The organism is Litchfieldia salsa (assembly GCF_900104555.1).
Taxonomy (GTDB): domain Bacteria; phylum Bacillota; class Bacilli; order Bacillales; family Bacillaceae_L; genus Litchfieldia; species Litchfieldia salsa.
Genome location: NZ_FNJU01000017.1, coordinates 1 through 57,671, shown reverse-complemented (window position 1 = coordinate 57,671; position 57,671 = coordinate 1). Strand labels below are relative to the sequence as shown.

Here is a 57,671-nt window from a genome sequence, read left to right as displayed (position 1 = left end):
AGGAGTACCCAAACGGTGGAACTCTACCTGCATGATTTCGACACGTTCGTGTTCAATTTGACGAATCGCTAAGATATATTTCTGCTCTTCTTTCAAATGTTCATCAAGGGAAGGTATGTCACCAGTTTTTAGAATCTCTGTTTTTTTCATTGCTAACTGATGAAGTGCCGAATGAAGTGTGAGTAGCTTTCGTAACAGATCGATAATTTTCGTTGCTGACATACGTTTCCCCTCCTATCCTTAGGCTAAGATTTGAAATAATAATTCACGATGCTTTTCGCTATTTTTTCAGGGTCTACTTTGTAAGTACCATTTTGAACCTGTTGCTTAAGGGCATCTATTTTTTCTTGACGTTCTAGTGTGACAGCAGATGTTTCTTGTAATTGCTTTGCAGCTGAAGAAATTTCAACCTTATCCGTTTTTACTGTTTTTTCAGTTTGAACGACTTTGTTTACTTGTTTTTTATAAGGATTAATTCCTGCTAAATTCGTTTGATTTATTTTCATCATTCTGTCCTCGCTTTCCATTCCGTACTTGTATCTATGATATATATCGGTAATTCCGCTAAATTGTTTAGCGATCAGAGTAAAATGTTGATTTCTTTTCGGCTTCCTTGAGCTTCTTCGCGTGTTCTTGCTCCTTTTCCAACTGTGACATTTGACTACGTATGCCTCCAGCACAGTTTTTACAAAGCTTTCCTTCACGAATTAATGTACTACAACTATCACATGGATATCCCATATTCGGAAACTGTGCGAGTTGAAGCTTTCCAGTGCGGATAAAGCGATAGATTAAATCCTCTTCAACACCTGTAGCTGCAACTACTTCTTTAATCGTTGCTGTACGGTTTTCTCTTTTTCTTATAAATTCATGAACCGTTTTAAATTTAAGGTCTTCTTCTTTATAACAACCATCGCAAACAGCGCGAATATTATTTTTCATAAATAATGTCCCACATTTAGGACAGTTTGCTAATTCTGACATGTTAATTTCTCCTCTTAATTCATCTTACTTTTTATATCGGTCCTATTTTCGTTTATTTTAACAAAATGTTTAAGATCTTACTAATGTTAATGAAGAAACTGATTCTGCCCCTGAAGATAATAAGATCTGTGCAGCATGTCTGATCGTTGATCCTGTTGTATAAATGTCATCAATCAATAAAATCTGACTCCCTTTTAAATCCATTTCTTCCTTCATTTTAAACACATGATCCGATTCGATTCTTTTCTCTCGGGACTTTTTGGATTGTTTTTCAAGATGAATACGTGTAAGGATTTCTTTAGGATGCCCAAGAAATTCAGCAAATACAAGTGATTGGTTAAACCCGCGCTCATAGAGCCGTTCTTGACTTAATGGAATCGGGACAATCATCATCGAAGTGGAAAAATACTGCTTGTAGGTTTGAATGAGGTCTTTTTTGAAGGAGAGACTAAGTTGATGATCTCCTCTAAACTTGTATGTTGATAAGATTTCTTTCATAAAATCATTATAGGTAAATACAGACCGATTCGTTTTGAGGGAATCTTTCCATATCGGGTCCTCAGACCACCGAACACAGTCATAGCAACGATCTTGAAAGATATATTCTTCTGAAAGTTTTTCTAAAGGTCTCCCACAGTCTTCACAGAGCTTCCCCTTAATCCTTTCAAGTGAGTGTGAACATTGAGCACATAGAGGTGTAGGATCACCGTAATAGAACAATGAATTCCATGTAACTTCAGAGTAGGAGTTAAAGCATATCATACAGTTGGCCAATCAATGTCACTCCCCAATTAGTAAATTTCGTTTAAAACCTTCTTTATTCATATCTTCAATATGGGTTTTTGCTGCAATCATCGCTTTTGTTTTTCCATAATGAAAAAAAGTAATATCCCCTGTTGGGTAGCTTGCACTCCGACCAACACGGCCACTTATTTGTACAAGTGCGCTTTCGGTAAAGATTGCATCCTCAGCACCAAGGACTGCGACATCAATATTAGGAACGGTGACGCCTCGTTCGAGGATGGTTGTGGTGATTAAAATGGGGATCTCTCCTTGACGAAAAGAGGTAACCTTTTCCTTCCGATTCTGATCTTCTGAATAGACCGCCGTTATACGTGAGTCAAGTTTCTTCAAGAGAGAAACTAAGCTTTCTGCTTCGTGGACATGAGGGATAAATAAAAAGGCTTGTTTACGATTGGATAAGTGATTCAAAATCCACTTAGTAAGAATCGCGGGAATCTGTTTTTTCTTTAGTAGTTTCCTCCAGTTTCCACACCACTTAAAGGTTGGAACAGGCAATGGACGTTTGTGATATCTTGCAGGGATGGTAATGGCGTGACGTTTTCCTTGTTTCACTTCATGTTGCCAAGCAGGACTTGGTGTGGCAGATAAATAGACTGTGCTAGCATCTGGCTTTTTTGAATGTTGGACTGCGTACTCAAGCATTGGCTCTGATGAATAAGGGAAAGCGTCCGCTTCATCGATAATCACTACATCAAAGGCCCGGTAAAAGCGCAGGAGTTGGTGTGTGGTCGATAATGTGAGGGGAGCAAACTTGTGACGATCCTCACTTCCACCATATAGTGCGATTACTTCTGTATGCGGAAATGCTGCTTTCATTCGTGGAACGAGTTCGATCACGACATCTGTTCGGGGTGTCGCGAGGCAAACCCTTTTACCGTTTAAAATGGCTTGCGCAATACCGTCAAATAATACTTCAGTTTTTCCAGCACCACAAACCGCCCAACATAATATTTCACGATTCTCATTGATTACTTTAACAACTTCGGTTGATGCAGTCTGCTGTGCTAAGGACAGTTGTCCAGACCATTTAAGCGGATGCTCTAGAGTTATGATATTAATTTCAGGACCTATCCAGGATACTAGTGGTGTACATTGACTTATTCTGCCCATTGTAATGCATTTTCTACAATAAAAGCATTCTGAATGACAGCGTGCACAATGAAAAGCTGAGAAAAGAAAGCTGTCCTCATTTCCACACCGGTTACAAAACAGGTCTTGTCCATATGCTATGCCAGGTCGATAGCTTACAAATCCATTTTCATAATGCTGTTGAATAAGTTCAATTGGAAATGGAAGATCATCAAAAAGTAATTGTTTTCCTTGCAGAAAGTCTTGTAGTTCTGTTGAGAAGTGGAAGCCGGGATTACGGGGTGTAGTGTGGATTTTATCAGGGAAATGACTTATGGGAATAAAGGATGTATTTTCACAGGGGGTTGTGACATTAGGGACAAGTAGTTGATTGATTTTGGTGAATTTCATATATACCTCCATTCTATTTCTTATTTTACAACAAAAAATCAGCACTGCAACCACTTGCAGCGCTGGACACAATTATTTCATATACCAACCTAAGCCCATTGCACCTTCACCAAGATGTGTTCCGACCACTGGGCCAAAGTGGCTAATCATAAACTCTACATGAGGATATTTTTCACTCATTTCAGCCAGAAGTTCTTCTGCTTCTTCAGGTCGATTAGCATGGATAATGGAAGCCACCATTGGTGCTCCCTTACTTGCATCTTCATCAAAAAGCTCAAACAATCTTTTCATTGCTTTTTTTCGTGTCCGTATTTTTTCAAATGGAACAATCACCTTGTCAACAAAATGGAGAATTGGTTTCACTTGAAGAAGACTGCCCACAAAGGCTTGGGCACCACTTAAACGGCCACCTTTTTGAAGATTTGTTAAGTCATCTACCATGAAATAAGCTCGAGATGACTTTTTCATCTCCTGAAGTCGGCTCATAATTTCTTGTGGTTCTTTTCCTTCGTTCGCCATTTCAGCTGCTTCAAGCACGTAAAACCCTTGAATAATTGCACTGATTTCAGTATCAAATGTGTGAACTTCGATACCTTCAACCATTGTTCCGGCTGTAACAGCTCCTTGGTATGTACCACTAATTCCGCTAGATAAATGAATACTGATTATATGATCATATTCCTTAGCTAGACTTTCAAATAACTCTACGAACTTCCCAACAGGTGGTTGTGAAGTAGTTGGTAAGTCTGTTTTCACTTTCATTTCTTCATAAAATTGTGCTGCTGATATATCTTGCTCTTCCGCATAAACCTCTTCGCCGAAAATAACACTAAGAGGAATCATATGTATATGTAGATTTTCTCGCATCTCTTTCGGTATGTAAGCTGTACTATCAGTTACAATTGCCGTTTTCATATCATTATCCATCCTTATGTTAAAGTGTCATGTTACTTATCATCTAAAAATCATTATTTAAAAAACTGTTTTCAAAACTTTTTACTATTCCACTATCACAAAAGTTGATTTCCACACTCCAGGGCGATCTTTCCGCAGGGCAGGCGATGAGCCTCCTCGTCACTTACGCTCCTGCGGGGTCTCATCTGACCCGCACGTCCCGCAGGAGTCTCGCACCTTCTGTTCCAATCAAATAGTACTTATTGAAAACAGCCTCTAAAATAGATCTTAATCATTCTTATTTTATATGAATATGTCCAAAATTGCACCTGTTTGTTCACATGTTTACCTAATTCAGGAAATCATATTCAAAACTAGACTTATGTCACCTCTATTCACCATTGAAATGAGACGTCAGAACCGTCCCCATGCACCAAATTTGAGCCACACAACCTAGACCATTAAGTCCAAAGAAAAAAGTGTCTTACACGGTGATGAGTGTAGACACTTACGTTATTGTTAGTATATTATGCTTCATTGGAAAACATGAGGATTGCGTCTAGTTGTGTTCCGTTATTTTCATAGTAGAGCGCGACACTAAGGGCTTTATTTTGATCTTCCACTTTAAAAACCCCATCTTCCATTAATACTGGTGATGTAATATCTGTTTTTAACGACCATTTAGTAAGGTTTGTTGATAGTGTACCAGCAATCATATTCCCTACTTCACCTGTGAAGGAGGTAAGCATTTCACCATCTAATCTCATCCCATATAACAGTTCTGCGATTGAAGAGAAGGTTTCCCTTTCCCCTTTGAGAAATAAACTTCCTTTCATATCACCAATAAATCCAACTGATACACCTAATTCAATTGAAATCTCTGTTGAACCAATCGCTTCCGATGTATTTACAGTTGGTTGAGCCGGAATGACGCTATTAATTGAGAGTACAATTTCATTAAAAAGTGTTTCAAACGAGGGTTGTTTTATTGAATCAGTTTGCATATGTCTGCATCCTCCCAGCCCATCATAAAAATTATGAGCTATACTTAATTTTATAAATTTTTGCCATCGCTTGAACTCTGTCAGCAACATCCAGCTTTCTGAAGATATTCGTAAGATGGTTCTTCACTGTATGAATACTAATGGTCAAATCCTCAGCTACTTCTTGATTATTTAATCCCTCAAGAATGAGGTGTAACACCTCTTGTTCTCTAGCAGTCAATGGTAGCTGCTTGATCACACTTTTAACATCCTTGACCTTTTCAATATCTTCTAGATCAATGGTTTTACCAGTATAACTATGATGATCGAGTTGAATGACGTTTTCTTGGTAATCATGTTGGTTTCTTATGTCTTCTTCCATAGTAACTCGTGGTTTTGAAAGTTGAACTTTGTGATCACAAATAAAAAGCCTGTCTAAACTGATATTAACTAAAATATCAATCACTCTTATTAGTTCATCGAATATTGCCTCAGGGCCTGAGGTGAATGTAATCCCCCCGATAAAGACATTGTCTGTTACAAGTCTTCGTTGGATGAGTCCATTGACATTCGTATATAGCTCCCTATGAGACTCGTCATCGTTAATTGGACCTTCTAAGAGTTTCTGATGCATGTCCATCATTTCATCGGTAAAATGACCACGAGAATAGAATTTATCACTTTTCAACGTTAAACCAAATGTCGAAATGACGTTTGCTGAAATAAAAATATCTAATAACTTGTAAATAATGCTCTCCCGATTATCGCTATGTGCAATCACTTCTAAGAAATCCATCAGTAAATGATAATAGCTGCTAGTATCATTAGCCTTGCTAATCATCCTGATCAATTTTTGTGAAAGAATGGCATAGGTTAGATAGGCTTCTGCAAGCTCGATGTCTTCCTCGTACATTTTTACAGATCGATTGGTCCCACCAAACCAGATTCCACTACACTTCCCATCATCTATCAAAGGAAAGGCATATAGGTGATTAGGACTCATGCCATGTTTCTTGAAAAAATCGATTCTTGTGGAAACTTCGAGATTTTCCCAGACCATTTTCTTTCCAAGAGCAGCACATTGTCCTAAAAGGCCCTCACCTACAAAAAAGGAAGCACCTTCAAGAAGAGAATTCTCACTACCTACAATATGTTTTACTGTAAATACATGTTGATCAACTTTTTCCGCATAACCGAGAAAGTCCATGTGATAGAGACGTTGATGACATTCATCCATTAACTTAATCATCAAGTTTGAGTTGTCTATTAAGTTTGAATCCATTAATTCACTAAGTATTTTGGAGCGTTCCTCAATATTCTTTTTCTTATCATAACTATTAATTAAAGCCATTAAAACCTCTGATAATACATTCACTTTCGACATAACTTTACTAAAATCAAATGTATCTTGATATGCAAATGGACCAGCAACTAACATATACTTATAAACACTACGGCCAGACATAATAGGAGAAATGATAAAATTTTGGTCTGGTATATCATCGATATTAACTACTGTCGACGTATCAAGAGATTCTTGGCTATTGACCATATTAAATATGAAATCACCATGATTCAACTGACTAACTTTGTTATTTTTATTCATAGCCATAATATTTTGTTCATTGTCGATAACCAATAAATCTATCCCTATTGAGTAATAGTAGGTCTCTACTAGATCTTCTAGAAGAATTTTTAGTCCTTTCAATACAAGCCACCTCAAAATCAAGACATTCCTTCTTACTATTATCGACAATTTTCTACATTTGTGAATGGCAAGTATTTTCCAACTTAAATTTTTTTCTAAGTGAGGCCTCTCGTTTTGGAGATTAGGAACGTAATTTTTGTTTATTTATTCAGTGATATCTTTAGAATCAAAGTAGTTTATTGCCTCATTTACTGAAGAAAAGAAGGGGATGAAAGTATGGAACTTTACAATTTCAAAAATTTCTCTTAACTCCTCACTAATCTCTACAATCACAAGTTCTTTATTCATTTCCTTAGCTTTCATAGTTGTATCAGCAATAAGACCTAGAGCCGAACTGTTTAGATAGTTTACTTCTTCTAAATCAAGGATGATTCTACTTTTTTGTTGATTTAGGAATTCATTCATTCTTTCTTTGAATCGTTCTAGATTTCTAATGGTAATTTCATTTTCTGGTCTATATATTTGAATATCATTCTTTTTATATGAATTCACTTAGTGACTCCTCCCTCTCTTTTACCATATACAGTTCTGTGTACTCTCCCTGCTGTCTCACTACTACTTTGTCCATAATATGAAACATTAATATTAAACCTCTTCCTCTTAATCCAAGAATAACCTCTTCTTTTTGTATAATTGGAAACATAGAACCTGGTTGAGTCACATAGATTTCGAATGAATCCGCAGTAATATTCCAAGTAACCTGATAAGAATCAAACCCTTCTCGAATACAATGTTCATATGCATTTGTACATGCTTCTTCTGTTACTAGTTGGAGTTGTAAGATATTCTTAAATTGATATCCAAGTTCTTCTGCAATATTTTTTGTGATAAACATTGCTCTTTCAATATCTTCTTCACTTTGAATATTCATTTGGATTGGATTCAATAATACATCTCCTTTGACCATTTATAATTTCACTTTAAATAGAGTTAATGTACTATTGGGTAAAGTATGATCTCTTCACCTTTTTAATCGTATCCTATCTAAATGCTTTAATACATTTGACAAACACTAAAATAGAAAATTTTTTCACTAGATATATTCCTTATATGATTTTCCACAAAAAAAAAATAGGCACAGCTTCCTATTTGATTAGGAAGTCTGTCCTATATTTATTTCTTACTTTATTTAGTTTAGTAGATTACGTTCGTTTCATGATTGGATTATTATCGAACTTCAACCCAACCATTTTTAATGGCAACAACAACCGCTTGTGTACGGTCATTTACATTCATTTTTTGTAAAATATTACTTACATGGTTTTTAACTGTTTTTTCACTGATATAAAGTGAATCTCCAACCCCACGATTACTCTTGCCATCTGCCAGCAATTGAAGAACTTCACATTCACGGCGTGTAAGGATATGTAATGGTCGACGGATTTCGGCCTCCTGAACAAAACCAGGACTAGCATGCCCATGTAAAGCAAGGCGACGATATTCTTTCACTAGATTATGTGTAACTCTAGGATGCAAATAGGACCCACCTTCTGCTACAACCTTTACGGCCTCAACCAATGAATCAGCATCCATTTCCTTTAACAAATAACCACTTGCACCTGTTTTAAGTGCGTGAGTTACATAACTTTCATCATCATGAATGGATAGTATAATGACCTTTGTATCAGGGTAAGCTTCGATTAATCTTTTCGTTGCTTCTATCCCGTTTGTTGTAGGCATATTAATATCCATAATTACAACATCTGGCTTATGCTCCTCAACAAGACCTAAAGCATCTTCCCCGTCATCACCTTCAGCTACTACTTGAAAGCTCGCTTCAAAATCTAAGATTCGTTTTACTCCTTCACGGAATAGTTGGTGATCATCAATAATAATAATACTTGTTTTCATGCTCAAGCCTCCCCATTTCATTTTGACGACTGTACTATAAGTAGTCAATATGTCTTTAGTTATATTTTAATCCTGAATAGGCACTTGGATCATAATGACAGTTCCTGCGCCTTTTTTCGTATCAATGGTGATTTGACCCTCAAGCAGCTCGACTCGTTCTCTCATCCCCATTAGACCAAAAGAATTACGTTTCTTTTCTTTCACATCAAACCCGTCCCCATTATCTTTTACGATGACGGTAACATTTGTTTTTGCAATTTGTACCTTCACTAAAATTTCTTTTGCATTTGCATGCTTTAACGCATTTTGTACAGCCTCTTGAACAAGCCTAAAAAGGGCGACCTCATATTTCAATAATAATCTTTTTTCAATGCCCAAATTGATAAACGTGATATTTGCACTATTATTATATTCTTCGATGGTCTCTAAGTACTTTTTGAGGGTAGGTACTAACCCTAAGTCATCCAGTGCCATTGGTCTTAAGTCATAAATAATTCTTCTAACCTCATACAATGCTGAGCGAACCATGACTCTTAAGTCAGCAATATCCTTAAATCCTTCTTCAGGACCTCTTTCTCGAAACACTTTATCAATTAATTGGGATCGCATCATCACATTTGCAAGCATCTGTGCTGGACCGTCATGGATTTCTCTGGAAAGTCTTTTACGTTCTTCTTCTTGTGCTTCAATAATCTTTAAGCCAAATTCTTGTTTTTGTCTTGCGTCTTCAATTATTGCACCCATTTGCTTAATGTCGCTATTCAAATAATTTAGGACAACAGAAATTTGCCCTACTAAGTGCTCGGCTCTGTCAATTGTTTCTTGGACTCCGAGAAGACGTCTTTCAATATCGTCTCTTCGTTCTCTTAATTGCTTTTCTTTTTGTTGGACCATTGATAATTCCATCTGAAGCCCGTGTGCCCTTTCATACGCACTACGGATTTGATCCTCAGAGAATTCATTGAAATTACCACTTACCTCTGACAATCGATTTCGGGCAAGCCTAGCCTGAACCTCTAGCTTGTCCCCTTCACTGATAACTGTGAGTACCTGACGCTGAATCTCTTTAAGCTCATCAGCCAATGTCTCAAATTCTTGTCGTGATTGTTCTCCTATAAGAAAGATTTCATCTTTGCTATGGTCGACGGTTTCAATCATTTTTTCAACGATTTTATCCACCATTTTTGTATCAATCATTCTTTTTGTCGGCATTGTAACACTTCCAGTTCAGAATTGATTTTATCTATATGAAATAATTAAGTTTCTAGATTCAAACTCGTTTTCCCAGACTTTAAGGTTGCTGTAAGAAATAGAGCGTTTTATAATGAGGGAATGAATGAGACATTCCTTTAATCTTATTAGTATGTATAAATTTTACTTTTCTCATGTAAATGGAGGTGTATTTCCAACTTGCTTTCTTCCTATTATACAGTAAAAGGCAATGGAGAACATGAAATAAATATACAAAAATCACGATTTATCGCATCAATCAATCGTGTAACAACTGAATCTGAAGCACAAAGCTTTATCCAGCAAATTAAAAAACAGCACAGTAGTGCTAACCACAATTGTTCTGCCTATTTAATTGGCGAACATGATCAAATCCAAAAGGCAAATGATGATGGAGAGCCAAGTGGAACTGCTGGAGTCCCAATGCTAGAAGTTCTTAAAAAGAAGCAACTTAAAGATACAGTTGTTGTTGTCACTAGATATTTCGGGGGTATCAAACTAGGAGCTGGTGGCTTAATTCGTGCATATGGTAAGGCTACATCAGAGGGACTATTAGCAACAGGAATCGTTGAACGCAAACTGATGAAAGTCGTTCATACAAAGATTGACTATACATGGCTTGGGAAGGTTGAAAATGACTTAAGATCCTCTATTTATGAAATTAAGGAAATTCACTATCTTGAGGATGTTGAAGTTGAAGTGTACGTTAAAGAAGATGAAGTTGCAGCATTTTGTGATTGGATGACAGAACTCACTAATGGTAAATGTGAATTAACCGAGGGAATCGTTATTTATTTGGAACAGGATATATAATATCAAAGAGAAAACACCTCGTTTTGAGGTGTTTTCTTTTATAGTTTGTCTCTTAAGTTTTCTGGACGCAAACCATTTATTAAGTTCAATAATGGTCGATAATCTTCTCGAATTAAGCCGATTTTCTCTACAATAATCTCTAGTCCAATAATAATCACTAGTAAAATAATCATTGAAACCCAAAGAGTAGAGATTGTGAACATAAATGCAGCTAAACTTAAAACTGCACTCATTGCATAAATCAGTAAAACCGATTGTTTGTGAGAATAACCAATTCTTAATAAACAATGGTGTAAATGTGATTTGTCTGGCGATGATAGAGGCTGTTTATTAACAACTCTTCGTATAATCGCAAAGACAGTATCGGAGATTGGTACCCCTAAGATCAAAACAGGAATAACAAATGAAATAAATGTTAAGTTTTTGAAACCTAGAAGAGACAGTACGCCAATCATAAATCCTAAAAATAATGCTCCTGTATCTCCCATGAAGATTTTGGCAGGGTAAAAGTTAAATACCAGAAATCCTAATGTGGATACGGCAAGAATTAATGCCATAACCATTACATATGGATTCCCCATTAGCAATGCCATTCCAGCAATTGAAAGTAAAGCAATTGTGGAAACACCACCAGCTAATCCATCTAAACCATCAATTAGGTTAATAGCATTTGTAATCCCAATAATCCATAACATCGTAAATGGAATACTAAGAATTCCAAAGTCAATTTGACCTCCAAATGGTAAGTTAACGAATTCAACCTGCATATCACCAATAACAACTACTACAAACGCTGCAGCAACTTGACCTAGTAATTTTATCTTTGGAGAAATTTCCTTCACATCATCAAAAATTCCTGTCAAAATGATAATGATGCTTCCAATAATAATCGACACATGAATTGTTTTACTCTGAAGCAGAATAGGTAACTGATAGTTATCCCCTGGTTGTAATACAATTACTCCAAAAATAAAACTTAAAAATATAGCTAGGCCGCCTAATCGTGGCATAACCTTTGCATGTACTTTTCGTTGATTAGGTTTGTCTGTCGCACCTATTTGGAAAGCCAATTTCTTAACGAGAGGTGTTAAAAATAACCCTAACAGAAAACATAAAGCTAAAACTGCGTAAAACATATATGGCCCCTCCATATGAATATCTTTTACCTTTTTTCTTATAAGAATAAGTGTAAATTTTTTTTTGTTTAAATTAGTTTGACGATGTATAACGTGGACAATATGTTCAAATACTATATGGATTATATCACAGTGAATTTATTTTAAGAACTAATTTATTTTTTAATCAGATTTCACCGTAATTATTCATGAAAATCCTATATTTTCAACACTTAGGTAATAATACTTTAATAAAGGGTTATTGGGAAGAGTTTTTTTTCCTACCCTCTGGAAAGGAAATATCCTACTATTAGACGATTTACTTAGGAAAAAGTTTCATAATAGTAATTTTGACCCGAGATATGGTAGATGATTTCCACTCCAGGTGCGATCTTTCCGCGGGGCAGCCGATGAGCCTCCTCGTCGCAAGCTCCTGTGGGGTCTCATTCTGTCTGCACATCCCGCAGGAGTCTCGCACCTTCCGTTCCAATCAATTAATCTTATAAGTATTTGGTGTTTTGAAAAAAGAGCATAATAATTTATGCTCTTCTTGTTAGTTACTATCAAAGAGGTACGGAAGACTATATTGCTTCCCTACCAGTAAGTCATACTGAATTAATTTATATTCTTCCAATAGCTCTTCTTGTTCCGCTGTACCTTTTTCAACAATTTCATTCTGATTGTTTATCTTCACTTGATCTTTGATTGCTGGAAAATGATCTCTTAGATGATCTAAAAAAGTATAAAATGCTGGTTTTTCCATGCCTGCTAATTCATAGGTAATAGGACCGAGATAAAACGGACTCATCGTATTTAAACTTTTATTCTCAATTTCAAAATTCGAATAAATCAGCAGTGGTGTTTCTGAAAATGCAATCATATTTCGGTTTGGATCTTCATCTCCAAAACCTGCTTCTTTATAGATTCCTTGATCTTGTCCTAATATAGGTAAATGATCCCCCCAGAAAACAACCATTGTAGGCTCACTTAGTTCTTCTAATTCCTGCACTAAGTATTTTAATGCCTCGTCAGACTGTCTTATTCCCTCTGTAAAGACCTCTAGTGTTTTAGTAGACTCCTCAGATAATCCTGATATTTTAATTTTATTTTCCTCATATGCTCCTTGATTGTATGGCATATGATTTTGCATGGTGATGGTGTGAATAAACATGGGTTCTTCAGACTCTCTCAAAGAAGCAAGGATCTCTTTTGAGACAGATTCATCTGAAATGACCGACCCTGATGTTCCAGCTCTTTCTTGATAGTTCATTGTTTCCACATCTAAGAATTGATCAAAGCCAAAAACATCAAAAACCACATTTCGTTTGTAAAATACACGATTAAAAGGATGGATAGCAAGTGCACCATACCCTTTGTTCTTCAAGTCACTAACGATACTTGGCACAAACGATTTTTTATCAATCATTTCTTGATAAGGGACAGACCCTCTTTTCAGAAAAGAAACTGAAAAGCCTGTTAGCGCCTCAAATTCAACATTTGCTGTCGCACCACCAAAAGCAGGTGAGAGTATTTGTCCTGAAGGCTTCTCTTCACTTAATGCCCTAATGGTTTCTAAAGGGTCTTCACTAAATTCAACGTTTTCATTCGCTAATTTCGATGGATCCCAAAATGATTCGCTCATGATATAAACAATATTAGGTGACTTCTCTGATGAAAGTGGTCCAATATCACTTGCTTGATTTTGATTTTGATATTTCTCTGCAATTTCTATGATTCGCTCTTTACTATAGTTTTCTGGCTTTGGAAAATTACCTGACTGCAAATTTGAGATAAATCCAAATACAAATCCATTATGGTTATAGTTTGATAGTTGATTCCATAAAACAATGGTAATATTAGACTCTTTAATAAACTCCTTCATAAATGTCTTCGGGAAAAAAGTCATTGAATAGATCATAGCCACCATAACAATTAGAAGAATACCTCGTCCCCAGTATGATACCGATACTCTCGGTAAATATTTAAGAAGGATGAAAAATAGAACGATTAGTATACCGAACACGAAGATGATGGTCATTGATAGATAACCCGCTATCATTGGAATCACTTCTTGGAGTTGGATCATTTGTTTAAAATCGGAAGGATATAAAGGCTCACTTCGTAAAGAAAGCTTGTTATAATGCGCATATCCTATTGTTAATAGAAAAATCGAAGTAATTAACGTACTACTATAAATCTCACCAATGATTGCATAGCAGAGAAGATAGAGAAACCAAATAAACAATACTCCCACTAAAAATTTTCTCGTATCGTCTTGAATCCATTGAAAGGTTTCAGTCATTGAACCAAGCTTTTGGAAGTATTGAAGATAAAACCCAACGATAAAAGAAAAGACGATAGATAAGGTGAAAATATAAAGGTATTTCAAAACACTAACGACCTTTGGATGGTCTACTTTTATTTTCGCTAATACTTTTTGTTGAAATCTACTTGATAATAATAAGCTGGTGAATACTGTAAAATAAATAATCGTAAATCTTTTCGTATAAATATGAATCCATTCAAATATGGAATCGACCCTAAATCCACTAGTCATCCATTTATATAAAAACAATATGATAAATGCAGTAATTGAATTAATGATAATGAGTAAAAACCACTCTCTTATCTTTTGTACCCTCATTAGCTTCCCCCTATGTAAATTTAAAGTAAATATTATTACAAATATACCTTATATTTAGCAACAAGCCAAATCATAGAAAAGCTCAAGCACCTTGCTCATTCATTCTGTAACCTACCATCCCAACAAAAAAACTGACACAGGTTCTGTGTCAGTTTTTCTGTCTTTATGATAACTCTTTTAAATAGCTTGCTAATGCTTCTTTCCAATCTCTTAGCGGTGTAAAGTTCTGTTCGGTAATCTTTGTTTTATCTAGGACAGAATATTTTGGTCTTGCAGCTGGTCTTGGAAACTGCTCTGTTGTTAAAGGGTTAACCTTAACCTCAAGGCCAGCTTGCTTGAAGATCTCCTCTGCAAAATCAAACCATGAACAAACACCATCGTTTGTGGCATGATAGATACCATACTTATCTGACTCAACTAATTCTACTAAAAAGTTCGCTAAATCAACTGTATAAGTTGGTGATCCAATTTGATCATGAACAACTCCTAATTCACCGCGTTCTTTTCCAAGCTTCAGCATTGTTTTTACAAAATTATTGCCATTTATGCCAAATACCCATGCCGTACGGACGATAAAGAATTTATCAAGGATCTCACTAGTAAATTCTTCACCAGCAAGCTTTGTTTCACCATATACACCTAACGGGTTGGTAGGCTCATCAACTTTATAAGGTGTTTCAGCCGTTCCATTGAATACATAATCAGTACTAACATAGACCATTTTAGCATCTACACTTTTTGCTGCTTGTGCTAAATACTTTGCACCTAATGCATTTACTTCGTAAGCCGTGTCTTTATCTTGTTCGGCACCATCCACATTCGTATATGCTGCACAATGGATGATTGCGTCTGGTTTTATTTCAGCAATTAACGATTTGACATCTGCCTCATTCGTTATATCTAATTGCTCACGTTCCACTCCATGCACTTCATGGTTTCTTGATCCAAGTGACTTTACAACATCATGCCCTAGTTGACCTCGCACACCAGTTACAAGTACGATCATTACTCTACCTCTAATCTATCCGCATATTGGGACTTGAAGTAGTCTTGGTACTCTCCAGAAATGATATTCTCCCACCATTCTTGGTTATTTAAATACCATTGAATGGTTTGTTCAATTCCTGTATCAAAAGTATATTTAGGTGCCCAACCAAGTTCAGTCGTTAGTTTTGTTGCATCAATTGCATAACGGCGGTCATGACCTGGACGATCCTTTACATATTTAATAAGAGACTCAGGCTTACCTAATTGAGCTAAAATTGTTTTTACGATTTCCACATTTGTACGTTCATTGTTTCCGCCCACATTGTACACTTCACCGTTTCGACCTTTGTGAAGAACAAGGTCAATTGCTTGGCAATGATCTTCTACATGAAGCCAATCACGGATATTCAATCCGTCACCATAAACAGGTAGCTCTTTGTCATTTAAAGCATTGATAATCATTAACGGAATAAGCTTTTCTGGAAAGTGAAATGGACCATAATTATTTGAGCATCTAGTGATATTAACAGGCAAATCAAATGTCTCATGATATGCTCTTACTAATAAATCCCCACCTGCTTTACTAGCACTATATGGACTGTTAGGCGCTAATGGCGTTTCTTCTGTAAAATAGCCTGTTTCACCTAGAGTACCATATACTTCATCAGTACTTACTTGAAGATACTTTTTAACAGCAATCTTCTTAGATGCATCTAACAACACTTGTGTTCCAATAACATTCGTCTCTACAAATATTTCTGGATTTGTAATACTGCGGTCTACATGTGATTCAGCAGCAAAATTTAACACATAATCAAATTGTTCTTTCTCAAATAAACGATCGATAAACTCACGATCTGCAATATTGCCTTGAACAAACGTATAGTTGGGCTCATTTTCAATATCCTTAAGATTTTCAAGATTTCCTGCGTATGTAACAAGATCTAAATTAACGATTTGATAATTAGGATATTTTTTAACCATATAGCGCACAAAATTACTTCCAATAAAACCTGCGCCTCCTGTAACTAGTAACTTCATATTGTTTCCTCCTATTTCTCGTACACAAAATTAAGTTTTGACTCTGCTAATGTTGGATGATGCTTATCTTTCTCTGAGAGCACTGGATGATCCGTTGGCCAATCAATTCCTAGAGCCGGATCATTCCAAGCAATTCCACCATCTTGTTCTGGAGAATAGTATTCATCCACTTTATAGGCAACTGTAGTATCTGGCACAATTGTGCAAAAACCATGAGCAAATCCTTTTGGAACAAGAAGCTGACGCTTATTATGTTCGCTTAAAATCACACCAACCCATTGACCATATGTAGGAGAACCCTCTCTTATATCTACAGCCACATCATAAATCGCTCCTGTAATGCATCGAACAAGTTTCGTTTGTGCTTTTGGATTAAGTTGGAAATGCAATCCTCTTAAAGTTCCAACTTGGCTTGATAATGATTGGTTATCTTGAATAAACTCATAGTTTAATCCATGCTCATCAAACAATGCTTTATTATAACTTTCCATAAAATATCCACGGTGATCACCGAATACTTTAGGTTCTAAAATCTTTACACCTGAAAGTTTTGTATCAATAACGTTCATTTATCATTTTCCCCCTTAGAATATTCGCTCTTGGCTTGCTACTTTCACTAGATATTGTCCATATTGATTTTTCATTAAAGGTTCAGCAAGTGTTAATAGCTTCTCTTTTGTTATGTACCCTTTTTTATAGGCGATTTCTTCTAGACAAGCAATTTTTAAAGATTGACGTTTCTCGACCGTTTCAATAAATTGAGAAGCTTCTAGTAATGATTCATGTGTTCCTGTATCTAACCATGCAAAACCACGCCCAAGTAATTCTACATTAAGCTCGCCCAATTCTAAGTATTTTTTATTAATATCCGTGATTTCTAACTCACCACGATCTGATGGTTTAATATTTTTAGCAATCTCGATTACTCGATTGTCATAGAAATATAAGCCTGTAACAGCATAGTTTGATTTAGGCGTCTTCGGTTTTTCTTCTATCGAAACAGCCTTGCCATTTTCATCGAATTCAACTACGCCGAAACGTTCTGGATCATTTACATAATAACCAAAAACAGTCGCTCCATTTGGGCGAGAGGCAGCTTTATTTAGTAATTCTGTAAGACCATGCCCATAAAAGATATTGTCGCCAAGTACAAGTGCAACATCATCATTTCCTATAAACTCTTCCCCGATGATAAATGCTTGAGCTAGTCCACCTGGATCTGGTTGTACTTTATAAGAAAAGTTAAGTCCAAGATCTGATCCATCTCCTAGAATTTGTTCAAAACGCCCAATATCCTGTGGCGTAGAAATGATTAAAATATCTTTAATTCCCGCTAGCATTAATACTGATATTGGGTAAAAAATCATTGGTTTATCATATACAGGTAGTAATTGTTTAGATACAACTTTTGTAAGAGGGTATAATCTTGTCCCACTACCACCAGCTAATATAATTCCTTTCATTACAAACAACTCCTTTTATGTTTACTCTATAAAATACAAAAACTGACAAAAACCTTCCTTTTTCATTATAAAGAAGAAGGTCAGTTCTGACAAACACTTCTACCAACCAAAATAAGATTATTGCTTATTTCGGTAGCTAGCAAGTGCAGTTATGGTTCGAATTCTACCAGATAATTGATCCTTTACTGAGCGTTTTGTAATTGCTGTTGCATTACCACCGTGACGCACATACTTCATTAAAGGCTCATTAAGGTGGATGATTTTCTTCTTTTTGATCATACAAACGAGTGCAATCCATTGATCATGCATCTCAATCGTCTTTGGAAATGGAATAATCGATGGAACAATGTCGCTTTTAAAAGCCATCATACAACCAGTATATGCGTTCTTAACAACATTCCCTAAAAGTCCTTGGTCTATTGCATTATGGTTATAAGTGTTCCATGAAGAATGAATCATTTCTAGCTTTCCATCTACCACTTCTGCATCATGTACAACAAGCGTAGGATTTTGACTTTCAAATGTCGCTAAAACACTCTGTACCTTCATATCTTCCCAAATATCATCTTGATCGCAAAGAAATATAATGTCCCCTTGGGCTAAAGAGATAGCTTTCTCAAAGCTTTTTATTACTCCAAAGTTCGATTGATTAACAAAAAGCTGAACACGTTGATCTGATTCATATTTCTCTTTAATGACGTTAACTGTTTGGTCCTTTGAACAATCATCAACAATAATGACTTCATCATCACTACGAAGCTGTTTAAGAACGGATTCCAGTTGTCGTATAATAAATCCCTCTCCGTTGTAGGTAGCCATACAAACCGATACTTTCATGTTATATCCTCCCTACATTGTGAAAATTTGACGAATTGTATAGAAAGCGATTTTCTTATTTTTTACTGTTACCACTTGTTTTATGATTCTTTTAAGCAACTGAATTCTATAGGCACTATACAGTTCTCTTTTATACTTTTTATAGAAGAGAACCTCAGAATCCAGAATACTTTTATAGCGGCTCAAAGATACATTTCGATAATCCATTACAGAAAGGTCATGTTCCAGTGTTACGTTTAATACGTTAACCTTGAATCCTTTCGCATAAATCTCATGAAACAGCCAATGATCTAAGTAATCGAGTGGAAATTCAAGATTAAATCCTTCTATCTTATTTAAAAAAGACACTCGAATAAGAGAACCAGAGTTAATCGCCATCACAGGCTTTGCTTGGGTACCTTCAGTTGGCCGTTCAGCTAACAAGGGGCGTAGCTTCCCAGTATAAAGTGGAGAAATGATTGTATCAGCATTCTTAATCATTGGTACGATTGCTGCCACTTCATCATCAACACAATCCACCTTAAGAACCTCTTCAATATACTCCTGAGTTACTTTTGTATCATGATCAAATAATAATAACCACTCACTTTGATTTTCTACTGCCTTATTCCAAGCAAAATTATAAGCAGTTGCAATACCAAGGTTTCTTTGGTCATGAATGTAAGATAGCTTCACACCTTCTAAAAGATCCTGCTCAACCTTCTGTTTCTCTGGACTATGGTCGTACAAGATAACCTCGATCTCTTTCAAGTTCATATTAGTAGGGTTTAATGCCTGTTTTAATGATTCTATTGTTTTACATGTATGAATATCTTGTTTATAGATCACAATTACAATTGTTTTCATTGATATCACTCTCTACCTCGAGACATAAGGAATTGCTCTTTCCTATTTTGTGAAATTATTAATGCGATGAGAAAAAAGCTAATCCCAATTGGGTTGTTGATAAAAGGATTTATGTTCGTTAATAACAATAATCCCATAAAAGCTGACATGATCGAAATGTCCAATGTGTTTAACTTTTCTCCACGTTTATAAATATAGTAATAATTATAAAAGACTAGGAAAAACAGATAAAACCAGATGAATAAACCAATAAGACCTTGTTCAACAAGGATATCAAGGAAACTCATTTCAATACCATTCAAACGCCCATCAATCTCCATCCCATACCCAGTTCCAAATACAAAGACTGCCGGGCTACTTAATAAGATATCTTTCGAGGCAATGATAAAATCAATACGTGCATTCACACTAATGTCATTTATCTCTTCACCAGCAGGCTCCTCAACAACATCAGGAGTTACAGGAATAGGTTCTTCTTGGAATCTCTCTAAAGTCATATATTGATAGGAAAATGGAACAGAGATAAATACTAGGATAAGGATGACTAGCTTCTTTAAGTACATCTTCGATTGCGCTAACTTTTTAAATTTTTGTTGAATTCCTTTTACCGGATCGGTCATTACCTTTGTATCAAGGATGATGATCATCAATACACTAATCATAAATGCTAACAGAAAGCCCCTTGTTTCTGACCATACTGCTGAGGTAGAACAAAAGATTAAATTAGCAATATCAACTTTTGTATACTTCTTATTTAAGACAGAATTTAGTGAAAGTACCAACCCAATTACTACAAATAAATGACTCTTGTAAAACACACTATTACTCGGTCTGAAGAACAGATCATCATTCATAATCCAATTCATAAAGTCATAAAAAGGTTTAAAATCCTCTCCACCAAAAATAGTTTTACCTAAAAGAGAGATGGTAATGGTAAAGAGTGCAACAGCTAATGCACTACCTTTTAGCAGTGTAATAATTCTTTTTACTGTAAACCTCTGGCTTGAAATATAATATGCAAGTGGGAAATAGAGTATAAAATAGGACACTCTGAAAAAGTCCATGACAATAATTGATAATGGATGTCCATTAATAAAGCCAAGAATGGCACTAACCGCAAACCAACCGATGATTAAATAAATACCAATGGTTACTGGTGTGAAACGATAAAACGTATTAATCTCTTTATTAAAAAAGGCTTTTAGTTTTACGATGCGAACAACATATACAACAAATAAAAGTAAGAAGAGCACTTGGCGTATAGAAACTACTCCAAAGTCGATTAACCTTCCTCCGCCACCAACAAACACTTCAATAAATAAGAGTGTTAGTAATATTTTCTCAAATTTATTCACAATAATCCCCCGTTATCCAAGTAAAAGTAATGAAATGACATTAAAAAAGTTTCCAGCCCCATTTATTGAAGTACTTATACATCGACTTTAAAAAGATTTTAAAGAGCTTTGAATTTTTATGAGAACCTCTCTCATAGTAATGAACAACACTGGAAAACGGTGTATATACCACTTTTTTATTTCTCTTTTCTAATTCCAAGCATAAATCTGTATCTTCAAAATACATAAAGTAACGTTCATCAAATCCCTTAATCTCTTTAAAATCAGTTCCTCTGATTAACATGAAGCACCCGGAAACCATTCGGATTTCTATATTTCGATCATCCGGAACATTTCGACATTCATAAGTTTCCAGACGTTTCGCAAACATTGTTTTAATAAATTTAAATGGCATAAAACGAAGCCAGTAATCAAATACTGTCACTCGTTTCCTCATTAAATGTTGAACACTACCATCAGGATTTAATACTTTAGGTGCTAGCAACGAGATTGTAGGATCCTGCTCCATCACATCTAACATCCTTAATAAGTTTTCTTTCTCTAAAATAATGTCTGGATTAAAGATTAAGAAATAGTCTTCCGTAGCGATTAAAAGATTATGGTTGTGCCCAAAACCAAAGCCATTGTTTTCATGATAAAAAGTAATCTTTGCGAAATTCTCGTATTCTTTTAACTGCTCTTTATAAGTATCTGTAGAATTATTGTCAAAGATGAAAAAATGAAATCTGTTATCTTGTTCAAATTCTTTCCTTAAATGATCTAACACTTTAAATATATGTGTACTATTATAAGTGACAATGCTTATCGCAACTGTAGTATTACTCAAAGTTCTCACACTCTTTCATTGAACATAAATTTCCTTCATAAAGATATTTCCTACAAAGGGATATTATATCGTATCAACCATTTATTTGTATACCTGATTAATACTTTTCCATATAAATGTAAATCAAAAATTAAATTTGATGTATTTTTTCCGCTATTCTTCATATATAATATATGATGGATTCACATATTATACGTGCTCGATTTACATTTTTCGACGATTCTCTATATTTACTATATTTTTTTTGTTATAATAAACGTTTCATAAGTTTCTTAAATTACTATTCTTCTAATAGGAAGGGATATTGTATATGAATAATACTAGAATTAGAAAAAAGAAAAAAAGAGTGAAGCTTCGCCGATTTTTTCTTTTAGTCTTTTTGATTTTGATAAGTGGTGTAGGTGTTTATAGTTATAATGTATATAGTCATATAGTTAATGCTGTGGATAATATGCATCAGCCAATTGATCGAGATAAATCAGCTAAGCGTGAAGAGCGTGTAGAATTTGAGGCAACAGAGCCACTATCAATTTTAGTAGTCGGAGTTGATGAAAGAGACGGAGATTTTGGACGAACTGACTCTATGTTAGTTGTTACCATTAATCCAAAAACAAAGTCAACGAAGATTTTGAGTATACCACGTGATACTAGAACTGAAGTTGTTGATTCTGAAGAACCTAGTAATTCGTTTATGACCAAAATTAATCATGCCTATGCCTACGGTGGAATTGAAATGACAATTGACACGGTTGAGAATTTCCTAAACGTACCAATTGATTATTATACAGAAGTGAACATGAAAGGCTTTAAAGATATTGTAGACGCAGTCGGAGGAATTAATGTTAACAATCAGTACGCCTTCGAATTAGATGGGGTAACACTTGAGGCAGGACAGCAGCATTTAGATGGAGAAGAAGCTCTCCAATATGCTCGAATGAGGAAAGAAGATCCTCTTGGAGACTTTGGACGTCAAGCAAGGCAGCGAGAAGTATTATCCAAGGTAATCAACAAAGGAAAATCCCTTTCAACCCTTACAAACTATGATGATGTTTTAGAAGCACTTCAAGAAAATGTAAAAACCAACTTAACATTGGATGAAATAATCGACATCCAACTTGGATATAAATCAGCAATCCAAACGATTGAAAAAATAGAAATCACAGGAGAAGGTACCACTCTATATGATGGAATCTGGTATTTCTTAGTTGATGACGAAACAAGACAGACATTATCAGACGAATTACGAACACATTTAGAATTACCAACAGATGCGGTTGTTAGTATAAATGAATACCAATAATAAGAAAAGCGCAAGCGCCTTGTTCAGCCCCGACAGGCATAAGGCAAAGCACGTAGGAAATCTTGTTTTCCGTAGTGATTTGACTTATGACCCCGAGGGGCTAGGGCTGGAGCTAGACACTAAAACTAAGTATAAATCTTATACTTTCTTACCTTAAAAGTAAAGGTCCCTTCTCTAGGGACCTTTTTTAATATTTAAAAGTACTTTTCTACTAGAGTATTGCTTTAGATTGTTATACTAAAAATAGTTGTACCAAGTTGATTGGAACGTAAGGCGTGTGGCTCCTGCGGGATTTGCAGGCAGGATGAGACCCCGCAGGAGCTTGCGACGAGGAGGCTCATCACCTGCCCCGCGGAAAGCACACGCCTGGAGTGCAAATCAACACACCTGTTAGAAATCGCCTTTCAAAAGTTCACACAAAACAAACCTACCCCTGACTTTTACTTACTCTCCCTTTGATGATTCTAATCACATTAAACACCATAGAATCTTTGATGATAATTAATCCAAGTAAATAAATGAATACACCTACAATGAGTTGAACGACCGTTAATAAAATAGGCGTAATATCCAGGGCATATCCAATCCCTCTTACAGAAGCAAAAACAAGTAGTCCCAAGACTGTGTATTTAAACAAAAGAACTAGGAACTCTTTAAAGTTAAAATACTTCCTTGCAAAATACATCTGTATCAAAGCACCTGTTGCTTCTGCCACCAATAAAGCAATCGTCGTTGCAACGCTCGCAAGCGAATACACTAAAAAGAAGTTCGTAACCAGGCTTAGAACCGCCCCAATTGTGATGGCAATTGAATATTTGTTTTGTTGATTAGTAGAGATTAACACCTGTATCCCGAAAACATTCGCAAGCCCTACAAATAAAATAACCGGACTCATAATAACTAGTAGTGTTGAAACATCCAAAAATTCGTTTCCTAAAAACCAAACGACCAAATTAGGTGCAATGCCCATCATTCCAAACATCATTGGAATAGAGATCAGTAACACAAATTGCAATGTATATTTAATATACTTTTGCATGGCCTCATGATTACCTTTTGAAAATTCAGAAGCCATTCTTGGAAGTAAAACGATTCCTAGTGAGGAGATAACCCCTAACACAATTTTGATAATTTTGTTAGCCTGATTATAATAGCCAACCTCTACTTCCCCTGAAATATTACCAAGGATAATTCTATTAACCAATACATAAACCTGAATCATTAGCTCAGGTAAAAACAAAACTAAAATCGGGGATATATGTGTTTTAATTTCTTTAAGAGTAACTCTTACAAACTTAATTTCTTTTAAAATTGGAACCCACATAATGAGTTGCCCAACTAATAATGTAGCCGCATTTATAATGATATATATTGGCAAATCATCAATCTCTTTGACAAATGTAAAAATTAAAATGATCCCTGTAATTTTCACGAATACATTTCTCAGAGTGATTTTTTTGATTTGCTCTTTTCCGATAAAATACCAAGAGATATCGAAGCTATAAGCTAATAAAGTTAATAAGTGGAGATAGAATAACTCCTTATGCTCTGTGATTGTCATCAAAAAGATAAAATAAGCTGCAAAGTTCAATACAGCAACAATTGACTGGAAGGTAAAAATAGACCAAAATTCTTTCGATGTATCTTGTTGATTTTGCCTCACTGCAATTTGCCGACTACCGTATTTTGGTAAGCTCAGTACAATAAACACAATAAATAATTGAACAATTGATGCTACATATGCATCAATTCCAACCCCTTCTGCCTTTAAAATTCTGGCAATATAAGGGGTTGTAATCAATGGTGTGATCATTAAAAGCACTTGGTATATGACAGTAAATAGATAATTTGAAATTAGTTTGCTCATCTAATGGTTCATACTTTCTGTTCTAATTTTGCTATTAAATATGATTAATAACATAATGTTTCAGCATTTTCACCTTGTTTTTTAGTGTAGCTGGCTTAAAAATAAAACCAAGTTCCTTCATAATGCCTTTTCTCATATGTTTAAAATGATTGGCTTTAACGAATTCTTCAAGCTCAGAATCAATTTGAGGATATCTTTCTAACAATACTTTTCTGGAATCTTGCCTCAACTTCTCTTTTTCTGCTCCAAAGGACACCCCACCAATATGATGTACATATGATCCTTTTGCAACAGCTAGCTTAAAACCTTGGTTTCTTGCTCTCATACACCAATCAGACTCTTCTCCATACCCTCTTTTAAAGGTCGCTGCATCAAAATTTCCTATTTCAGTTAAAGCACTTCGTTTCATATACATGCAATAGCCAATTAGAAGTGGAGAATTCACAAAGTCACTAGTCCTATGCTTTTTATACGAGAGATAGATCTCGTCATATGTAAAGGATTCATTTAACTCCGTATTAGCAGTCGGCAATCCAGAAATAATGCCATAATTACTCATTGGATTAACTGCCGCAATATTCTTATCAGTGTTAGCAACGGCCTTTAATTCACTTAGCCATCTATCCGATACAAGTGTATCACTATTTAACACAATTACATCGTTCTTACTGATTGCGAATCCATTGTTAACATTCGCTGGAAAGCCAAGGTTCGTTTCGTTTCGTACAGCTACAATAAATTCATATTTCTTCGAATACGCCGCTGTTAATTCCTCGATTTTATTGTCTGGACTCTTATCGTCTAGTAAATATAAATTATATGTACCTGTAGGTGTATTTGCTAAAACACTTTCTATACAGTTTTTCGTTTCTTCATATGAATTATAGATCGGAAGTAGGATATCTACTTTTTCCATGATTTCTGCTCCCTATAAAATAAGATTTGTTCCTAAATTGTGTTACGTTGACCCGAGGTTTTGATAATGACCTTATAAGTTAAAAACTGAAGATAACTTTTCAAAGCTGTAGCAAACTGTTTTTCTCTAGAAGCCTTTTCATATACCTCTCTTTGATACATTGCTTTAATTGGTAGTTCAGTTGCAACATCAGGGTGTTTACCAAAGAATTGTTCTAATGCTTCTTTTCCATTCACTTTCTTGCTAATACTATCGTTTTGTTGCTCTACTAAAACCAATGGGGTAGCTAAGTGGCCGATCACATATTTCTCTGCAACTCGTATACAAAAGTCCCAATCTTGGAATCTCATTAGCTTCTCATCGAATAATTCACCTTGGGCAACTTCTTTTTTTATAATAATAGTTTGAGTACTAATAAAGTTACCCTTTTTTAATTGCTTTTCCATTTCATTATGGTCTACTTTTCTGGCTGGAATTGTTTTGGCACCATGGTTGAAATCTAAACTACAAAAACACATATCAATATTCGAATTTTCCTCAAGATAACGCATTTGTTCTTCTAACTTATTAGGTAACCAAATATCGTCACTATCTTGAAATGCAATATAATTACCCTCAGCCATTAATATCCCTGTATTCCTGGCACCATTGGCACCTTTCAATCGGCTGTTAAGAACATATTTTATCCGTTCATCTCTAATCGATTCAACGACTTCTCGTGTCTGATCGGTTGAGAAATCATCAACGATGATTATTTCTAAAGGTGATAACGTTTGGTCCATCACACTTTGAATTGCATCCATGATCATATGTCCACGGTTATAGGTTGGAATCACTACTGATATTGTCAAAAAGCACACTTCCTTTATAAATCAAAACCTTTATTTACTATACTTAACTTTATTTAAAATTACAATTATCTATCGTGAATATACGTAGTTTTTATACTAACTCCAGCCCTCAACAAACAAAAAATCCACCAGTAAGAAAGAGTGGATTTTAAGTGTGAGAAAATTTTAAGATAGACCTTGTTTGTTTTTTAGGACTACGTCATTAAGGTAAGCTAATAAGTCACCTTTTAAATCATCACGTAATAAGGCCATTTCAATTGTTGTTTGAATAAAGCCCATTTTTTCACCTACATCATATCTTGTTCCTTCAAATTCGTAGGCAAATACTTTTTGTAACTGATTTAATTTTTGAATAGCATCAGTTAATTGAATTTCGCCACCAGAACCAATTTCCTGTTGTTCAAGGAAGTTGAAGATTTCAGGTGATAGTACATATCGCCCCATAATGGCTACATTAGAAGGTGGGTTAGATTCAGGCTTCTCAACGAAATTCTGAACTTCATAAAGACGACCATTTTGACTTATTGGATCAATAATTCCATAACGATTTGTATACTGTTCTGGAACGGTCTGGACACCTAGCACTGATGATTGTACTTCATCATAGATGTTAATTAATTGCTTTAATGCCGGAGTTTCTGCACGTACAATATCGTCACCAAGTAAGATTCCGAACGGTTCATTTCCGATGAACTTTCTTGCACACCAAATAGCATGGCCAAGTCCTTTTGGTTCTTTTTGTCTAATATAATGAATGTCAACCTTCGAAGATTGCTGCACTTCTTCTAAGAGCTCATATTTTTGTTTTCTATATAAGTTATCTTCAAGCTCAAATGCGTGATCAAAATGATCTTCAATTGCACGTTTGCCTTTTCCAGTTACAATGATAATGTCTTCAATCCCGGATTCAATCGCTTCTTCAACGATATACTGTATGGTTGGTTTATCAACAATAGGTAGCATTTCCTTTGGCATTGCTTTTGTTGCTGGAAGAAATCTTGTACCAAGGCCTGCTGCTGGTATGATTGCTTTTTTTACTTTTTGCACGCTATACCCTCCCTTAATCCCTTAAGTATGATTAATATATACTATCTTTTAGCCTTTTACACATTAAGTCAATAGTTTCACTTAAATCTATTAATAAAAAATATCTTTTAGCACACTCTTAAGACCATTAGAATACTTATGATATCCAGATAAATTTGTCAACACAATACCTAGCCTCCCGATTTTAGAACTAGGTAGGTTATTACGGAGTTTTACATGTGAATTTTTACCCTTAATTTTCATCAAGTTATTAGTAGGTACCTTATAATCATTTTCGTTCAAAAACGCTTCAACCACATCAAAATCTAAATTGACGCTAGTTTGTTTCTTTTTTGCCTCATTTACTTGTTCCGCTAAATTCCTTTTTTTCGCTCCAAGTTGATTATTGGAGTGCTGGCGGTATTTAATCATATTGTCGTCAATTAATATAATTTCTCCGTCATTCATAGAGGCTACGATCATTGCTACCCATGCATCATGAATCCATTTATTAGGAAAGGGTGTGGTCTTGTTAATAGATTCAGATTTTACCGCCATGGTTGCCCCTGTAATCACATTCTTCTTTAACAATACATCTAAAGAGTTTTTTTGAAAGATATTTTGTTCCTCTTTAGTAAATGGTATAGATTCCCACAGACTATATCCTAATGAAATAAGGTCCTGATTAACCATATCCGCATCTGTAATCACTATAGAAGCATTAGGGGATTCTAAGAATTTTTGCTCCATAACCTGTATTTTCTCTTTTTCCCAAACATCGTCTTGATCTGCAAAAAAGATAAGGTCTCCCGTACACTCAGTTACTGCCTTTTCGAAATTCTTCGTACTTCCTAATTGAGTGAGGTTTTGAAATAATCTCACCTCAAATGGAGCCTCATTTTTGAAATGGTTTATGATCGTAATTGTATTATCGGTGGAGCGATCATCACATATGACCAACTCATCAGGTTTTCTAGTCTGAGCTAAGATACTATTTAATTGTTCCTCAATATATTTTTCGCCATTATAGGTACACATAGCGATTGAAACCGAATATTTATTATTCATGAAATCAATCCTCATTTTTAAAGTTACAAAATAATATTGTTTATAATTATTCACATACTCACAATACGTGTATATGTTTCATATGCCAAGCAGTAAATAGAAAATAGTTATCAACAATATCATTTTTTTCATAGGAATTACTTTCTAAGGAGTGTTTTATAGACGAATCCTCTTAAGGAGTTAGGAAGTAGTCGTACAAAACATCGGATAATGATATTTTTATAAAATGTTGTACGATTAATAAAGTTCATCCTTAAGAATTCTTTTTGCAAGGAAATATCCTTTAACAAGTACTGTATTCCACCGCGTCTTTTATACATCTCACTCCCGGTACGAGCATAAACTAAAATTTCACCTAGATTAACTATTTTATAATTTTGATTTAGCATCCTAACCCATAAATAATAATCTTCATTCCATAAAAATGGCTTGTAGTTTCCTGCATCTAATACTGCTTTCTTTCTAAAGACTACAGTCATATGGTTTAGAGGGTTTCTTGTTTTTGCAAAGTTAAGCACGTCTTGATAACTTAAGGGTACTTTTCTAACATTTGTTACCTCTGTATAGTCTTGATCAAACTCTCCAATCCATGAACCAACTACATCTATGGAAGGATTCTCATTTAAGTAATTAATTTGTCGTTCAAATCTTTCTGGGTGACAGATATCATCACTATCCATCCGGGCAATTATATGATTATTACATTCATTGATTCCAATAGCTAGAGCTGGCCCTAACCCAACATTCTGATCCAACTTAATAAATTTAAATAAATTGGGATAATTTCTTTCATACTTCCCCAATATCTCGGTTAACTCTGTTGTTAATTCTCCGTCTTGGACAATCACTATCTCATTTGGGAGTAATGTTTGGTTAATGATACTTTTAATTGACTCTAATAAAAACTTAGGAGACTCTTTGTAGTATACAGACATTAGAACTGAAAAATTCAAAATTAAACACTCCGTTTTCCTGTTAGCTGATTGAGTTTTTGTAACATTTATATCCCTTTTCCGTCTACCCCTTTGATTCCATGAATTAAGCCTTTTATAATCATTTTTAACCTTAATAAACCTTTTCCAGCAAAGATCGGATAAAAGAAAAATTTAATTGGTAGTAGAATGATATATCTTCTCTTAAAGTTAAAAGGTACATATGATCTAAATAACATTTTTATCGTATTCCTAAACTGATAATAATGTCTCATAGGAGATGGTATCCCTATATTGATTCCTAAAATCTTATGTCTATCATCACCTAGTCTATGAGCCACTTTCACTTTATTTGCAATGTAGGTTGAGTAACCTTTCAGCTTTGCCCTCCAGCACCATTCATAATCAACTAGGTCAATGAAAAGTGACTCTTCCATATAACCAACCTCAGTAAGGGTTTGCTTAGAGATTAATGATCCAGAACTTAAAGTCTCCTGAACCTCAATCACATCTTGTTCTTCACTAGTTGGAATATGATAGACATCTTCCTCGGTCTTATCTCTGTTGTAGGCTAATGGACCAACACACGCCACCTTGAACCCTTGTTTAATAAGCGAATGATATGATTGTATGAGTCCACTGACTGTATCTTCTTTAAGTTTACTGTCTTGATCAAGAAGCAAAAATGCTTCATAGCCATTTTCAATTGCCCATTTAAATCCTTTGTTCTGGGCACTTGCTATCCCTATGTTCTCGCCATTTATTATTGCCTTATTATTAAACCTCTTACTCAAGTTAATAATACCTTGTTGCAGACTCTCATTGGTTGAATTATCAACAATACAAATATGTCCCACCTGATGGATAACAGATTGGAGATTTTCAGTAAATTCATCTAGGTCAGGATTATAAGTTACAAAAATTGCACATACATCTTTATTCATAAAGTTAGCTTCTACCATTTAGTAATACTTCCCTTCTTACCAGAAATCCCATGGATTATACCTTTCAGGATATAATGAAGTCGTTTTGCTCTAGGACCTACCAATAGAGGATATGCAACCAAGTCTATCATACGCTCTACAATGACTCTCACCTTCCAATATAACGGGACATAACTTCTTGTGAATAGAAAAATGCTATTTCTAAATTGGTAGTAATGTCGTAGGGGTGAAGGAATTAATAAATTATAAACACCGAGTATCTTCGTATTTTTTTGACCTACCATATGACCCATTCGAACATTTCTTGTCACGAATGATCGATAACCACTTTCTTTTGCTCTCCAGCACCACTCAAAATCAACTAAGTCAATAAATAACTCCTCTTCCATTAAACCAACAGTTTCTAAAGACTCTGAAGGTATTAACGTTCCAGAACTTATTAAGGCATCTCGTTCATTAAAGTTTTGAAACTCCATCGCTCCTTTATTCAGCAATGGAGTATACACTTCACTTGACTCTTTATTGAATACCTCTGGACCCATACATCCCACTTTTACACCTTTTGATTTAAGGAACAAAATCCCTTTTGAAAGTTCTTCTACAAGAGTAGAAGGTGGGTTGCTATCTTGATCTAATAGTAGAATAAACTCTGCATCTTCTCTTAAAGCTTCCCTTATACCAACATTTTGGGCAAAACCAATTCCCTCATTCTTGTTTAGCGCAATCCATTGAATACTTGAATGATTCTTAATTTCCTCTATCAGCCCGTTATTAACTGGATTTTCACTATTATCAACCACGATAAGCTTTTCGACCTGTTGAATGATGGAGGAAGTGTGATGAATGAGTTCTGATATATTTGGGTTATAACAAACCATAACTGCATATACCCTAATTTTATTAGACATTATTTATTCCTTCTTCTTCTAAAATTTTAACAAGAGAACCCAACACAACAATCACTAAAATATTCATGCTATCAAATATATATGGATTGGTAAGTGCATAAACCAAATATGAAAGATAGATTAGGTAAACCTTCCTATTGCTCCAAAAATAAATGGCAAAAACAAGATTCGTAAGTACAAATAAAATCATGTAAATGACGCCAACTTGATTAAGTATATATATACTTTGAAGCTCGAAGTATATATCTCCAGTATAGTTACGATATTCAGTTTCTACACTTACTGTATTCCCCAAACCTTTTCCAAGTGCAATGGTTAACGGGTTCTCACTCATATCGTCAAGTAGCACAAAAACTTGGTCAAAACGCGTCGGTATAGAGTATTCCAATTTTCTTTTAATCACTTCACTTGAATATAAAAATACCGGGATAACTGTCACTAGTAAAAGAAGTAAAGTAAGGATAGTGGTTATTAATTTCCTTGTTGTATTTTTAAACAGGAATTTTTTTATTCTGAATTGATTGCTCTTGTATTTCTCCCACATAAAAATGAATAAATGATATAAAAAGAAAGCCGCTAGTGCAATTAAAAATGCAAAATTGCCTGCTATTAATGTGCCTATGAATAGGGTTATTGATATCGTGTATTTTAACCATTTAGTATTAATTGCATATAAACTAATAAGAAATGCGATAGGAAGTATTGCATTCCCTTTTATTTGAATTCTATAGAAATAGCCATTATAAGAGTATATATCACCAACACCTAACTCCAACACCCTTCCTCTTATATATGATGGAAAAGTTGGGTCAGAAAAAAAGACAATGTACCCTTCAAATAAAATTAAAAGGATGCTATGAGTCAATCCTAATAAAATAAATATATGAACGAATGCCTTTTTCTTTGGTATAAAGAAAGCTGTTAATAATAAGATTAAGATGATTAAGAATCTTACAGCTAGATTGAAGCTATTTTGCTCAACAAACACCGAATAACAAAATAATACAACCAAGGTAATTATATTAATCAGGTAGAGGTACCTTATGATTTTTCTAGATCTAAAATATTTTCGAAAAATCCAGGGTGAAACAAAAAGGAAGAAGATAAAAAGACTGATCGTTATTGCACCAGAGATAAATGTGAAAGGAAATTGCCTTGTTAAGGCTAGAGCACATATACTAAAGGCAATATACACTAAGCCCATTAGGGCCACACTTTTATTATTAATAAAAAAAACCCCCTTGAAGCACTAAATAGTGTATACAAAGTCTTTACATTCTTTGTATACACTATTTATTAATTTTTGATATTTATCTTGCTCCACTGCCTGTTAAACATACCTTTATTGTTTTAAGGATAATTTTTACGTCTAAAAAGACACCCATATACTTAATATAATAACGATCTAATTCTAGTTTCTCGCCAGGAGTTATTTCATAACCACCATTAACTTGTGCCCAGCCTGTTAGTCCTGGCTTCACAATTAAGCGTTCCTTGAATCCAGGGTATTCTTTATTAAATTGTTCAGTAAATATTGGTCTTTCTGGTCTTGGTCCAATAATAGTCATTTCACCTTTTAACACATTGATTAGTTGAGGTAGTTCATCAATCCTTGTTTTTCTTATAAATGCTCCTACTTTTGTAACACGAGGATCATTTATTTCTGCCCACTGTGCTCCGTTTTTTTCTGCGTTAATTCCCATTGACCTGAGCTTCAATACATTAAAGGTTTTCCCATTAAGCCCTACACGCTCCTGTGAAAAAAGTACCGGACCAGGAGTCTCTAACTTAATTAAAATGGAAGTTAATATAATAATTGGCAGCGTAAAAACCATACCAAATAATGAAAATATAATGTCAAAGATTCGTTTCATAAACAAATACATACTAATATTTTCTTTTTCGAGTTTTTGAAGTTCACCCACACTACTTGCTTTAAAGACTATTTGATCATTCATAAGTGATTTTCTTTCCAAAGCATTTCTCTCCTCTCGAATAACAACTAATATATTATGAATCTACTTATAAGTCTGTTGGTTTATATATTGCCACTATTATGTTAGTAGTTATTTTCTTCACTAATGTTACAGCTTTTTAATGACCAAAGCGTTTATTTTTTATTCTCCCATAGTATAGAGAGATCACTTATATTTTAAAGTATACAAAGTTCGACATGTTTGTAAAAATCTGTCCCTAATTTGTACCCTAATGTATTCTATCATATATTATTTAATAATTTAATGGTTTTATAAAAAAAGAGAAAGTGAAATAAAACCATTTATATAAAATTATTCATCTTTTTCGAAAAAATCGATTTTAGATTATGATCTTCAGACTACATTTTCTCATAAGTTTGGTAAAATAATAATAAATAATTAAGAATTTATTTTGTTACCATTTTGTTACAAAGTTTTTGTTTCAGACATAAAACATTGTAATGGTAGTTACAATCAGGCTGAATACACGTAGACGACCTAAAAAAATGAATTTGCTCAAACAATAATATGTTATCATACAATTTTATAAATTTCTTATGAATTCGGAGGGTTTGTCTAATCATGAACAAAAAAATGATGTTTTTTATACTTTTTATCCTTACTTCAATAATGGCCAATCTTTATATTATTAATCTAACATATACAATCTTGTTAGAGGATTTCGGTTTTAAAGAACTATTCAATTATATGATAGTAACTTTTTATCCTATAGGATTATTTTTCGGATGGAATATTACCAAAACTCGATTAGAAAACTTAACCCGTGTAAATCGCTTATCAATACTACTATTAAGTATCATAATCACCATTGTAATAGGATGGATTTTTGGGTTACTCGACATTTCTAAGGAATTAAATAAAAATACAAAGAAATCACCCCAATATTAAGGGTGATTTCTTTGTATTTTTATCTCATTTTGCTGTTATTTTAAATCATATTGTTTTTCAAAGTAATTCTTATACTCTCCACTTATGATATTTTCCCACCATTCTTTGTTATCAAGATACCAGTCAATTGTTTGCTTAATACCTGTTTCAAATGTATAAGTAGGTCTCCATCCTAACTTTTCTAATTTAGTTGGGTCGATTGCATATCTTTTATCATGACCTAAACGATCTTTAACAAATTCAATCAAATCGAGAGACTTCCCTAAGGTTGTGATTATCGTTTCAACGACTTCTAAATTAGTTCGTTCGTTATGCCCCCCAACGTTATACACTTCACCGCTTACACCTTCATGCATAACCAAATCAATTGCAGAACAGTGATCAATAACGTGTAACCAATCACGAATATTTTGACCGTTACCATAGACCGGTACATTTTGTTCATTTAAAACCCGAGAAATTGTAAGAGGGATTAGCTTTTCTGGGAAATGATATGGTCCATAATTGTTTGAACACCGTGTTATGTTAATAGGCAATCCATATGTTTCATGGTAAGCCCTAACAAGCAAATCAGATGATGCTTTGCTCGCACTATAAGGACTATTAGGCTGAAGTGGTGTTTCTTCTGTAAAAAAAGTGGTTGGATCAAAATCCAACTCTCCGTATACTTCATCTGTTGATACATGAACAAACTTTTTGATTTTATTTTGTTTAGATGCGTCCAAGAGAACTTGTGTTCCTATCACGTTTGTGCGAACAAAAATTTCGGGTTCTGTTATTGAACGGTCTACATGACTTTCTGCAGCAAAATGAATCACGTAATCAAATTTTTCTTTTATAAAAAGAGAAGCAATCTGTTCCCTGTCAGCTATATCTGCTTTAACAAAATGATAGTTTTCTTTATTTTCTATCGTATTATGCTTTGTTAAGTCCCCTGCATATGTTAATAAATCTAAATTATAAATATCATATTCCGGATATTTATTAACCATATATTGAACAAAATTACCACCTATAAATCCAGCTCCACCTGTCACTAATACTTTTACTTTCGTCATTAATTTCACCTCATGATATAAATTAAATTTACCCCTTAAACCTTGTTGTTTGATCATTGTGATTATTTCTGTTTTCTTTCATATACCTTACTAATTTCTTCACACCATAAATCAATAGTCTAATGATTAAGTAAGCCCCAAAAAACAAAAGAAATCCCCATAGACCTATAACTGCATCTAGAAACTCCATATTTCCTCTTCCAGTAATTTTCTGTTGGATTTCGATTGCAAAAACGATTACGACCAATACTGTAAAGGAATATATAAATGAAATTGAAGTGATGCTCCACTTAGCTAGCGCTTTGAAAACCACTTGAACGACAAAAAACACGATAATACCCATAATACCCATAACCCACAAGTGTAATTCTTTATCGGTCAACTGCCACCCCATTGCGTCAGAGAAATCCATTAATAAATCATGGGATATATTAGTGATTTCGGCAATAAGCTTAATTACTTCTTTCAAGGCATTCACCTCTTTTATTATTGTTATTAAAAACTTATATTACCATCGAGTGATCGTACTAGCCAACTATATTTTAATTACCATCATTCACAAGATGTTATTCAACCTTTTCCAACTCAGCTCCATCAGAGTATCCCCTATCCCCTTTCACTTCATATGTTTCCTTTACTAAGCCTAAGCCAGGCGCATAATACCTTGTATGAATGGTTTCTGCACCCTCTACTTCATCTGTGACTTTTCTTGCTACTATAACATCTCTATATGCTCCATATGGGACATTAAGTGTCTGATTGGTGTCTACTAACTCCCAATCTGCATCTCCTTTAAGGTTAAACACTGTTTCAACCGCACTTGTAGTTGGTACATCATCTAGTATATCTTCTGAGTGGTTAGAAAGCGTGGAGTCTTCATATATTAAAACAATCTCATCTTCTGTCCACCTATATACTTGGGTTGTAGGAGCACCACTAAGGTATATTGTCATTTGAATCAACTCTTCATTGGCAGCTACTATTTTATGTACATAGATTTCCTCTCCAGCATTTGAATAAGTTCTCACAGTATCAATTTCCGGACGGTAAGTTGATAAGTTAAATTTTCCCTCAACCACGGTTCCTTCACTAGCTTCATCTTCTTTGTACTCAGATGTATAATCTGATCTTGGAGTATTTGTATTTGTGCAGGCAACTAAAATGAACATAATGGGTATTATAAAATATACGAATGCTCTCATTTATCTCTTCCTTACTATTGATCCAGATTTTAAACAAACGCTTAATTAACACTTAGCACCTCACTTGATGGTCTTTCAAATACGAATTCCTGTGTATCCTTATTAAAAATCTTCACAGACTCTTCTACCAACCCCATAAATATTAATGCAGAAGTGAATTCATCAAATGTGGCAATTTTCTGGTTATTATTATCCAACACATCATAAGCCTGAAAATACCTCTTTATCCCTTCAGCCAAAGCTTCTGCGGCCTTTTGCTGAAACTCTTTAGTTTTAATAATTTTCTCTTCATTCCGATTGATCATGTAACCTAGTTCGACCAACACGGCAGGCATTTGAGCATTACGAATGACATAAAAGCTTTCGTCATTATGAATCTTTCGGTTCGGTAAACCTAGAAAATTCACTAATCGAGGGTGTATCGTCTGAGCAAGGCGTAAATTATCTCCTAAGTAGGTTAATTGCATAGGGTCATGTGGCCACTTTGGATTAAAATGATTTAACCCATCATAATAATATGTTTCAATTCCACGAATAAATGGATTTGTAGAATTGGCATTATGATGGATTGATATAAAAATACTATTATCATTTTCTCCTTGTACATATTCATTTGCTTTATTAATCCGAATTTCCAAATCTCCCCCAATAGATTCTCCCTCTTTATTGTGTAAATATGGAGAAAATTCAGTATCAGTTGTACGGGTAAGATAAACATCTATATCACTGTTACTTAACAGATTCTGAAGAATTAACGCTACAGATAGATTCGCATCTTTTTCACAGTAGCCTGTTTGGTTCCCTGAATACCCACAAGTGCCTGAAAAGATGCCACCATGACCTGGATCGATTACCACTATTTTTTCCGCGTAACTTTTTACTGGACATAGAAATATAACAATACAAACGAGTAAAACTCCTCTTTTAATACTCACTCTAAATCCACTTCTCCTCACTATCTAAAAAAGACCCCTCACTACTAAGGAATCCTTTCTAATTCTCATTATTCTAGCGTTTCCTGTATGATACAAAATAATCAATAAAAGAACAGTTCATTATTCAAATCAATTTCTACTTTTTCTTCACTTTTCGCCTCTATTATACAACATATCGACTGGTATTTTACTCCAAGTGAGCTTATTATGTAAAATTTCCCCGGAAATTGTATATATGAATACCTTACTTTGACAAGAAATTTCATCAATTTCAAATTTTCACCATAAAAAAAGAAGACCTTACTGGCCTTCAGGTCTCATAAGTATATCTTCAAACACCTTTTTCACTTTCGGCACTACCTGACTACTTCCTCCACCTTCAATTAACATGGCAATTAATAATTCTGGTGACTCCGTGTCAAAAGCTACGAATAATCCATTTTCTTTTCCATTCTGTTCCCCTTGACTCGTTTTAAGTTCAGCAGTTCCAGTTTTACCTGCTAAAGTTAACCCATCAATCTTAGCAGCTTTCCCAGTGCCATTTGGATCCTCAATAACTGCGACCAAGTCATTTCGAATAATGGTTGCCGTTTCAGGTGAAATGACATCTTCACGCCAAATTTCAGGAGTGTTCTCTTCACCAAAGACTAATCTTGGTTTCAATAAATCTCCTTCATTCAGGAATGGAGTATACGTGATTGCTAAATGAAGTGGACTCATTTGTACTTCTCCTTGGCCATAGCCCGTATCTGCCACCAATACATCCCGACTTAATCCTTCATTTGAAATCGATGAATCATAGAAAGGATATTCAAATGGTAAGGTTTCTGCAAAACCGAAGTTCTTTAGTCCGACTTCTAATCGATCAGCACCAATTTCAAGTGCTGTTTGCGCAAAATAGATATTATCCGAATAAACAAGTGCGTCTCTCAAGTTAACAGGTTTTCCTGTATCAGTAACCCGTGTGATTTTATATCCGCCCCAAGAATCATCAGCCCAAGTTGTCCCTGTGATATCCATCGTTTGTTCAGGTGTAATTACGTTATTTTCAAGAGCAATCGCTGCTGTAATTGGCTTTATGGTTGATCCTGGTGCATAAGCATAACCTACACGGTTAATTAATGGTTGGTTCGGATTCTCAGATAACTCTTTCCACTTTTCTGTTGAGATACCAAGAACGAAATCATTTGGATCAAATGAAGGACTACTCACAAGTGCTAGTGTTTCACCAGTAAGCGGATGAATCGCAGCTGCTGCACCGTTACCATCCTTTAATTGTTCAAATAGGAGTTGCTGAACTTCGATATCAATGGCGACCTTAATCGTTTCACCATCTTTCGCGGGCTTAGAAACGAGTGTAAACTCCTCTTCATTTTCATCCTTCTTTTTAATATAGATTCTAACACCCATTTCGCCTCTTAGTTTCTCTTCAAACACCATTTCCAGGCCTTTTTTTCCTAACACATCTGTACTTGTATAGCCTTTACCTTCTAATTTATCTAAATCCTCTTGTGTAATTGAAGTTATATAGCCAACAAGATTTGCAGTTGTCTCCTTGTAAGGATAAACCCTTGAAGGAACCCTTTGAGTTCTAACTCCCTTAAAGGAGGTGGCGAGTTCTGTTAAGAATACCTGCTGATCAGTAGATAGTCTTTTTATGGGAACAAAATAATTAGGCTGTACCCAAGAAGCATTCATTTTTTGATCAATAGACTCTCTAGAAATACCGAGCTTTTCAGCAAGCTCATCCAACCTAGTTTCATCAATTTCTTCAGGAACAACGCCAACTTCATATACTTCGCCATTGATCGCTAAGCCCCGATCATACCTGTCAACAATTTCACCACGTATAGGAGATGTGAACGTCAATTTCACTTCATCTCCCTCCTCCATTACCGAAAAGATCATGGATGGATTCCAGCTTACTAGCCATTGTTTTTCTTTATCTATTTCTTCTTGAACTAAAGTGACATTATGACTATATTCAATCGGACCAGCAACAGTCTCCATTGAAATTTTATAAGGTAGGACAATCTCTCCATTTTCATCAGGAGTTAGTTCTTCTTCAGTCGGTATGTACTCTACAGATAAATCTGAAACTTCAATATCACCATAAATTTTTGTGTATCTTTCAGCAAATTCTTCTTTCGTCATTTGCTCTCTATTCGCTGTTGTTAATTGTGTATACATCTTTTCAAAGTTCTTCTTTTCCCATTGACCCACATATTCTTTAAATGCGACCTCAGGGCTCGGTTCTTCTTTACAGGCCGTTAGAACAGTTAATAGAAACAAACAAGGCAATAGTCCCTTCATCAATCTTTTCAATTAAACCACTCCTATTCTTCTTATTTTATATACTATCACAAAATTTCCATATTTTTGTATTAAAAGTCTTGTTATTTAAATCCAACATCGGTAAATATTTTCATTGTCTCATAGATTATAAACCTATATAATTCTTGATATCAATTGTAAATGAATGGAAGGAAGATTAAATTTGAGCAAATGGTCTAAAAAGAGAAAGTGGCTAACCATTTTATTGAGCGTCTTTGGAGCTTTTTTTATTGGAATAAGTATCTATGCTTATACACTATATAGTTCGGTTGAGCGGACCATCGAAAGTATTCACGAGCCAATTGAGCGTGTGGTTTCTGAAAAACGAGTAGAAGAAGTTCAGTTTGAGGAACAAGATCCCATTTCCGTGTTAATTCTCGGTGTTGACGAACGTAAAAATGATCGTGGACGATCAGATACGATGATTGTAATGACGGTAAATCCTAGTACCAAATCGATGCAAATGGTAAGCATCCCCCGGGATACACGTACAGAGATTATTGGTCGAGGGTTTGATGATAAAATCAATCATGCATACGCATTTGGTGGTGTTGAAATGGCAATGGACACAGTTGAGAATTTCTTAGATATTCCGATCGATTACTTTGTAAAAGTAAACATGGAAGGTTTTCAGGATATTGTGGATGCTGTTGGTGGCGTAACAGTTAATAATGGGTTTGCATTTGATTACAGTGGCTATACGTTCAATGAAGGTGAAATTACGCTAGATGGAAAAAAAGCACTTGCCTATTCTAGAATGCGATATGAAGATCCTCGTGGAGATTTCGGGCGACAAGATCGACAAAAACAAATCATCCAAGCAGTCATTGAAGAAGGTGCATCCTTCTCGTCCATTTCTAAATTTGATGATATGCTTTCAATTATTGGTCAAAATGTAAAAACAAATTTGACGTTATCAGAAATGTTCGACATTCAAAAGAATTATAAGGATGCACGCCACAGCCTTGAAAAACTGCAGGTTAGTGGAAGTGGTCAGAAAATAAACGGGATCTATTACCTGATTGTTCCAGAAGAAACACGAATAGGATTATCAACTAAATTAAAAGAACATCTTAATGTTAACAACTCTGCTGTTACTAAGAAAAACTAAGATGAGTAAAAGCGATCTCTCTATCTATAATGGGGATCGCTTTTTATTAAGGCTGGTTTTCGTATAAGTTTTGCAATTGTTCGCTATAAATATTGTAAAAACCAAAATACTATAATAGAAGTAAGAAGAAATACTAGAAACGATACTATTGTTCACAAAGGATAGATTTCTACGATAAAAGTCGACCAATTACGACAAACTCCTACAATTCGTTTTATTATATAATACATAATATATAGGGATAAACTACCATGGATTCTTTGAAACCTTAATTTTACCCAATATACCATTATAATAGTACTAAAATTATAAACTTGAATATTTTTGAACAATAGGTAAAATATACCTATAAATTTGACAAAACCAATAGGGAATTTGTATGAATTTACCGAATACTAGCAAATTTTGTTGCATTTAGAAGACTATATAGATATTATAAATCTAATAAAATAATAAATTTATCCTACCAAATTTCTATTTCTTCTTTATTATAATTCTTTAAGTCAACTAACAAACTAGTAGGTGAGCAATAGATGGTTTTCGATGGAATTATCTTATCATTTATCATTGCGCTATTGCGCAAAGGTAATCTTCAAGCATTTTCAACCTTGAAACTAAAATGGGGTTGGATCTTCCCGGTATTTTTAATTATTCAGTTATCTGTATACTTTTTACAAAACAGCATTGAATTTCTAGGACAAATAAGTGGTTTCATCTTCATGGCTGTCTACATTGTAGGAATGGTTTTTCTCTATGTTAATCGAGATCACAAAGGCTTTAATGTCATTCTTATAGGTGTGTTTTTAAATTTCATTGTGATGGTACTAAATGGAGGCCGAATGCCCGTTTCAGCAGAAGCTGCCGCTGTGCTCGATCCAATGTACCTCGAGATCCTAAAAGAGGAACTTTACGCTAAACATACTCTTTTAACTGATGCAACAAGACTTGGTTTCCTAGGTGATATCATTCCCCTTTCCTCACCATATCCAAAAACGCAAGTAATTAGTATTGGAGATGTCGTGATGAACATCGGAGGATTTCAATTTATACAGTATATTATGGTGCACAAAGCTCGTAAGCAGGAAAGCGCAAGTGTATCTGATTTAAAGGAGGTGAACAATTAGATGAAAAAGTTTGAGGGTACAAAATTAACAGGCATTTTATTAAACGCTATCATATTTGGTTCACTGATTCTAGCTTTCACTTCAGGGTGGAAAATTGCAGGCTAAAGTGTATAATAAGGTGGGAGAAAGTAAAACTTACTTTTTCCCACCCATTTTTATATTGTGAGTTGATTAAATAATGTCACTGTTGAACATAAAAATTAAAGGCTACCTTGCAACTATATTCCTAGTGAGTATTTTTATCTCTATAAATTATCTACTGACTGCTGAAATATCAATTCCCAATTGGGTGATAATTTTTGCTCTTGTAGGATCATTAGCTTTGCTCAATTATTTTACAATTTATATACCTCCAAGAGATAATATCATATCAATGGATTCTGCCATCTACCTAGCTAGTCTATATTTATTCGGAATGGAATTGACCCTATACGTATTAATCACTATTAGCTTAATCTTCTTCTTCTATCAACAAAAAATATCTTGGTATAATCAAATATTTAACTTCTCTATTTATATAATAATGATTAATGTTGCTTACGAGCTCTTTTTGTTTTCAGGTGGTACAATTGGACAAATTAACACAGATAATCTCTTTCCTTATATTATTTCATTAGCTTCATACTTTATAGTGAATATATTTTTAGTTATTTTATATTTTATATTGGAAGGCTCGAATACTATTGAGAATATCCTCAGAAGAATAAGCAGCGATAAGACCTTTTTAGCAAGTTATTTTACAACCATGCTTTTGGCAATTATTCTAGGTATTCTTTTAGATTATGAAAAATTCTTTGGTCTTTTCCTATTTGTATGCATAGCAATGCTTCTATCATTCGCTTTTGATGAACATTATAAGCTCTATCAAGCCACATTAGAGAAAGCTAACAAAGACTATCTAACAGGACTTAACAATCACGGCTATTTCAAAGAACTTCTAGAAAAGCAGATCGCCAACGTCCATGAAAATCAATCGACGTTGAATGTTGCATTACTAGATATTGACGACTTTAAAAAATATAATGACCTCTACGGGCATATCCAAGGTGACTCTTTGCTCACTTTCTTTGGACAGCTTTTGGAACAAGAAGCAAAGGCTAGTAAGTATATCGTCGCTAGATATGGCGGAGAAGAATTTACAATATTATTACCAAATACTTCAAGTTCAGAGGCATTTCTTTTCATAAATGATTTAAGAAAAAAGGTAAATGACACATACTTTACTGGTGTTGAAGCATTACCATATGGATGTCTGTCTTTTTCAGCAGGAATTGTTGAGTATGAAAGTGGAGTATATAATTCATCTGAACTCTTACAAAAAGCTGATAAAGCCATGTACCATTCAAAAGCTCAAGGTAAAAATATTGTACATGTTTATTCTGAATGCTTAGAAGCTAATCCACAGTCTCCAGCCATTGCTGAAAGAGACCTTGAGGATGCAGAACAGCAATTGAAAATATTCCTGGCTAAAGATATTTATACCTACCGACATAGTAAACGGGTATTTCAATATGCTATGGACCTAAGTAATTACCTTGATCTTTCCGAGGGAGAAAAGAAAACCCTTGTACTTGGGGCTTTAATCCATGACATTGGTAAACTTGAGATTCCAAGAGATATCCTAAACAAAAAAGAAAAGCTTGAACAATCTGAATGGGAAATGATAAAAAAGCATGTTACCTTTGGGAAAGAAATTATCGGTTCTAACAAGAAATTTGATGCATTACTCCCACTTGTTGAATTGCATCATGAACGTTATGATGGCAAAGGTTATCCACGTGGGCTAAGAGGACAAAACATCCCGAAGCTTGCAAGAATCTTATGTATTATTGATTCGTTTGATGCAATGACCACTGAACGTCCTTATCAAAAAACCAAGTCGTTTCGCGAGGGTATTTTGGAGTTAAGAAGATGTGCTGGAGAACAGTTTGACCCAGTATTCGTTGAACCCTTTATCAAAATGATTGAAAAAAACTACGCAGAAAAATTCATTAAAAATGAACCATTGTCGAACGGTTAAAAGGGCGAATCTTTTCGGCCTTTTTTTGTGTATTGAATGAACACATTTACGTTTAAACCCCCTTCCCTCTGTCAAGAATGATAGATAGTGGAGGTGAAAGTATGAAAAAAATAATGCTTGGTATTCTGATTGTCCAAATCGTCTTATTTGTTGTACTTTTATCAATCGATTTCAAACCAAAGTCTATGGCAAATTCTCCTTCCCGTACCATTGATTCTAGTATCCGAAAAGATAGCCCAAGCCAAGCTGTACTAAATCAATCAACTTTCATCGAAGAAGATATCGTTAACTTAAAAAATGATGATGGTTTAGAAGAAATTAAACAGAAGTATAGGTCACTTTTTACGAAGCTAGAAGAAACTACCTCAACAAGATTGTTAAATCTAATGGTAGCAGTATTTGATGAATTCCAGGAAAAAGGCATAGAAAACCAATCATTATTATCTATGACAGACTACTACCAGGAATTTAAGGATTTAGAAGATGAAACAGATCAAGAATTCAGCAGAATTTATGAAGAGATGAAGACAGAATTAAAAAATAATGGATACTCAATAGAAGACGCAGTCGAATTCAGACTCCTCTACGAACAAAAAAAGAAGAAACAACTCGAGACATTTCTTGAGCAATTTAACCAATAGTAATAAGTACAATGAATCCAATTATGTAACCGCTTATTCCCCTCTCCTAGGTGCTAATGGTATCCGGAGAGGAGGAGCCTCACGCAGCTCTAAGGAAAGGGAGTGGTTCGTAGCGAATGGAATTCCGCAAACTTTGAATATCTAATCTACTAGCTAGGTCAAAAAAATAAAGGTAGTGCAATACACCACCCAACCAAATCTCTTCATATTAGTTTACTATTAATCTTGGGAGCGTAATCTTTATTTCTGTCCCTTTATTTTCTTCACTATTAATAACCATTGTTCCCTTATGGTTTTCGATGATACTAAAGCAAGTAGCAAGTCCAAGCCCTGTCCCCTTCTCCTTAGTTGTAAAAAAGGGTTGACCTAGCTTAGGCAAAACCTTCGCAGGGATTCCCTGACCATTATCCTTAATAGTCAACGTCAGCGATTTATGATTTCCTTTTAACTGAATAATAAGTGCTCCACCATTTGGCATAGCTTCTAATGCATTTTTAAATAAATTGATGAAAACCTGCTTGAGTTTGCTTTCATGACCTATGATCTCAGAATCGTCTACCTCAATTTGTTCGATAAGCTCGATATTATGTAAAATTGCTTGAGGCGAATAGAGTTTTAGCATATCCAAAACGCTGGCACGAAAACTCATCTTTTTGAATTCCGTTTTCTTCGGCTTGGCTAAAAGTAATAACTCACTAATGATCGAATTAATTCGTTCTATTTCTGTTAAAATAATTGGAAAGTATCTCTCTTGATTTAGATCAGATGTGTTAGCAAGCTGTATAAATCCTTTGATGCTAGTTAGAGGATTTCGAATCTCATGTGCAATGCCAGCAGCCAACTCTCCTGCTGCCGAAAGCTTCTCTGCATTAAGGAGTAACTCTTTACTTCTCTTAAGCTCTGTAATATCTCTAAGAATAATTTGGGCTGCTTTCTCACCTTCATAAATGGTAGGAACGGCATTCACTTGTACATCAAGTATCCCACCTGAAGGAGTGACAAAACGCACCTCCATGTTCTCGACGACATATTTTTCACAGATTGCACCTTTAATTTCATCAATCACAAAATGATAGTCTGGGTCAATGATATCAAAAATCGAATGTCTATAAAGCTCTTCTTTTGTGTTGGTCCCAAAAAGCTCAACCACTTTTTTATTCGCAAACATTAATCTTTTTTCATTTATAATGATCATTGCTTCAGGTAAATTTTCTATCAAACGACGGTATTTTTCCTCACTTTTCTGTAAAGCATGTTCAGCCTTTTTTCGATCACTTATATCTCTGATAATGGCACTTATATATTTCTTATCCCCTGTTTGCCAATAATTCAAAGACACCTCAAGAGGGGTTTCCTCACCGCTTTTAGTGCATCCTTTAAGTTCAAACGCTTTTCCAACATATGATTCATACGGCTTACTAACAAACTGTTTGCTCAATTTAGGATACTTTTTTAAGAATTCCTTTGAAACGGCAAGTGCTAAATTTTCACCAATTGCTTCCTCTGAGGTATATCCAAAGATGGCTTCTGCACCTTTGTTCCATGATAAGATTTTTAGTTCTTCATCCGTAATAATAATACCCTCTGACGCGGATTCCACAACAGATCTGAACTTCATTTCAGATTTTTCAAGTGCTTCAAGTGCTTCCTGCTGTTCAGTTACATCCTTAGCGATTCCATATACACCAACAATTTCACCATCCACCCTAATCGGCATATTCTTAACATTTAAATAGACCTTTTTCCCGCCTTTTTGTTGAATCGTTAACTCATAGTGTTGAGAGTCACCCTTTAATGCCTTCTGAAAATGAGTGCAAACCCGGTTATGATCCTCTTCCATAATAAATAAAGGAGATTCCATTTGTATTAGTTCCGACCTTGAATAGCCGGTTATCTTAAGAAGTTCATCATTAATTTTAACGAACCTTCCATTTAGATCCAAAGAGTAGACTCCATCCGGGTTATGCATGAATAGGGACTTGTAGCGTTGTTCTCGTTGTTTACGGATTCTTTCTGATTGTTTCCGTTCAGAAATATCCCTTGAAACAATAAGAACTTGCTCAACTTGACCATCTTTATGATTAAATGGAGATAAAACTGCTTCGAAATAAATCCATTTGCCCTCAGAATTTCGGGTTCGATATTCTATCTTTTGGTTCAGTTTCGTTGCAAAAACTTGATTACATACACTAACTGCCTTTGAGATGTCTTCTGGGTGAATCAAGTATAGTGATTGTGATTCAACAATTTCCTCCACTTCAAATCCAAGCAAAGACTTAACCGATGGGGAACAATATTGAACGATAAAGTTTTTATCGACGACTTTTATTAAATCTGTCATATTTTCTGCAATAATACTATATTGTACTTCTGTATCAGATGCTTTTTGCTGATATGTTCGTTCCTTCGCAATCGCAATACTACATAAATAACATGATAATTCGATTAATTGTAAGTTAATTTCGTTTAATCGGTGAACATCTTCATAATAGATTGCAAATGTACCAAGTAGCTTTTCTTCTGAATCAAGGATAGGGATCGACCAACATGATTTAAGATCTGCTTTTTTGATTTCTTCCATAACTGGAGAATACAACGGGTCAGCCATAAAGTCACTTGTGAATACCTTCTCTTTCAAATAAGCTGCTTTCCCACACCCTACCGAATTAGGACCAATTCTTATATTTTTCATTTTTTGAACAAACGATTCTGGTAACGATGGGGCAGCTCTCACTTGCAGACATTCTCCAGATTTGTCTGGTAATAACACCGAACAATAACCACTCCCTAAAAGCCCCTCTATAAATTCAACAATTTTATGTAAAACATCAATTAATGGCTTACCTGTTGTAATCTTTTCAAGAATGAGCTTTTGTCCTACTAATATTTTATCTTTCAATACTTCATGTGTAATATCGACAATAAAAATGTTCGAACCAAACATCCCTGGATAGGTACTGAATTCTAACCATCTGTTCAGTTGAGGAATGTATTCCTGAAACTGCAATAGCGACTTGTTATGAATCGCGCTTATCAATTCCTTGATATATGAAGAAAATTGCATGTCTGGAATCATTTCAAAAATTTCTTTTCCAATGATAAAATCAACTGGCAGGTTAAAAATGGTCTCTGTTTCTGTATTACAATAAATGATTTCTAAGTCTTCATTTAGTGCGATAAAGGATTTTCTTAAATCACCAATTCGCTGAGTTGTATTCATTCATAATCCCCTCACCAAGTTCAAACAGTATTAACATACATTTTTCTACAAAAAAGTTAAAAATCCTCTTTTTATAAAGTATACACTAAATGAAGGCAATTTTCTGAAATCTTTACACAAAAAAGTAGTAACTAGTATGCTACTACTTTTTTATAAATATATATTAAGTAATAAAAAGAAAACCGGAAGTGCTACTAGATTTCTATGTTTAAATAGGGAATTGATCACTTTAATATACTTTGTAAATGGCAAGAAAATAAACAGTGTGCAAAGACTGACTAAGTGAATCTTGAATATTAAAGGTGTTGCTTCTATTAAGTGTAAGCTTGGATTAAGATAAACTAAACTTAATAGCCATTCAAATGCGTTGATTTGTGTATGCAATATGAAGACAGAATACACACCAGTTCCAATCAGTATACCGATTAGTAAGAAAACACTTATATTCTTCCAACACAAGAAATAAGAAAAAAGATCTTCCTTATACTGTTCTTTGCTATCATATTGCCATATGAAGCCCATGACTAATATTGCAATTGATGAATAAGGTAATGCAACCCATAATAATCCTTGTAAAAGATCCACCTTGCCACCTCCAGGTTTAAACCCATTTATTTTTTGGCTTCGTAAACTATTTTGCTATTTGACTAGGTTAGGTTGATTTGCACTCCAGGTATGTGCTTTCCTTGGTGCAGGGATGAACCTCTTTATCCTACGGTCTCATGGGATTTCCTGCGCATCCCGCAGGAGTCACATACCTTCCGTTCCAATCAACGGGCTCTACCTTTTTTCAATTAACAAGAAAGACTGTCACATAGCGAATACAGTTCCTCAGGACGAATAATGACGATTTGTTTTCCAATGATATCGATGAATCCTGCTTTTCTCCAAGAATTCAATAATCGGTTAACACTTTCTCTTGTGGACCCAATAAAATCTGCAATTTCCTTATTCGTTAGTTCAATATTAAGTAGAATGCCATCACTACATTTCACTCCATAACTATGACTCATTCTTAGAAGAGTAGATGCGAGTGTTCCTGATTTATCATAGAATAAAACATCATGTAACTTTGTTTGTGTAACTCGGTTCATCCACCCTAACCAATTCATAAACTCAACTGCAAAGTTACCAAATTGATAAAGTAGCTTTTTCAAATCACTAACTAAGATTGAACTAACCTCTCCAGACTCAGTTACTTCTGCTCGATACGTATAAAAGACCTGATCATCACAGCCACCAAATTCTCCAAGTAAGCTTCCTTCTTCTTTAATACCTAAAAGGAATTCCTTACCAGCTTCGGTGGATGTACGAAGTTTAATTTGCCCCGAGTTTATAAAGTACATCTTCTCAGCTTTTTCACCTTCCCAGAATAAATGGGTTCCAGCCTTTACTACTTTCGGACGCATGATTTCTTTTAATTTATTAAAATTATCTATAGATAAGAAAGAACTAATATCTCCATTAAATGTATCTACAAAACCTTGTGATTGAATGTTGTTTTGAATAACCATTGCCATTTCCAAGTCATCCCCTTTGTTAAAACTTTGTAGCTTTATCATATCGTCTGTGTCTAAATTGTGTAATCGGGATATCTCCTGAAATTTAGGTATCCATTTCCCTTAGGGTAATATGCTGATTATTCTTAGGTCTGTTCATAGAAAAGCCATATATTCCTGATATTTGCCCGGTTTTCCGCTAAATAGGAATAAACTTTAGGGGAATTCCCTGAATTACTTTTAGCATAAAAAGGATTAAAATGAGAGAAGTAAGCAAACCCTTAGGGCAGAGGATGGTCTCTAGCCAAGGAGAGAAGAACATGGAACAGTTGAATGTTTATATAAATGAACAATTGAATGAGATTCGACACAAGACATCAAGTGATTTTTCCGCATTGGCTTGTCTCTATAAGGAATCATTCGCGATTCAATGGACTTATGTGTCCGGTAACCATAATGAACGTTATAAAAGCATGCAAGGTAGACCTGGAAAGGGATTAGCTGGATTAGTTATTCGAGCAGATCGGTTAATGATTCTAGATGACTCTGTACTTGATCTTCAGACAAAGCGATTAGAATATCCAATCATGCTAGCTGAAAATCTACAGGCTGCGGTTGCAGTCCCAGTGAAATTCAATGGTCAAACAAGAGGTGTCTTACTTACAGGCTCTCGTACTCGAAAAATCTATACAGAACAAGATATTAATTGGATTCTCCAAATGGCTAGTAAAATAGGAAGTACCAATCAGACTCTGAATCAACAAAGTGGATAATTACTCTTTACACCTCATAAATTGGACGTGTACCTCATGAAAATGAACCAATTAGAGAATCCTTATTGATAGGATTCTTTTTTTTGACTATGATAGACGTAAGTGACGAATATCACAGTTAACGTGATGTGTAGGTTTGAGGGGTGAAATAATGATTAAATTAATAGTCGTTGATGATCATGTTGTGGTTAGATCAGGATTAATGATGCTACTAAATGGAAAGAACGAGATGGAAGTCATTGGTGAAGCTGCTGATGGGAATGAAGCGATTGAAAAGGCTTCAATATTAAAGCCGGATGTCATCTTAATGGATTTAAGCATGCCACATGGCAAAGATGGTTTAACAGCCACAAAAGAACTAAAGGAACTGATGCCTGACATCGCCATTTTAATCTTAACGATGCATGATGATGAAGAGTATTTATTCCGCGCCATTCATGCAGGTGCCTCTGGATATATCTTAAAAAGTGCTCCACATGAAGAACTCATCGCTGCGATTACCTCTGTTGCGACAGGTAACGCCTATTTGAACCCAAATGCAACGAGAAAATTAATGAGTGAGTATATGGACCGGATGAAAAAAGGTGATTCGTCAAGTACGTTCGAGCTACTCTCCGACCGGGAAAAGGAAATCCTAGAATGGATTGCAAAGGGCTATTCTAATAAAGAAATAGCTGAAAATTTAATTATTAGTGTAAAAACAGTCGAGTCCCACAAAAGTAATTTAATGGAGAAGCTCGGCATTAAGTCCCGACATGAATTGGTTAAATACGCAATGAAGAAAGGGTTGCTTCACTTTGAATAAACAGGAGCGTTTAAAGCAGCTTGTAAATAATGTTGGACCAGATGTCATTGAACTACTCTCAAATCTTGATGATCATATTAGTGAAACAGAATTTAGAAGTCAGTTAAAGCATTCTCTTGAACAACTAACAGATTTAAAATTTGCTTTAGATGAGTCTTCGATTGTTGCGGTAACTGATAAATTAGGGAAAATCCAATATGTAAACAATAAGTTTTGTGAAATTTCAAAGTACGGATATGATGAATTGATTGGCAAAGATCATCGAATTATCAATTCTGGTCATCATTCAAAAGAATTTATGCAAGACTTATGGAGCACGATTGCTAAAGGTGAGGTATGGCGTGGCGAAATAAAAAACCGAGCAAAGGATGGATCTTACTATTGGGTTAACACAACGATCGTACCCTTTCTTGATGAGCATGGTAAGCCCTATCAATATTTAGCTGTTCGTAGTGAAGTAACAAAGCTTAAGAGTGTCGAAGAAGAGTTAAAGCAAATGATGAATAAGGTAATCGTCATTCAGGAAGAGGAACGAAAACGTTTTTCTCGCGAATTACATGACGGAATTGGCCAAAGCTTATTCTCTTTATTAATACAAATGGATCAAATGATTAATGAAGAAGAAGAACCTAAAGGATTGCAGCGCCTACGCCAAGAAGTCGTATATGTGATTGAAGAAGTGCGTGGGCTAGCATGGGAAATGCGCCCTTCTGTCTTAGATGATTTAGGTGTTGTACCAGCTATCCGCAAATACATAGATAACTATTCACAGCATTACGGAATTCACGTTCACTTTGACACGAACCTTCGTAAACGAATTGAGATACAGAAAGAAACTGCCATCTATCGAGTGATTCAGGAAGCGCTAACGAATATCGGGAAATATGCAGATGTTTCTGAGGCTAGCGTCAGCATGATCGATAAGGATTCACATGTTGAAGTAACAATTCTTGATCAAGGAAAAGGCTTCATTCGTTCAACGAATAATAAAGGTGTTGGTTTATTTAGCATCGAAGAGCGTGCTAGAGGTGTTCAAGGTGAAGCCCACATTGAGTCTCGACCTGGCAAAGGAACTAAGGTGACTGTTATAATTCCGAAGTAAGTTTACATAGTAAAAACGTTCATCCCTTTAGTGATGAACGTTTTTATTATGAGGCTGAATATTGTTGTTTTAGACAAACATTTGAAATGCTAGTTAAAAGCAGGATGAATACACGTAGACTCCTGCGGGACCAGTGGCCAAAGTGAGACCCCACAGGAGCTTTTAGCGACGAGGAGGCTCACTGGTCACCCGCCGGACGCGGAGTGTGTTCAGCCTGCGGCTTTACAAGCAACAATCTATACGAAAACAGCCTACTACTATTAGATTCAATTTATACCCTTCCTTTTCCCATATACACTAATTTACGGAAGAAAACAGCACAATATATGGTTAAAACATGCCTTAAAAGGAAGAAAAACAAAGCGTTTAGTTTAACCTTCAGAATGTTAAGCTTCCATAACAGGAGATCAATTAGAAGATCGATTAAAAATATGATTATTTTAGGCTTAAAACCACCTTTTTTCACACTTAAAACCGCAAGAAAGCTTAATAAGATAGAGTAGACAGGTACAATGAGAAAATGTTCGTGCCACGACGAAACCTTTCCAAAACCAAATTTTATTTTTTTCATGATGGCTAAAACAAATAAGAAATTTATTGAGACAACATTTACACAAAAAAAGTGGGTAATTGCTAAAACATTTGAATTTCCCTTCTTAATTTGATTATACCAAAGGTTAGAAATGCCAAAATAACAATAGATGAGAATGGGTGTATAGATGGTTTTCCACCAATACTGCTTATATATGCCCAGCTTCACGAAAAGCCTCTCAATAAAAAAGTAGTACATCGAAAAGAGAATCTTCCCCTTTTTTCCAAAATTAAATGCTGTTAAAAATACTGCTGTAAACGGGACAATAATCCCTTGAGAAATAACAGCACCCAAAACATTGTCTAAAAGGTTATTTTTTAAAATCTTTGGTTTGTATCTGTATGCACGATACACGTTTAAAATAGGATATTCAAAGATATAGGCAATCCCTATATTGGATAATAACAATAAGAACATATTTCGTCTGTCTTCTTTGCTCTTTTTATAAAAGGCATACAGAAGTAACAGTGAATGAAGGATAAAAAGAATTACAAAAGGTAAACTGGAATATTTCTTTTTTATTGTCATGATGTATATAACCCTCAGCTTCCTTTACTAATGTTCATAGTATGAGATATCAGACCTATTCTATGCATGCTTCTTTAGTCTTACCTTAATAAATTTTCTTTTTCAACATAGGATTCGTTCATTTCGTTCATACTATTAACTACCAATCCTGAACCCGAAAACAAATTCCGTAGGAGGAAGTTACATGCCTGCACGAATCGTCCTCATCTTAATAACCATTTTAATGTTACCCCTTCTCACCTCTTGTAATTTGACCGGAGAAAATGTTTTAGTCTATATTGACCGAACAGAAAAGCAAGAAATCATTAAAGTGAATGCACTTACAAATTACAATAAAGAAAAAAAAGCACTATCAGTAATTGCAATAATGGATGTGTATGATGAGGAAAAAAAGTATCTTCGCACGACCATATTTAACATGGATGGTTCTGTTGAAAAGACTGTAACCCACCGACACGAGGAAGGCCCCATGACCATTCTGACAAAACATGGCTTCGACCCTCAGACAATCAAACTTAACTCGACCAATCAAGAAAAGGTTAAGCTACATATTTTACAGGGTATAACAATCTTAAAAGATAAAGAATCCTCTAAGAAAAAAGAGGATATCGACGCGGACGCGAACGGACTGGAGCGAATGATCACAATACTTTCTGATTGACGCGATTCTTTGTACGAATTTGAATGAGCGGAAGCCCGTGAGACTCCTGCGGGATGCACGGGCAAGCGCGCCCCCACAGGAGCTTGCGACGAGGAGGCTCACCGCCCGCCCGCCGGACGCGAACGGACTGGAGCGAATGATCACTACATTACACCTATATTCAGGTATCTGAAAGTACGGAATAAGTGGAGGTAATCTATGACTCACCCCAAAAGAAAAAAAAGAATTCTCATGATAATCATGCTGTTTTCAATCTGTATCCTAGCTATAACTGCTTATGGATATAGTCAATATACAAAAGGTTTAAATTCTTCAGCAAAAGAAATCCAGGTAAAAGAAGAACCCAAAATAAACATACAAAAAACAAAAGAAACCGACGAATTCAATGGAACAACAATAGATAATACCCTTGGGAAGGTAAATGTCCTTTTACTTGGCATAGATGCTCGTGATGAAGAACAATCCCGAACAGACACAATTATGATCGCACAATTTGACCCTAAAAATGAGAGTGCAAAACTCATCTCAGTCATGAGAGATATCTATGCCGAAATCCCAGACTATCGAAATTATAAAATAAACACCGCTTACTTTTTAGGTGGACCTGAGTTATTAAGACAGACTCTCAAACTAAACCTTGATATCGATTTACACTATTATGCCATCATTGATTTTAAAGGCTTTGAAAAAGCAGTTGATGCCCTTGCACCGAAGGGCATTGAAATCAATGTTGAAAAGGCTATGTCTGAATATATTGATGTCTCCCTTCAACCAGGAATACAAAACTTAAACGGCAAAGAACTGCTTGGTTATTCGAGATTTAGGGCAGATGCCGAAGCAGATTTCGGGCGAGTTAGACGGCAGCAGCAAGTTATTACTGCTTTGAAGGATGAAATAACAAGCATTAACGGATTAGCCATGCTTCCCAGAATCGTTAGAACTGTACAGCCTTACATTGAAACCAACCTAAAGACAATGGAAGTAATGGGGCTTATTAAAGACTTTATCCTACACCCACCGAATCATATCGAAGCATTACGAGTACCGGTTAATGGTTCTTTCACAAATACGACCTACCGTCATGCAGGAGCTGTATTAGAAATTGATAAGGAGCTAAATAAACAGGAAATTAAGCGCTTCTTAAATGAGTGATAATTAATATCGATGCTTGTAGAGAGGCGCCTCAAGGACCACTTCGGGCTGAAGCCGTGCTGTGTCATTGAAGGCGTCACCTAAACAGACCTCTCGTGTTCACAAAATTGTAACAAGTTACTTTTTTGAAGACTATTAATTGTAATCGTTTTCACATATAATGAAACTACAGTCTTGATTGTATTTTAGTACACACTCGTTCTCGATCGTGTTTTTTTACATTTAATTGACAAAATATTTTAAAATTTATATACTATTTAAGGAAGAAATTTATGAGTCTCCTAAAGGGGAGTAGCTTTTACATCAAAGTCGTCATCACGGGGTGTATGCCCTCGGCTTTGTTGGCAACATGATTGTTGTTAGCAAGACCTTTACCCTCATTCGGTAAAGGTACAGTTTGTCAATTACGTGCCTTTTTCCATTGTAGGAGAAAGGTTTTTTTCGGGAATTAAAGACTTATCTAAAATTTCCGAAAACTACAGATAGATATCAAGAACCGTATGAATTTTCTAAAATGACCGGAAAACTATATGAAAGAAGGATGAATCAATGTTAAAAAGAATGCAAACTAAAAAATCGTTAAAGACTTTAATTCTTGAAAATAAAGAGAACCTTTTAAAAGACAAAGCAGAGTTAGATCGTATCGAGAAGCGCCTTGAAGACAAACATGTCCACGAAAAGTAAGACTGTTTAATCAAAGTAATCATAATATGAATAGCTTGTTTTCTCAAAGTTTGTTGTTTTAGACATAATTAAAACGGTAGTTACAGCAGGCTGAATACACGTAGACTCCTGCGGGACCAGTGGCCAATGTGAGACCCCGCAGGAGCTTTGGCGACGAGGAGGCTCACTGGTCACCCGCCGGACGCGGAGTGTATTCAGCCTGCGGCTTTTTAAAGCAACAGTCTATACGAAAACAACCTTTCTTAAAGATTGTTTTTTAAAGACTTATTTAATGTGGTAGAGATGAATATGAAACGAGTGTCGCTTGTAGGCACTCGTTTTTTTCTAGCGCTGCAAATGCACAATGTTTGAGTATGGCACTTTTCCAACTTATAATAATAGCTATAACGAAGAATGAACTTGAGGTGTGATATGTCAGACTTAAAAAGACTTCTCTTAAAAAAGATAGAAAGTGATGCCTCATTAGTTAATGTTCTCCTTAAAAGTACTGAGTTAAAATCTCATAGTCAACTGAAGAAATATTTCAATTCAACGAAGGAAGTCCTTGAATTTTCGACAGTTCTCAAGATCATACAAGAACTATTCCCTTCTTCAGAAATAGAATTGATGTGTGATTATATCAAGTCTATTCCCACATACAAAAGACAAGCAAGATACGCATTAGAATACTTATCCTGCAACCGACAAGACGAGTTATTAGATGAAATAATCGCGAAGCTGCTTCGAAGTTTTAATAGGAAGAATCGTGAGTGGGCAATGATTTATAGAATCGATCGTAGAGTTTCCATTGGAGACCTATCTCCCAAAGATGCTTTAAATCAGCTCCAAAGTCTAACATTACTAACGAAGGAAATGAAGATATTCAGTAACTATCAACGGTCATATTGTGCTTTTAACACCTATCCCTTTCAAGAGCAATACGAAGAATTAAAAAGTGTTGAATCAAGTCTTTCAAAAATAAAAGATTCTTATGTGCAGGAAAGCTATACTGCAAGATATGGTCTTATTATGACTGCCATTTGTGTTCATCTTGAAAAAAATAGCGAAATGCTTAGGTATGGGCAATTAGTTCTTGGCTGCAATGGACAGGATATTATGAAGTGTTTAACACATATACAAATTGGCAACTCCTATATCATTAGCCATTTCGACAATGCGATCTTCCACTTTAATAAAGCGATGGAATATTGTGGACAAGATACTAAACTTCTCGAAATTAAACGAAGCTTAAATTTCATTCATAATTTTTGGGGAAAGCAGCCTCCTTATTTGAATAAAGATAGTAAAAACCCATCAGATGTTCATGAGGTAGCCTTTTACTACATCCAGCAAGGAAATTCAATGAAGGCTATGTCTATCCTTCAGTCCTTAGATTGGGAAGAATTATCAAAATCTCAAAAAGCGTTCCACCTTTATTTTAGAGGATTAGCACTAAATGAGCGCAGTTATTTCTTTGATTCTATTCGTTATTTTAATGAAATAAGTATGAAGAACTATCGTAAACTTCCATTAATCGCCCTAAAAAAAATGGGTGAAGACAATAGCATTATACAAGCACTTGAACAGGATATGGCATAAAAAAGAAAAGCGGAAGGCGCCCGCTTATCGGCGACAGGCATAAGACGAGCCGGCTGGAAGGTTGCTTTTTAACCTTCTAGACGGATTGGCTTATG

Annotated in this window: 54 protein-coding genes (1 of these 54 running past the window's edge); 13 read left to right on the top strand and 41 right to left on the bottom strand. The window is 35.0% G+C overall.

Features of this window, described 5'->3' with window-relative positions; all coding sequences use genetic code 11:
• The 12 genes from BLQ56_RS20930 to BLQ56_RS20875 all read right to left on the bottom strand — a co-directional run.
• On the bottom strand, positions 1-222 hold the beginning of the coding sequence (locus BLQ56_RS20930) for a flagellar protein FlgN (RefSeq protein ID WP_090859251.1). It extends 276 nt beyond the left edge of the window; 222 of the gene's 498 nt are visible here — the first part of the coding sequence; its start codon is at positions 220-222; its stop codon lies off the left edge, out of view.
• 23 nt (positions 223-245) lie between these two features.
• Complete coding sequence (gene flgM, locus BLQ56_RS20925; protein ID WP_090859249.1) at positions 246-506, bottom strand: flagellar biosynthesis anti-sigma factor FlgM; 261 nt, start codon at positions 504-506, stop codon at positions 246-248.
• Positions 507-573: 67 nt separating this feature from the next.
• On the bottom strand, positions 574-984 hold the full coding sequence (locus BLQ56_RS20920; RefSeq protein WP_090859247.1) for a TIGR03826 family flagellar region protein: 411 nt from the start codon (positions 982-984) through the stop codon (positions 574-576).
• A gap of 69 nt (positions 985-1,053) precedes the next feature.
• Complete coding sequence (locus tag BLQ56_RS20915; RefSeq protein ID WP_090859246.1) at positions 1,054-1,758, bottom strand: ComF family protein; 705 nt, start codon at positions 1,756-1,758, stop codon at positions 1,054-1,056.
• A gap of 6 nt (positions 1,759-1,764) precedes the next feature.
• On the bottom strand, positions 1,765-3,267 hold the full coding sequence (locus BLQ56_RS20910; protein WP_090859244.1) for an ATP-dependent helicase ComFA: 1,503 nt from the start codon (positions 3,265-3,267) through the stop codon (positions 1,765-1,767).
• A gap of 72 nt (positions 3,268-3,339) precedes the next feature.
• Complete coding sequence (locus BLQ56_RS20905; RefSeq protein ID WP_090859242.1) at positions 3,340-4,182, bottom strand: DegV family protein; 843 nt, start codon at positions 4,180-4,182, stop codon at positions 3,340-3,342.
• 506 nt (positions 4,183-4,688) lie between these two features.
• Complete coding sequence (locus tag BLQ56_RS20900) at positions 4,689-5,165, bottom strand: chemotaxis protein CheX (RefSeq protein WP_175490410.1); 477 nt, start codon at positions 5,163-5,165, stop codon at positions 4,689-4,691.
• Between the two features lie 31 nt (positions 5,166-5,196).
• Positions 5,197-6,852, bottom strand: a complete 1,656-nt coding sequence (locus BLQ56_RS24170) for a response regulator transcription factor (protein ID WP_274380254.1) — start codon at positions 6,850-6,852, stop codon at positions 5,197-5,199.
• Positions 6,853-6,996: 144 nt separating this feature from the next.
• Complete coding sequence (locus BLQ56_RS20890) at positions 6,997-7,344, bottom strand: STAS domain-containing protein (protein WP_090859238.1); 348 nt, start codon at positions 7,342-7,344, stop codon at positions 6,997-6,999.
• Positions 7,331-7,738 carry an ATP-binding protein gene (locus BLQ56_RS20885; protein ID WP_175490409.1) on the bottom strand — a complete coding sequence of 136 codons (408 nt, stop codon included), beginning with the start codon at positions 7,736-7,738 and terminating at the stop codon, positions 7,331-7,333. The genes BLQ56_RS20890 and BLQ56_RS20885 overlap by 14 nt, the downstream gene beginning before the upstream one ends.
• Positions 7,739-8,019: 281 nt before the next feature.
• A complete protein-coding gene (locus BLQ56_RS20880) occupies positions 8,020-8,703 on the bottom strand; it encodes a response regulator (RefSeq protein ID WP_090859234.1) in 684 nt (227 codons plus the stop codon).
• 66 nt (positions 8,704-8,769) lie between these two features.
• Complete coding sequence (locus tag BLQ56_RS20875) at positions 8,770-9,915, bottom strand: sensor histidine kinase (protein ID WP_090859232.1); 1,146 nt, start codon at positions 9,913-9,915, stop codon at positions 8,770-8,772.
• A 198-nt stretch (positions 9,916-10,113) separates the two neighbouring features.
• On the opposite strand from BLQ56_RS20875, the gene BLQ56_RS20870 reads away from it, so the two are divergent.
• Positions 10,114-10,746, top strand: coding sequence for a YigZ family protein (locus tag BLQ56_RS20870; RefSeq protein WP_090859230.1), 633 nt, complete (start codon positions 10,114-10,116; stop codon positions 10,744-10,746).
• Between the two features lie 38 nt (positions 10,747-10,784).
• On the opposite strand, the gene BLQ56_RS20865 is transcribed toward BLQ56_RS20870, so the two are convergent.
• From BLQ56_RS20865 to BLQ56_RS20820, 10 genes are all read right to left on the bottom strand, one after another.
• The gene (locus BLQ56_RS20865; RefSeq protein WP_090859228.1) at positions 10,785-11,882 is read right to left on the bottom strand and encodes a glycosyltransferase family 4 protein; all 1,098 of its coding nucleotides are present in this window, start codon (positions 11,880-11,882) and stop codon (positions 10,785-10,787) included.
• Between the two features lie 532 nt (positions 11,883-12,414).
• Positions 12,415-14,505 (bottom strand): LTA synthase family protein, encoded by a 2,091-nt coding sequence (locus BLQ56_RS20860; RefSeq protein WP_090859226.1) that lies wholly within the window; start codon positions 14,503-14,505, stop codon positions 12,415-12,417.
• Positions 14,506-14,668: 163 nt separating this feature from the next.
• Positions 14,669-15,511 carry a dTDP-4-dehydrorhamnose reductase gene (gene rfbD, locus BLQ56_RS20855; protein ID WP_090859224.1) on the bottom strand — a complete coding sequence of 281 codons (843 nt, stop codon included), beginning with the start codon at positions 15,509-15,511 and terminating at the stop codon, positions 14,669-14,671.
• A complete protein-coding gene (rfbB, locus tag BLQ56_RS20850; RefSeq protein ID WP_090859222.1) occupies positions 15,511-16,533 on the bottom strand; it encodes a dTDP-glucose 4,6-dehydratase in 1,023 nt (340 codons plus the stop codon). The genes rfbD and rfbB (BLQ56_RS20850) overlap by 1 nt, the downstream gene beginning before the upstream one ends.
• 11 nt (positions 16,534-16,544) lie before the next feature.
• A complete protein-coding gene (rfbC, locus tag BLQ56_RS20845) occupies positions 16,545-17,102 on the bottom strand; it encodes a dTDP-4-dehydrorhamnose 3,5-epimerase (protein WP_090859220.1) in 558 nt (185 codons plus the stop codon).
• Between the two features lie 15 nt (positions 17,103-17,117).
• On the bottom strand, positions 17,118-17,996 hold the full coding sequence (gene rfbA / locus BLQ56_RS20840) for a glucose-1-phosphate thymidylyltransferase RfbA (protein ID WP_090859218.1): 879 nt from the start codon (positions 17,994-17,996) through the stop codon (positions 17,118-17,120).
• Positions 17,997-18,113: 117 nt separating this feature from the next.
• The gene (locus tag BLQ56_RS20835; protein WP_204381094.1) at positions 18,114-18,833 is read right to left on the bottom strand and encodes a glycosyltransferase family 2 protein; all 720 of its coding nucleotides are present in this window, start codon (positions 18,831-18,833) and stop codon (positions 18,114-18,116) included.
• Between the two features lie 12 nt (positions 18,834-18,845).
• Positions 18,846-19,679 (bottom strand): glycosyltransferase, encoded by an 834-nt coding sequence (locus tag BLQ56_RS20830; RefSeq protein ID WP_090859216.1) that lies wholly within the window; start codon positions 19,677-19,679, stop codon positions 18,846-18,848.
• Positions 19,680-19,684: 5 nt separating this feature from the next.
• Positions 19,685-21,034 carry an O-antigen ligase family protein gene (locus BLQ56_RS20825; RefSeq protein ID WP_090859214.1) on the bottom strand — a complete coding sequence of 450 codons (1,350 nt, stop codon included), beginning with the start codon at positions 21,032-21,034 and terminating at the stop codon, positions 19,685-19,687.
• A gap of 40 nt (positions 21,035-21,074) precedes the next feature.
• Entirely contained in the window at positions 21,075-21,860 is a 786-nt protein-coding gene (locus BLQ56_RS20820; protein ID WP_090859211.1) for a glycosyltransferase family 2 protein, read from the bottom strand.
• Positions 21,861-22,170: 310 nt separating this feature from the next.
• Here BLQ56_RS20820 and BLQ56_RS20815 point away from each other — a divergent pair, with 310 nt between their 5' ends.
• Complete coding sequence (locus BLQ56_RS20815; protein ID WP_090859208.1) at positions 22,171-23,160, top strand: LCP family glycopolymer transferase; 990 nt, start codon at positions 22,171-22,173, stop codon at positions 23,158-23,160.
• A 427-nt stretch (positions 23,161-23,587) separates the two neighbouring features.
• On the opposite strand, the gene BLQ56_RS20810 is transcribed toward BLQ56_RS20815, so the two are convergent.
• From BLQ56_RS20810 to BLQ56_RS20730, 15 genes are all read right to left on the bottom strand, one after another.
• On the bottom strand, positions 23,588-25,027 hold the full coding sequence (locus tag BLQ56_RS20810; RefSeq protein WP_090859206.1) for an oligosaccharide flippase family protein: 1,440 nt from the start codon (positions 25,025-25,027) through the stop codon (positions 23,588-23,590).
• Between the two features lie 34 nt (positions 25,028-25,061).
• Positions 25,062-25,943: a glycosyltransferase family 2 protein gene (locus tag BLQ56_RS20805; protein WP_090859204.1), complete on the bottom strand. Its 882-nt coding sequence runs from the start codon at positions 25,941-25,943 to the stop codon at positions 25,062-25,064.
• 32 nt (positions 25,944-25,975) lie between these two features.
• Entirely contained in the window at positions 25,976-26,794 is an 819-nt protein-coding gene (locus tag BLQ56_RS20800; RefSeq protein WP_090859202.1) for a glycosyltransferase family 2 protein, read from the bottom strand.
• A 165-nt stretch (positions 26,795-26,959) separates the two neighbouring features.
• Positions 26,960-27,841, bottom strand: a complete 882-nt coding sequence (gene galU, locus BLQ56_RS20795) for a UTP--glucose-1-phosphate uridylyltransferase GalU (RefSeq protein ID WP_090859200.1) — start codon at positions 27,839-27,841, stop codon at positions 26,960-26,962.
• Between the two features lie 90 nt (positions 27,842-27,931).
• Positions 27,932-28,888 carry a glycosyltransferase family 2 protein gene (locus BLQ56_RS20790; RefSeq protein ID WP_175490407.1) on the bottom strand — a complete coding sequence of 319 codons (957 nt, stop codon included), beginning with the start codon at positions 28,886-28,888 and terminating at the stop codon, positions 27,932-27,934.
• Between the two features lie 137 nt (positions 28,889-29,025).
• On the bottom strand, positions 29,026-29,841 hold the full coding sequence (locus BLQ56_RS20785) for a glycosyltransferase (protein ID WP_090859196.1): 816 nt from the start codon (positions 29,839-29,841) through the stop codon (positions 29,026-29,028).
• 47 nt (positions 29,842-29,888) lie between these two features.
• On the bottom strand, positions 29,889-30,782 hold the full coding sequence (locus tag BLQ56_RS20780) for a glycosyltransferase family 2 protein (RefSeq protein ID WP_090859194.1): 894 nt from the start codon (positions 30,780-30,782) through the stop codon (positions 29,889-29,891).
• A complete protein-coding gene (locus BLQ56_RS20775; RefSeq protein ID WP_090859193.1) occupies positions 30,776-31,672 on the bottom strand; it encodes a glycosyltransferase family 2 protein in 897 nt (298 codons plus the stop codon). Before BLQ56_RS20775 ends, BLQ56_RS20780 begins: the two co-directional genes overlap by 7 nt.
• Entirely contained in the window at positions 31,665-32,876 is a 1,212-nt protein-coding gene (locus tag BLQ56_RS20770; protein ID WP_175490406.1) for a hypothetical protein, read from the bottom strand. Before BLQ56_RS20770 ends, BLQ56_RS20775 begins: the two co-directional genes overlap by 8 nt.
• A gap of 106 nt (positions 32,877-32,982) precedes the next feature.
• Entirely contained in the window at positions 32,983-33,630 is a 648-nt protein-coding gene (locus tag BLQ56_RS20760; RefSeq protein ID WP_090859263.1) for a sugar transferase, read from the bottom strand.
• A gap of 962 nt (positions 33,631-34,592) precedes the next feature.
• Positions 34,593-35,615: a dTDP-glucose 4,6-dehydratase gene (gene rfbB, locus BLQ56_RS20750; protein ID WP_090859185.1), complete on the bottom strand. Its 1,023-nt coding sequence runs from the start codon at positions 35,613-35,615 to the stop codon at positions 34,593-34,595.
• Positions 35,616-35,643: 28 nt separating this feature from the next.
• A complete protein-coding gene (locus BLQ56_RS20745; protein ID WP_090859183.1) occupies positions 35,644-36,084 on the bottom strand; it encodes a hypothetical protein in 441 nt (146 codons plus the stop codon).
• A 97-nt stretch (positions 36,085-36,181) separates the two neighbouring features.
• Positions 36,182-36,817 (bottom strand): hypothetical protein, encoded by a 636-nt coding sequence (locus BLQ56_RS20740; protein ID WP_090859178.1) that lies wholly within the window; start codon positions 36,815-36,817, stop codon positions 36,182-36,184.
• Positions 36,818-36,858: 41 nt separating this feature from the next.
• Positions 36,859-37,752 (bottom strand): N-acetylmuramoyl-L-alanine amidase family protein, encoded by an 894-nt coding sequence (locus BLQ56_RS20735; RefSeq protein ID WP_175490405.1) that lies wholly within the window; start codon positions 37,750-37,752, stop codon positions 36,859-36,861.
• A gap of 300 nt (positions 37,753-38,052) precedes the next feature.
• Complete coding sequence (locus BLQ56_RS20730) at positions 38,053-40,077, bottom strand: penicillin-binding transpeptidase domain-containing protein (RefSeq protein WP_090859171.1); 2,025 nt, start codon at positions 40,075-40,077, stop codon at positions 38,053-38,055.
• 154 nt (positions 40,078-40,231) lie between these two features.
• On the opposite strand from BLQ56_RS20730, the gene tagU reads away from it, so the two are divergent.
• From tagU to BLQ56_RS20710, 4 genes are all read left to right on the top strand, one after another.
• On the top strand, positions 40,232-41,197 hold the full coding sequence (tagU, locus tag BLQ56_RS20725) for a polyisoprenyl-teichoic acid--peptidoglycan teichoic acid transferase TagU (protein WP_090859168.1): 966 nt from the start codon (positions 40,232-40,234) through the stop codon (positions 41,195-41,197).
• Positions 41,198-41,730: 533 nt separating this feature from the next.
• Complete coding sequence (locus BLQ56_RS20720; RefSeq protein WP_090859165.1) at positions 41,731-42,321, top strand: DUF5317 domain-containing protein; 591 nt, start codon at positions 41,731-41,733, stop codon at positions 42,319-42,321.
• 178 nt (positions 42,322-42,499) lie between these two features.
• Positions 42,500-44,341: a diguanylate cyclase gene (locus BLQ56_RS20715; protein WP_090859162.1), complete on the top strand. Its 1,842-nt coding sequence runs from the start codon at positions 42,500-42,502 to the stop codon at positions 44,339-44,341.
• Positions 44,342-44,442: 101 nt separating this feature from the next.
• On the top strand, positions 44,443-44,982 hold the full coding sequence (locus BLQ56_RS20710) for a hypothetical protein (RefSeq protein ID WP_090859159.1): 540 nt from the start codon (positions 44,443-44,445) through the stop codon (positions 44,980-44,982).
• A gap of 208 nt (positions 44,983-45,190) precedes the next feature.
• Here BLQ56_RS20710 and BLQ56_RS20705 read toward each other — a convergent pair whose 3' ends face one another.
• The 3 genes from BLQ56_RS20705 to BLQ56_RS20695 form a co-directional block, all read right to left on the bottom strand.
• On the bottom strand, positions 45,191-48,202 hold the full coding sequence (locus BLQ56_RS20705; RefSeq protein ID WP_090859156.1) for a PAS domain S-box protein: 3,012 nt from the start codon (positions 48,200-48,202) through the stop codon (positions 45,191-45,193).
• A 150-nt stretch (positions 48,203-48,352) separates the two neighbouring features.
• Positions 48,353-48,787: a respiratory nitrate reductase subunit gamma gene (locus tag BLQ56_RS20700; protein WP_090859153.1), complete on the bottom strand. Its 435-nt coding sequence runs from the start codon at positions 48,785-48,787 to the stop codon at positions 48,353-48,355.
• A 209-nt stretch (positions 48,788-48,996) separates the two neighbouring features.
• Complete coding sequence (locus BLQ56_RS20695; protein ID WP_175490404.1) at positions 48,997-49,722, bottom strand: Crp/Fnr family transcriptional regulator; 726 nt, start codon at positions 49,720-49,722, stop codon at positions 48,997-48,999.
• Positions 49,723-50,021: 299 nt separating this feature from the next.
• Here BLQ56_RS20695 and BLQ56_RS20690 point away from each other — a divergent pair, with 299 nt between their 5' ends.
• The 3 genes from BLQ56_RS20690 (at position 50,022) to BLQ56_RS20680 (ending at position 52,381) form a co-directional block, all read left to right on the top strand.
• Positions 50,022-50,474: a GAF domain-containing protein gene (locus BLQ56_RS20690; protein WP_175490403.1), complete on the top strand. Its 453-nt coding sequence runs from the start codon at positions 50,022-50,024 to the stop codon at positions 50,472-50,474.
• Positions 50,475-50,625: 151 nt separating this feature from the next.
• Positions 50,626-51,279: a response regulator gene (locus BLQ56_RS20685; RefSeq protein ID WP_090859145.1), complete on the top strand. Its 654-nt coding sequence runs from the start codon at positions 50,626-50,628 to the stop codon at positions 51,277-51,279.
• Positions 51,272-52,381, top strand: a complete 1,110-nt coding sequence (locus BLQ56_RS20680; RefSeq protein ID WP_090859143.1) for a sensor histidine kinase — start codon at positions 51,272-51,274, stop codon at positions 52,379-52,381. Before BLQ56_RS20685 ends, BLQ56_RS20680 begins: the two co-directional genes overlap by 8 nt.
• A gap of 271 nt (positions 52,382-52,652) precedes the next feature.
• On the opposite strand, the gene BLQ56_RS20675 is transcribed toward BLQ56_RS20680, so the two are convergent.
• Positions 52,653-53,501, bottom strand: coding sequence for a hypothetical protein (locus BLQ56_RS20675; protein WP_090859140.1), 849 nt, complete (start codon positions 53,499-53,501; stop codon positions 52,653-52,655).
• 184 nt (positions 53,502-53,685) lie between these two features.
• Here BLQ56_RS20675 and BLQ56_RS20670 point away from each other — a divergent pair, with 184 nt between their 5' ends.
• The 4 genes from BLQ56_RS20670 (at position 53,686) to BLQ56_RS20655 (ending at position 57,576) form a co-directional block, all read left to right on the top strand.
• Positions 53,686-54,162, top strand: coding sequence for a hypothetical protein (locus BLQ56_RS20670; protein WP_090859137.1), 477 nt, complete (start codon positions 53,686-53,688; stop codon positions 54,160-54,162).
• 198 nt (positions 54,163-54,360) lie between these two features.
• Positions 54,361-55,314, top strand: a complete 954-nt coding sequence (locus BLQ56_RS20665) for an LCP family protein (RefSeq protein WP_090859134.1) — start codon at positions 54,361-54,363, stop codon at positions 55,312-55,314.
• 549 nt (positions 55,315-55,863) lie between these two features.
• Complete coding sequence (locus BLQ56_RS20660) at positions 55,864-55,998, top strand: FbpB family small basic protein (RefSeq protein WP_090859132.1); 135 nt, start codon at positions 55,864-55,866, stop codon at positions 55,996-55,998.
• A 411-nt stretch (positions 55,999-56,409) separates the two neighbouring features.
• Entirely contained in the window at positions 56,410-57,576 is a 1,167-nt protein-coding gene (locus tag BLQ56_RS20655) for an AimR family lysis-lysogeny pheromone receptor (protein ID WP_090859129.1), read from the top strand.
• Positions 57,577-57,671 lie beyond the last annotated feature (95 nt).

Coding starts and splice junctions, on each gene's coding strand:
- flgM (WP_090859249.1), bottom strand. CDS start 506: ATGAAAATAAATCAAACGAATTTAGCAGGAATTAATCCTTATAAAAAA.
- BLQ56_RS20920 (WP_090859247.1), bottom strand. CDS start 984: ATGTCAGAATTAGCAAACTGTCCTAAATGTGGGACATTATTTATGAAA.
- BLQ56_RS20910 (WP_090859244.1), bottom strand. CDS start 3,267: ATGAAATTCACCAAAATCAATCAACTACTTGTCCCTAATGTCACAACC.
- BLQ56_RS20905 (WP_090859242.1), bottom strand. CDS start 4,182: ATGAAAACGGCAATTGTAACTGATAGTACAGCTTACATACCGAAAGAG.
- BLQ56_RS20900 (WP_175490410.1), bottom strand. CDS start 5,165: ATGCAAACTGATTCAATAAAACAACCCTCGTTTGAAACACTTTTTAAT.
- BLQ56_RS20880 (WP_090859234.1), bottom strand. CDS start 8,703: ATGAAAACAAGTATTATTATTATTGATGATCACCAACTATTCCGTGAA.
- BLQ56_RS20875 (WP_090859232.1), bottom strand. CDS start 9,915: ATGCCGACAAAAAGAATGATTGATACAAAAATGGTGGATAAAATCGTT.
- BLQ56_RS20865 (WP_090859228.1), bottom strand. CDS start 11,882: ATGTTTTACGCAGTTTTAGCTTTATGTTTTCTGTTAGGGTTATTTTTA.
- BLQ56_RS20860 (WP_090859226.1), bottom strand. CDS start 14,505: ATGAGGGTACAAAAGATAAGAGAGTGGTTTTTACTCATTATCATTAAT.
- rfbD (WP_090859224.1), bottom strand. CDS start 15,511: ATGATCGTACTTGTAACTGGTGTGCGAGGTCAACTAGGGCATGATGTT.
- rfbB (WP_090859222.1), bottom strand. CDS start 16,533: ATGAAGTTACTAGTTACAGGAGGCGCAGGTTTTATTGGAAGTAATTTT.
- rfbC (WP_090859220.1), bottom strand. CDS start 17,102: ATGAACGTTATTGATACAAAACTTTCAGGTGTAAAGATTTTAGAACCT.
- rfbA (WP_090859218.1), bottom strand. CDS start 17,996: ATGAAAGGAATTATATTAGCTGGTGGTAGTGGGACAAGATTATACCCT.
- BLQ56_RS20835 (WP_204381094.1), bottom strand. CDS start 18,833: ATGAAAGTATCGGTTTGTATGGCTACCTACAACGGAGAGGGATTTATT.
- BLQ56_RS20830 (WP_090859216.1), bottom strand. CDS start 19,679: ATGAAAACAATTGTAATTGTGATCTATAAACAAGATATTCATACATGT.
- BLQ56_RS20815 (WP_090859208.1), top strand. CDS start 22,171: ATGAATAATACTAGAATTAGAAAAAAGAAAAAAAGAGTGAAGCTTCGC.
- BLQ56_RS20810 (WP_090859206.1), bottom strand. CDS start 25,027: ATGAGCAAACTAATTTCAAATTATCTATTTACTGTCATATACCAAGTG.
- BLQ56_RS20805 (WP_090859204.1), bottom strand. CDS start 25,943: ATGGAAAAAGTAGATATCCTACTTCCGATCTATAATTCATATGAAGAA.
- BLQ56_RS20790 (WP_175490407.1), bottom strand. CDS start 28,888: ATGAATAATAAATATTCGGTTTCAATCGCTATGTGTACCTATAATGGC.
- BLQ56_RS20780 (WP_090859194.1), bottom strand. CDS start 30,782: ATGGTAGAAGCTAACTTTATGAATAAAGATGTATGTGCAATTTTTGTA.
- BLQ56_RS20775 (WP_090859193.1), bottom strand. CDS start 31,672: ATGTCTAATAAAATTAGGGTATATGCAGTTATGGTTTGTTATAACCCA.
- BLQ56_RS20770 (WP_175490406.1), bottom strand. CDS start 32,876: ATGGGCTTAGTGTATATTGCCTTTAGTATATGTGCTCTAGCCTTAACA.
- BLQ56_RS20760 (WP_090859263.1), bottom strand. CDS start 33,630: ATGAATGATCAAATAGTCTTTAAAGCAAGTAGTGTGGGTGAACTTCAA.
- rfbB (WP_090859185.1), bottom strand. CDS start 35,615: ATGACGAAAGTAAAAGTATTAGTGACAGGTGGAGCTGGATTTATAGGT.
- BLQ56_RS20740 (WP_090859178.1), bottom strand. CDS start 36,817: ATGAGAGCATTCGTATATTTTATAATACCCATTATGTTCATTTTAGTT.
- tagU (WP_090859168.1), top strand. CDS start 40,232: ATGGAAGGAAGATTAAATTTGAGCAAATGGTCTAAAAAGAGAAAGTGG.
- BLQ56_RS20720 (WP_090859165.1), top strand. CDS start 41,731: ATGGTTTTCGATGGAATTATCTTATCATTTATCATTGCGCTATTGCGC.
- BLQ56_RS20715 (WP_090859162.1), top strand. CDS start 42,500: ATGTCACTGTTGAACATAAAAATTAAAGGCTACCTTGCAACTATATTC.
- BLQ56_RS20710 (WP_090859159.1), top strand. CDS start 44,443: ATGAAAAAAATAATGCTTGGTATTCTGATTGTCCAAATCGTCTTATTT.
- BLQ56_RS20705 (WP_090859156.1), bottom strand. CDS start 48,202: ATGAATACAACTCAGCGAATTGGTGATTTAAGAAAATCCTTTATCGCA.
- BLQ56_RS20695 (WP_175490404.1), bottom strand. CDS start 49,722: ATGGCAATGGTTATTCAAAACAACATTCAATCACAAGGTTTTGTAGAT.
- BLQ56_RS20690 (WP_175490403.1), top strand. CDS start 50,022: ATGGAACAGTTGAATGTTTATATAAATGAACAATTGAATGAGATTCGA.
- BLQ56_RS20685 (WP_090859145.1), top strand. CDS start 50,626: ATGATTAAATTAATAGTCGTTGATGATCATGTTGTGGTTAGATCAGGA.
- BLQ56_RS20675 (WP_090859140.1), bottom strand. CDS start 53,501: ATGACAATAAAAAAGAAATATTCCAGTTTACCTTTTGTAATTCTTTTT.
- BLQ56_RS20670 (WP_090859137.1), top strand. CDS start 53,686: ATGCCTGCACGAATCGTCCTCATCTTAATAACCATTTTAATGTTACCC.
- BLQ56_RS20665 (WP_090859134.1), top strand. CDS start 54,361: ATGACTCACCCCAAAAGAAAAAAAAGAATTCTCATGATAATCATGCTG.
- BLQ56_RS20660 (WP_090859132.1), top strand. CDS start 55,864: ATGTTAAAAAGAATGCAAACTAAAAAATCGTTAAAGACTTTAATTCTT.
- BLQ56_RS20655 (WP_090859129.1), top strand. CDS start 56,410: ATGTCAGACTTAAAAAGACTTCTCTTAAAAAAGATAGAAAGTGATGCC.